The sequence below is a fragment of the Streptomyces bugieae genome, assembly GCF_036352915.1.
Lineage (GTDB): Bacteria > Actinomycetota > Actinomycetes > Streptomycetales > Streptomycetaceae > Streptomyces > Streptomyces endophytica.
Window position 1 is genome coordinate 1 of the sequence record NZ_JAZBJP010000050.1, and the last position, 49,118, is coordinate 49,118.

Genomic DNA, 49,118 nt, shown 5'->3' on the forward strand with positions numbered 1-49,118 from the left:
CCGAACCCGGAAGCTAAGCCTTTCAGCGCCGATGGTACTGCAGGGGGGACCCTGTGGGAGAGTAGGACGCCGCCGAACAATCTTTGTGGGAAGCCCCGCACCGTATGGTGCGGGGCTTTTCTGCGTTCAGGACTGGTGAGGGGGCGGTATACGGTGAAGCATCTCTTTCGGTTGAGACCTCGTCCCAGGCTCGTGGTGCCGGCGGTGGAAGCGTGCGGTGGGTGCTGTCCGCGCCAAGCTCACCCAACTGAGGCCGGTCACTCATACTCTCCAGCTGCGGCTCACAGACGACTGAGGGCAAGAGGGTGGTGCACTCTCCTCACGTATGACCAGGAGCGGTCGCCGTGACGGAGGACACTGGGGGTGTCCCGCCGCCAGGTCTGCGGGCGGGGCGAGTGCTTGATACGTGAGGCGGCGTGTTTTACAGGCGGCCGGTGGACTTCAGGGTGAGGTAGGCGTCTGCGAGGTCGGGGGCCAGGTGGGCCGGGGTGGCGTCGATGACGGTGATGCCCTGGCGGCGGAGGCGGTCTGCGATGTGGCGGCGCGCGGCGATGGCCTGCTCTGCGGCTGCTGCGGCGTAGACGGCCTGGGGGGAGTGGCGGCCGGCGGCCATTTCCTCGATGCGGGGATCGGCTACGGCGGCGACGATGACTTCGTTGCGCTGGGTGAGGCTGGGCAGGACGGGCAGGAGGGCCTCTTCGACGGGGGCCGCGTCCAGGCCGGTGAACAGGACGATCAGGGAGCGGCGCGAGGTGCGGCGATGGATTTCGGCGGCCAGGCCGCGGGCGTCCGCCTCGACGAGTTCGGCTTCGAGGGGCGCAAGGGCGTCGGTCAGGGCCGGGAGAAGATCGCGGGCGGTGCGGCCCTGTACGGAGGCGCGGATGCGACGGTCGTAGGCGAGGAGATCGACGTGGTCGCCGGCGCGTGCGGCCAGCGTGCCGAGCAGCAGGGCCGCGTCCATGGAGGCGTCGAGGCGGGGGATGTCGCCGATACGGGCGGCCGAGGTGCGGCCGGTCTCGAGGACGAGCAGGATGCGGCGGTCGCGTTCGGGGCGCCAGGTGCGGACGGCGAGGTCCTGTCGGCGGGCGGAGGCGCGCCAGTCGATGGAGCGGGTGTCGTCGCCGGGGGTGTAGTCGCGGAGGCTGTCGAACTCGGTGCCCTCACCGCGCGTCAGGAGACTGGTGCGGCCGTCGAGTTCGCGGAGCCGTGCGAGCTTGGCGGGGAGGTGTTTGCGGCTGGTGAAGGGAGGCAGGACGCGCAGGGTCCACGGGACGTGGTGACTGCCCTGTCGCGCTGCCAGGCCGAGGGGGCCGTAGGAGCGGACGGTGACGCGCACGGCGTGGTGGTCGCCGCGTCGGGTGGGGTGGAGGGTGGTCGTCAGGCGTCGGCGCTCGGCTGGGGGGAGGCGGACGGTGTGGCGGGAGGCGGCGATGTCCGAGCCGGGGTGGAAGGAGCTCGGGGGCCAGGCGTCGCGGACGTGGGCGCGCAGCGTACGACCGCTCGGGTTGGTGAGAGTGAGGTGGGTGGGGGCTTCGCCTGTTAGTCGAACGGTTGTTTCACCGGTTCGGGTGAAACGGAGCTTTCGCACTGGCGCGGCGAGCGCGAGGTCGCACAAAATTGCTATCAGCAAGGCGAGTTGCACGATCGCGATGCCGAGCCAGCTGGGCAGCACGAAGCCGACGAGCAGGGCTCCGAGTGCGGAGACGAGGGCGGTGCGTCCGGTGAGGGTCACGGTGTCGCCTCAGCGGGGGACGGGGAGATGTGCGAGCACGGCGTTGATCACGGAGTCTGCGGTGACTCCTTCCATCTCCGCTTCGGGGCGGAGCTGGATGCGGTGGCGCAGCGTGGGGAGCGCAAGGGCCTTCACGTCGTCAGGGGTGACATAGTCGCGGCCGGTGAGCCACGCCCAGGCGCGTGACGTGGAGAGCAGGGCAGTGGCGCCTCGGGGGGAGACGCCGAGAGAGAGCGAGGGGGATTCGCGAGTGGCACGGCAGATATCGACGATATAGCCGGTGACTTCGGGGGATACCGAGGTCTTCGCGACGGCGGCTCGGGCCGCGTCGAGGTCGGCGGCGGAAGCGACGGGGCGAAGTCCGGCGGCGTTCAGGTCGCGGGGGCTGAAGCCGGCCGCGTGACGGGTGAGGATGTCTATCTCGTCCTGCCGCTCGGGCAGCGGGACCGTCAGCTTCAGCAGAAAACGGTCGAGTTGGGCCTCGGGCAGCGGATAGGTGCCCTCGTACTCCACGGGGTTCTGCGTGGCGGCGACCAGGAACGGCTCGGGAAGGGGACGGGCTGTTCCGTCGACCGTGACCTGACGCTCTTCCATGGCTTCCAGCAGGGATGCCTGGGTCTTGGGGGGCGTGCGATTGATCTCGTCGGCCAGCAGCAGATTGGTGAAGACGGGGCCCGCCTGGAAGGAGAACTCCGCGCTGCGGGCGTCGTAGACCAGTGAGCCCGTCACATCACTCGGCATCAGGTCAGGGGTGAACTGCACCCGCTTGGTCTCGAGTTCGAGGGCGGTCGACAGGGCGCGTACGAGAAGGGTCTTGGCGACACCGGGGGCGCCTTCGAGGAGTACGTGACCGCGGCAGAGGAGGGCGACGACCAGCCCGGTGACGGCGGGGTCCTGGCCAACGACGGCCTTGGCTATCTCGGTGCGCAGGGCCTCGAGGGAGGCTCGGGCGCTGTCAGCGGTCGGGGTGCTCACGGGGGGCGTGCCTCTCTTGGGAAACGATCGAGGATTCGAGTGCGTCGAGCTGGTCGGCCAGCTGCACCAGGGCCCGGTCATCCGCGGGGGCCGGGCCGAAGAGCAGGGTGTGGAGATCTGTCCCGGTGTCAGCGCGAACGGTCAAGTGGGTGTGGAGGGCCGGGAGAAGACGGTCAGGAGCGTGGGCGTGTGTGGGTGGCACGCCGAGGAGGGGGGCGAGCCGGGTGCGGGTTGCGGAGCGCAGGGCGGTTGCGGCCCGGTCGCGGGCGCCGGCCTGTTCGTAGAGGCGGGCGTGGCCCTCGGTGGTCTCGGCGGCGGGGACGGTGACGGGGAGTTTTTCGGGGACGAGCGGGCCGAGCCGGCGGGCGCGCCAGACGGCTGCGAGGCCGGCGGCGATGGTTAGTTGGAGCAGGGCCCAGCTCCAGCCGGAGGGGATGAGATCGAGGAAGCTGCGCTGGTCATGAGCGGATGACGGGTCGCTCACGGAGGGGAGGTACCAGATCAGATGGTGGTGAGCACCGAGGAGTTGAAGGGCGAGCGAGGCGTTGCCGTGCTCGGCGAGGTGTTGGTTGTAGAGGAAGTCGGCGGAGCCGAGGAGGACGGTGTCGCGGCCGTTGCCGGCGGCCGGCAGGCGAAGCAGGGTGGGCCGGCCGCTGACGGGGTAGCAGCGGTCGGTGCGCTCGTCGGAAGTGGTGTAGCGAAGGCCGCCGAGGAGCACGCTGCCGGCGCGGTGTGCGTCGGGCAGGGAACAGGCGGGCTTGCGCGGGGAGTTGCCCGTTGCGGGTTGGGCCTGGACGCCGGGGGCGAAGGTCCAGAGGGAAGCCGAGCCGGGGGTCAGCAGGACGGTGCGCCCGACGGTGCGAGCGGTTGCGGTGTGCAGGGCCGTCAGCTGCTTCTGCGTCAGGACGTCGGGGTCGGTGATGAGCAGGGTGGTGCCGGGGCCGGCTGCGCGGGCCGCCTCCTCGGAGGTGGTCACGACCTGAAGGGAGACGCCCTGGCCGGCGAGGAGCCGGGCCAGCGCACGGCTGCCGGAGCGGTCCGCCGAGCGGGGGTCGAGCCGGCCGTGCTGTTCACCGGACTGCAGGGCGGCGAGGATCACTCCGCTGATGACGAGGAGGAGCAGCGCGACCAGGGGACCTCGGGAGCGGGTCCACAGTCGGCGCGCGGTGAGCGAGGGCGCGGGGGCCTCCGGGGCGGCCGTGGTCATCCGCGGCTCCACGTCGGGGTGGTGGCCAGGTCGGGCTTGGCCTGCTGGAGCTCGGTGTCGAGGGTGGTCAGGAAGGCGTATGCCTGTTCCGTGCCGGGTCGGCCGCCGTATGTGACGTCGTCGAAGGTGCGGGCGGCGGTGCGGAGTTGGTCGGCGTACCGGGGGAGTGTCAGGCCGGCCTCGGTGGCGGCCTCGTCGGCGGTGCGGCCGGCGGCGGGGGTGAGCAGGGTGCGTTCCTCGAGGGAGAGGACGAGGGCGCGCATGCGGTCCTGGACGGCCTGGCTCCAGTGGCCTGCGGCGGCGTGCCGTTCGGCGGCCGCGCGGTGTTCGGCGGCGGTCCGGGGGGTGTCGGAGAAGAGCGCGCCGCTGGTGGTCGGGGTGCGGCGTACCGCGCCGAGGCGCAGCCGGAGGGCGACGACGAGCAGCAGGACGAAGGCGGCGATGGCGAGGAGGCCGATCCAGCCGCCCGGTGTGGCGCCGGCTGCCGCGCCGAAGAGGTCGTCGACGCGGTCCCAGAGCCAGTCGAGGGCGCGCTGGATCGGGTTGGGGTCGTGCTGGTGGTACCGGGGGTCGGACAGTTCGCGCTCGGCCGCCTCGCGGGCGGGGAGGCGCGGTGTCCGCACCGGTATGTCGTCGTCGGAGCGCGCTGTGAGTGACCCGAGCGCGGCCATGTTCCCCCCTGTTGTCACCGCATCAGCTTCCCGGTGCGGCGTCGGGACCGGCGTCGTCCGCAGTGGTGGCGGGGGCGGTCGGAGTGTGTGCGGTCGGGACGTCTGCGGCCGGTGCGTCGGTGGGGGCGTCGGCGCCGTATCCGGGGAGGCCGGCGGCGCGGGCCAGTTCGAGGTCGAGGGCCTCGCGGCGGATGCGCTGGTCCACGTAGAGGAGTGCGGTGACGCCGGCGCTGATCGGGAAGGTGATGGTGGAGCTGATCACGGCGCCGATGCCCAGCACGATCAGGAACGACCAGCCGGTGTTGTCGCTGGTGCCGTTCGCCCAGTCCAGGATGCTCTCACCACCGATGACGAAGGCGACGATGGTGGCCGGGATCTGGATGATGAACTCGACGATGGCGACCAGGAGGTAGGCCAGCAGCTGGACGCCCAGCACCCGCCACCAGGAGCCGCGTACGAGCTTGGCGGAGCGTCGCATGGAGGCGATGACGCCCTGCTTCTCCAGCATCAGTGCGGAGGAGGCGAGGCTGTAGCGGACCCACAGCCAGATGCCGACGGCGGAGGCGGCGATCCCTCCGAACACGGTGAGGAGCAGGCCCAGGTCCAGCGTGGCGAAGGCGGTGACGAGGAGGCCGGGGGTCAGGCCGACGGCGAAGACGGTCGTGATGAGGAGGGGCAGCAGCACCAGCAGGCCGAGGAGGCGCGGGAGTTGGCCGCGGGCGTCGCGCCAGGCTTCGCCGGCCGTCACGGAACGGCCGAGGACGGCGCGGCTCACGATCATGGTGAGCAGTCCGGTGGCGATGATGGTGGCGAGGAGCCCGATCACCGAGGTGAGGGCGGTTCCGGCGAGCGAGTTCCCGGCCTGGCGCATGGTTTCGCGGACCGGCGGGACGTTGCTGTTGGAGATCGTGGGCGCGCGGCCGGCGTTCCGGAACCACAGGCCGGTGACGACGGTGATGGCCGTCTGCGAGACGACTGCGACGATCAGCGATATGCCGAGCACGGTGCGCCAGTGGGCCCGCATGGTGGCGACCGCGCCGTCGAGTATCTCCCCGACGCCGAGCGGGCGGAGCGGGATGACGCCGGGCTTGGCCGCCGGAGGCACCGGGGGCCAGCCCCACGGGGCCTGCGGGCCGGCGGCCGGGTGGGGGCCGCCCCAGCCGGGCTGGCCGGTGCCGGACGAGGCGCGGGCGCGGTCGCCGGAGGCGGACCGGCCGCTGCGGTCTCCGGGACCGCTCTGGCCGGGGATGCCGGCGGGGGCCGACCACTGGCCGGCGGGCGGTTGTTGCTTGGACCAGTTCGGCGGGGTCGGCTGCTCGGCGGCGCCGGGGCGGTCGTCCGTTCCGGAGGCCTGGTCGGGCTGCTCCGGTGTGCCGCGGCCCGGCTCGTCGGAGGGGGTGGATCCGGGCGAGGCCCAGCCCGGAGAGTTGTTCATCGTCGCTCCTTCTTGCTGCCGGCCCGCCGTGGCGGCCGGGGTCCGGGGTCCGCGGTGGCAGTCATCGTGTCATGGCGCCGTGCGTTGTGTACCCGGGCCCTGAGAGTGAGAGGACCTTCTGTTCGAGGGGCGGTCGGCGGCAGACTGAGGGGATGGGCGATCAGTACGAGGTATCCGAGGTGGGCGCCGGGACGCTCACGATCCCGTCGCTGCGCTGGGAGGAGCTGCCGGAGGGGCCTGTCGTGGTCCTCCTTGATCAGACCCGGCTGCCGGTGGAAGAGGTCGAGCTGGTCTGTACGGACGTGCCGGCGCTGGTCGAGGCGATCTGTTCGCTGGCCGTGCGGGGGGCGCCGCTGCTGGGTATCGCGGGCGCCTATGGCGTGGCGCTGGCCGCGGCGCGGGGCTTCGACGTGGAAGAGGCCGTGGAGGCGCTGGCGCAGGCCCGGCCGACCGCGGCCAATCTGGGCTACGGCGTGCGGCGGGCGGCGAATGCGTACCGGGTGGCGGTGGCCGACGGGGCCGGAGCGCCGGAGGCGGCGGCCGCGGCGCTGGTCGAGGCCCGGGCCGTGCACGCGGAGGACATCGCGGCCAGTGCGCGGATGGCGGAGCACGGTATGGCGTTGCTGGGCGAGCTGCTGCCGGGCGGCGGTCACCGGATTCTCACGCACTGCAACACGGGCGCGCTGGTGTCCGGGGGCGAGGGCACCGCCCTGGCGGTGGCGCTGGCGGCGCACCGGGCCGGTGAGCTGCGCCGGCTGTGGGTGGACGAGACGCGGCCACTGTTGCAGGGGGCGCGGCTGACCGCCTACGAGGCGGCGCGGGCCGGTATGGCGTACACGGTGCTGTCGGACGGGGCGGCCGGGTCGCTGTTCGCCGGTGGTGAGGTGGACGCGGTGCTGATAGGCGCGGACCGCATCGCGGCGGACGGCTCGGTCGCCAACAAGGTCGGCAGCTATCCGCTGGCGGTGCTGGCGCAGTACCACCACGTTCCGTTCGTGGTGGTGGCGCCGACGAGCACGGTGGATCTGGAGACCGAGGAGGGCGCGGACATCGAGGTGGAGCAGCGGCCGGGGCAGGAAGTGACGGAGTTCTCGTTGCCGGCTGCGCAGGGTGCCGGGGCGGTCCCGGGGGCCGGTGTGCCGGTGGCGCCGTTGGGCGCACAGGCCTACAACCCGGCCTTCGACGTGACTCCGCCGGAGCTGGTGACGGCGATCGTGACGGAGGCCGGAGTGGTCTCCCCGGTCACCCGGGACCGGCTGGCGGAGGTGTGTTCCACGTCACGATGGAGTAAGTCACGATCAGGTAATGGGATGATGGCCGAATGAAGGGACGCGTCCTGGTCGTCGACGACGACACCGCACTGGCAGAGATGCTCGGCATTGTGCTGCGTGGCGAAGGCTTTGAACCGTCGTTCGTGTCGGACGGTGACAAGGCCCTTGCCGCCTTCCGTGAGACCAAGCCGGATCTCGTCCTGCTCGACCTGATGCTGCCCGGACGGGACGGCATCGAGGTGTGCCGGCTGATCCGCGCGGAGTCCGGCGTGCCGATCGTCATGCTGACCGCCAAGAGCGACACGGTCGATGTGGTGGTCGGGCTCGAGTCGGGCGCGGACGACTACATCGTCAAGCCGTTCAAGCCCAAGGAGCTGGTGGCCCGGATCCGGGCGCGGCTGCGGCGTTCGGAGGAGCCGGCGCCCGAGCAGCTGGCCATCGGTGACCTGGTCATCGATGTGGCGGGCCACTCGGTCAAGCGCGACGGCCAGTCGATCGCGCTGACCCCGCTGGAGTTCGATCTGCTGGTGGCGCTGGCGCGCAAGCCGTGGCAGGTGTTCACCCGTGAGGTGCTGCTGGAGCAGGTCTGGGGCTATCGGCACGCCGCGGACACCCGGCTGGTCAATGTCCATGTGCAGCGGCTGCGCTCGAAGGTCGAGCGGGATCCGGAGCGTCCGGAGATCGTGGTGACCGTGCGCGGGGTCGGCTACAAGGCCGGACCCAGCTGAGATGGTCCGGGACGGTTCGGCCCCGGAGGGAAAGCGGGGGCGCACCGTCAGCACGACGGGTGATATGTCCTTTTCGGGAAGATTGGTTGCTCGGTTGCTGCGCGGTGGCCAGCTGCTGCCCGACGGCGCGGTGAGCGGCCCGGTCCACCCCTTGCTGCGGCTTTTCAGTCGGTGGGTGCGGCGGCCGCTGCTGCCCGCCCTGCGGCTGTGGCGCCGCAACATCCAGCTGCGGGTCGTGGCGACCACCCTGCTCATGTCCCTCGCCGTCGTGCTGCTGCTCGGCGTCGTGGTCGTCGGCCAGGTCCGTAACGGCCTGCTCACGGCCAAGGCACAGGCCGCGCAGAGCCAGGCCGTGGGCGGCTTCAGCGTCGCCCAGAAGATGGCCGACGGCGCCGACGACACCCGTACCGACGACACCGCCCGGACCGGCAACCGCGGCACCCAGGACTCCGCGACCTGGCTGACCGGCCTGGTCGAACAGCTCGCCAGCGGCGGCCAGGGCGTCTTCTCCGTAGTGGCGCTCAGCTCAGACTCCGACGAGCCGTTCGGCGACTCCAGCCCCGGCACCCGCGGGCCGCGCGCCTCCGGGGACGTCGATCCGGAGCGGAGCGTACCGGCCGAGCTGCGGCGGAAGCTGGACACCAAGTCCGGCACGTTCCGGCAGTACACCCAGATCAAGCGCATCGGGTCGGACGACGGCGTGCCGGCGCTGATCATCGGCAAGCGGCTCAACGACGTCAACAGCAACCAGTACCAGCTCTACTACCTCTTCCCGTTCAGCCAGGAAGAGGAGTCGCTCAAGCTGGTGACGGGCACCCTCGCGACGGCCGGCGTCTTCGTGGTGATCCTGCTCGGCGCGATCGCCTGGCTGGTGGTGCGGCAGGTCGTCACGCCCGTACGGATGGCCGCGGGCATCTCCGAACGGCTGGCCGCCGGCCTCCTCCAGGAGCGGATGAAGGTCACCGGCGAGGACGACATCGCCCGGCTCGGCGAGTCCTTCAACAAGATGGCGCAGAACCTCCAGGTCAAGATCCAGCAGCTGGAGGAGCTGTCCCGGATGCAGCGCCGCTTCGTCTCCGACGTCTCGCACGAGCTGCGGACGCCGCTGACGACGGTGCGGATGGCGGCCGACGTCATCCACGACGCCCGCGACGAGTTCGACCCCGCCACGGCACGCTCCGCCGAGCTGCTGCGCGGCCAGCTCGACCGCTTCGAGTCGCTGCTCGCCGAACTGCTGGAGATCAGCCGATTCGACGCCGGTGCGGCCGCGCTGGAGGCCGAGCCGATAGACCTGCGCGATGTGGTGCACCGCGTCATCGAGGGCGCCGAACCGCTCGCCGAGCGCAAGGGCAGCCGCATCGTGGTGCGCGGTGCCGAGCAGCCGGTGATCGCCGAGGCCGACCCCCGCCGCGTGGAGCGGGTGCTGCGCAATCTCGTCGTCAACGCCGTCGAACACGGAGAGGGCCGCGACGTCGTCGTACGGCTGGCGTCCGCGGGCAGCCGTAGTGGCGGCGCGGTGGCCGTCGCGGTGCGCGACTACGGAGTCGGGCTCAAGCCCGGCGAGGCCACCCGCGTCTTCAACCGCTTCTGGCGCGCCGACCCGGCCCGGGCCCGCACCACGGGCGGCACCGGACTCGGCCTGTCCATCGCCGTCGAGGACGCCCGGCTGCACGGCGGCTGGCTCCAGGCGTGGGGCGAGCCGGGCGGCGGCTCCCAGTTCCGGCTGACGCTGCCCCGTACGGCCGGCGAGCCGCTGCGCGGGTCCCCGATACCCCTGGAACCGGAGGACTCCCGGCGTAACCTCGCCGGCCGAGCCGGCGCCGGACGGACGGGTGCCGCGGCCGGCCAGAAGGCCTCCACGATCCCCGTCCAGGCGCGCGCCGCGCAGCCCGGCGGCACGGCATCGCTCGGCTCCGCGTCGTCCGCGGCCCGGCCGGTCGCCGATCCCACGGCGCTGCCCGGAGACGGAACCCGCGTGGTGCCGCAGAGCGGGGGCGCACGGAGCGAACGGGCCGCGCACGACGAAGGCGCGCACCTCGACGAAACGGTCCCCCGGGGCGGGGCCGAGCAGGACACCGGACGGGGTGGGGAACGGGAAGGCGGACGGCGTGGACACTGAGCGCGGAAACGAGCGCGGGGTGGGGCCCACGTCCCGGAAGCTCACCGGTCAGCACCCGTCGGAGCACACCCGTCGGAAAGCCCGTGGGACGAGCGGGCCGGCGTGGAAGCTGGCGCTGCTCGGGGGCGCGTCGGTGCTGCTCGCCGGCTGCGCCTCCATGCCGGACAACGGCGACGTCACGGCCGTCGACCAGTCGCCGCGCTCCGAGGGCGACTCGCAGGTCCGGGTCTACGGCGTGCCCCCGCAGGACGGCGCCCAGCCCACCAACATCGTGCGCAGCTTCCTCGACGCGACGACCAGCGACGAGGCGGACTTCCGCACGGCCACCCAGTACCTGGCCAAGTCGGCACGGCGTACCTGGCGGCCGTTCCAGGTCACCAAGGTGCTCCAGGAACGGCCGAAACCCGAACCGAAGGTGCAGCCCAACCGCGAGGACGCGAACGGCTACTCCGTCACGCTGTCCGGCAGCCAGATCGCGACGGTGGACGACAACCACGCGTACACCCCCGAGGAGCGGCCGTACCGCCAGACGATCCACCTCATCAAGGAGGGGGGCCAGTGGCGGATCGACCGGCTGCCGAACGGAGTGGTGCTCGGGCTGTCCGACTTCCAGCGCATCTACCGCTCCGTCAACAAGTACTACTTCGCCTCCTACGAGTCGGAGTCGGAGGAGCCGAAGGCCAGCCGCGACGTGCTCGTCGCGGACCCGGTCTACCTGCGCCAGCGGATAAAGCCGATCACGGCCAGTGTGCAGGCGCTGCTGTCCGGCCCCACCGACTGGCTGAACCAGGTGACGACCTCGGCGTTCCCGCCCGGCACCCGGCTCGCCGCGCACGACCTGGCGCTGGACGACTCCAACGGCCTGCGGGTCAAGCTCAGCAAGGAGGCGGTGAGCACCGACACCGACCAGTGCAGGCGGATGGCGGCTCAGCTCTTCTTCACCGTCCAGGACATGACGCGCGCCTCGAAGATCAGCGATGTCGAACTCCAGGACAACAACGGCAACTCGCTGTGCACGCTCTCCCAGGACCAGGCCGAACGCGACTTCGCGCCGGCGCCGCTGACCGGGCACTCCGCCAAGGAGTACTTCATCGACGCCGACCACAGGGTGGTCGCCATGTCGGACTCGGCGACCGAACCGACGCCGGTGCGCGGAGCGTTCGGCACCGGCAAGACCCCGCTGCGCTCGGTGGCCATCTCGCGCGGTGAGAACACCGCGGCGGGGGTGTCGAGCGACGGCCGGTCCCTGTACGTGGCCGCCCTGGAGGACGGCATCGAGCGTGGCGCGCCACTGATGACGAGCACCGGCTCGGCCAAGAACCCCGACGAGGGCCTGACCGCGCCGAGCTGGGACGGCCTGGGAGACCTGTGGGTCGCGGACCGCGATGCGCACGGTTCCCGGCTGCTGCGGATGCGCGAGGGCAAGGGCGACCCGGAGCGGGTGGCGGTGCCCGGTCTCGGCGGACGGCGGATCAAGGCGATCAAGGTGGCCGCGGACGGCATCCGGATCGCGATGCTCGTCGAGGACAAGGGGCGCACCACGCTGCAGCTCGGCCGGGTCGAGCGCCGCGGCAGCTCGGCGCATCCGGTGCTGTCGGTGGAGGAACTGCGGCCGATCGCCCCGCAGTTGGAGGACGTGGTGGCCGCCTCCTGGGCGGGCGGCAGCCGGCTGGTGGTCGTCGGCCGGGAGTCCGGCGGGGTGCAGCAGATGCAGTACATGGAGACCGACGGTTCGGCCTCCGACGCGCAGACGCTGCCCGGGGTCAACGGCGTGAAGGCGGTGGCGGCCTCGGAGGACGAGGCCCGACCGCTGATCGCCGACGCCACGGAGGGCATCGTGCGGCTGCCTCCGGACGCGAACTGGAAGACCGTGGCGAAGGACGGGACGGCACCGGTTTATCCCGGGTGACGATCCGCTTCTGTTCCTCCGCCGGCTTTGGCTCCTTGGTCGTTTTCGGTTTCCTCTTGTCGGTTCGCCTTGTCGGTTCGCCTTGTCGGTCTGCCTCGTCGGTCGGTCTTGTCGGGCGGCTTTGTCGGTCGGTCTTGTTCGTCGGCCTCAAGTTGGTCGGTTTGCCTGGCTTCGGTGACCCCCTTGGTTCCCTTGGTTCCCTTGGTTCCCTGATCCCGCGTGGTCTCCTGATCCCACGTGGTCCCGTGACCGCCGGTGACCAGCGGGGTTCGTGCTGACGTCACGCGGCCGGCGGCCGGTCCGCAGAGTTATCCACAGGGGTGGTGAGCGCCGGTGGACCGCGGGACAGTGGATCCATGCAGGGGGTGTGGCGCGAACTGGCCGGCCTGGTGTTGCCGGTCGCCTGTGCGGGGTGTGGTCGACCGCGTACGGAGCTGTGCGGTCGGTGCCGTCGGGCGCTGGGGAGGGACGGCCGAGGGGCACGGCGGGTTCGGCCGCGGCCGGCGCCGCCGGGGCTGCCCGGGGTGTGGGCGGGCGCGCCGTACGCCGACGAGGTGCGGGCGGTGCTGCTCGCGCACAAGGAGCGCGGCGCCCTGCGGCTGGCCGGGCCGCTGGGGTGGGTGCTGGCCGGGGCGGTGCGGGGGCTGTGGCGCGGCGGTGAGCCGCTGGTGCTGGTGCCGGTGCCCTCGGCCCGCAGGTCCGTGGCGGGCCGGGGGCATGATCCGGTGCGCCGGATCGCCCTGGCGGCAGCCCGCGAGCTGCGCCGGCCTGCGCTGGCGGCTGCGGCGGCTGCTCCGACTGCCGCTGCTGCGACGGGGACGGGGGTGGGGGAGGGGGCGGGGGCCCCACCCAGAGCCCACGTCCTCCCCGCCCTCCACCAGCTTCGCCCCGTGGCTGATCAGGCGGGGCTGAGCGCCCCGGAGCGGCTGGCGAATCTGGCCGGGGCCCTGGGCGTGCGGCGCGGGGCCGAGCGGCTGCTGAGCGGGCAGCCAGTGGTGCTGGTGGACGACCTGGTCACGACGGGGGCAACGCTCGCCGAGGCGGCCCGGGCGGTCACGGGGGCGGGGGGCCGGGTGATTGGCGCGGCGGTGGTGGCGGCGCCCACCAGCAGCTTCGAGCACGCCACCGGCCACAGCACGGCCACCGGCCACAGCACGGCCACCGGCCACAGCACGGCCACCAACCACCGCACGGCCATCGGCCGCAGCTTCGCCACCGGCCGCAGTCCCAGCACCGGCGCCCCCGGCACGGCCGACAGCGCCCCCGGCACGGCTGGCAACAGCCCCGGCACTGGCAACAGCGCCCGCACGGCCGGCAGCGGCCCCCGCACGCCCCGCAGGCGTGACGGCACCCCTGCCAGTCGTTCCGGCATCGCCGAGATCTATCACGGCGTGGCCGGTCGCCGGAGAAATTCAACCGGCAAGTAGCAATTTCAACGGGCAAGTAGTTGAGGAGGAAAAATCACTCAAACGGACCCGAGGGCTGCGAGGGGGTGCCGACAACAGCCCAGGAGAGCTATGTTCGGTTGTGAGGACTTGGCGGACGTTTTGCCTCGGATGTCGCGATGGATGCGTTCAGGGGCGCCAGCGGCGACCCTGAAAAATGGGGGAGTGGAGATCGTGCCGTGTGGGGAGGAGGAGGTGAAAGTGCCAAGTCCGAGGCTTCGGCACCCACCGGAGCCTGGTGCAAGAAGGAATCGCCCCGCTCGCCGAGCGGTGCGATCCGGGAACGGAGTTCTGCGTGGACATCGTCGTCAAGGGCCGCAAGACCGAGGTGCCCGAGCGGTTCCGTAAGCACGTGGCCGAGAAGCTGAAGCTGGAGAAAGTCCAGAAGCTCGACGCTAAGGTGATCAGCTTGGACGTCGAGGTGTCCAAGGAGCACAACCCGCGGCAGGCCGACCGTTCCGACCGAGTGGAGATCACGCTTCGCTCCCGTGGCCCGGTGGTCCGGGCCGAGGCGGCCGCAGCCGATCCCTACGCCGCGCTGGACCTGGCTACCGCAAAGCTGGAGGCGCGCCTGCGCAAGCAGCACGACAAGCGCTTCTCACGCCGCGGCAACGGGCGCATTCCGGCGAGTGAGGTCGCCGTCAGCGTCCCCGGCGTCGCGAGCCTCAACACCAACGGCGAACTCGCCACCGAAGCCGAAGAGTCGGTGCCGACCACGAGGATGGGATCGATCGACGTCCAGGGTGAAGGACCCCTGATCGTCCGCGAGAAGACCCACTCGGCCGCGCCGATGTCGCTCGACCAGGCGCTCAACGAGATGGAATTGGTCGGACACGACTTCTATCTCTTCGTCGACGCCGACACCAAGCTGCCGAGTGTCGTCTACCGGCGGCACGCATACGACTATGGCGTCATCCACTTGAACCCCGATTCGTTCGGGGAGGAGGAGCCCGGCGGCGCAGGGGGCGCGCTGGGCGGCTGAACCCCACCCGCTCGGTGCCCCCGGCGTACGCCCGGGGGCACCATCGTGCCCGGAGATGGCAGGAGTTGAAGCCGTATAGTGTTTGTGCCAGCCAGGCAGCATGTGGGCACCAAACGGCGACATGCCGGGGAGGCGGTCGTATGGCGTTGATCGGGCTGGCCGCAGGGGGCTGTTGTCAACCAGCCTTATTTCCAAGCTCTGGCCTTCCGGCCGAGTAGTTGACGGGGAGGATCCATGGGGGAAAGTTTCGGGCCCGTGCGCGGTGACGCGGACGACGACAGCGGAGTCGGGGGCGACGACGGCGCCGGCCGGTCCGTGAGAGTGCCGCGCAAGGAGCCGATCAGGGTCCTGGTGGTGGACGATCACGCGCTCTTCCGGCGGGGCCTGGAGATCGTGCTGGCCCAGGAAGAGGACATCCAGGTCGTCGGCGAGGCGGGGGACGGTGCGGAGGCGGTCGACAAGGCCGCTGATCTGCTGCCGGACATCGTGCTGATGGACGTGCGGATGCCCAAGCGCGGTGGGATCGAGGCGTGCACCTCCATCAAGGAGGTGGCCCCCAGCGCGAAGATCATCATGCTCACGATCAGCGACGAAGAGGCCGATCTCTACGACGCGATCAAGGCCGGCGCCACTGGCTACCTCCTCAAGGAGATCTCCACCGACGAGGTGGCGACCGCCATCCGGGCCGTCGCGGACGGCCAGTCGCAGATCAGCCCGTCGATGGCGTCGAAGCTCCTGACGGAGTTCAAGTCGATGATCCAGCGGACGGACGAGCGCCGGCTGGTGCCGGCGCCCCGGCTCACCGACCGTGAGCTGGAGGTCCTCAAGCTCGTCGCCACGGGCATGAACAACCGTGACATCGCCAAGGAACTCTTCATCTCCGAGAACACCGTGAAGAACCACGTCCGCAACATCCTGGAGAAGCTGCAGTTGCACTCCCGGATGGAGGCGGTGGTCTACGCGATGCGGGAGAAGATCCTCGAGATCCGCTGACCGAGTCCCGCTGACCGAGTCCCGTTGGCCGATCCGCTGACCGTGATCGGCTGACCGGGCTCCGTTGACCGGCCGGAGCCCTCGTCCTCCTCAATCGCCCCCGCGTATGAGTTCCGTGTGCAGGGCGGCGGCCAACTGCGGGTCGTCGCAGCGGTCGACGCGTACGGTGTCGCAGCCGACCCAGGTCGCGGCCTCCTGGAGGGCCCGGACCATGGGGGCGACGGCCTTGCGGTCGCGCATCGAGACCTGGCGGGCGACCAGGGTGGTGCCCTCGCGGGCCGGGTCGACGCGGCCGACCAGCTGCCCGCCGGCCAGCAGCGGCATCGCGAAATAGCCGTGTATCCGCTGCGGGCGGGGGACGTATGCCTCCAGGCGGTGGGTGAAGCCGAAGATCCGCTCCGTGCGCGGCCGGTCCCAGATGAGGGAGTCGAACGGGGAGAGCAGGGTCGTACGGTGCCGGCCGCGCGGTGCGGTGGCCAGGGCGGCGGGATCGGCCCAGGCGGGCTTGGTCCAGCCCTCGACCTCGACCGGGACCAGCCCGGAGTCGGCGATCACCGCATCGACCTGCTCGCCCTTCAGGCGGTGGTAGTCCGCCAGGTCGGCGCGGGTGGCCACGCCCAGGGCCGTACCGGCCTGGGTGACCAGGCGGCGGAGGCATTCCGCGTCGTCGAGGTCGTCGTGCAGCAGCTCGGCGGGGACGGCGCGCTCGGCGAGGTCGTAGACGCGCTTCCAGGCGCGCCGCTCGGTGCAGACCACGTCGCCGGTGTCCAGCAGCCACTCGACGGCGATCTTGGTCTCGGACCAGTCCCACCACTCCCCGCCGTTGCGGCCGCCGCCCAGCTCGGACGTGGTCAGCGGGCCGTCGGCCGCGAGCCGGTCCAGGACGGCGGCGCAGGACCGCTCGGAGTCCTTCATGACGTGCCAGCGGTGACCTTTCGCACGCCGGGCGCGGCGGCGGAAGGCGAAGTGCGGCCATTCCTCGATGGGCAGGATGCAGGCGGCGTGCGACCAGTATTCGAAGCTGTGGGGGCGGGCCGTCGGTGTGCCTCCGTCGGCCGTGCTCCAGTAGGCGGCCTCGACGGCGGGGCGGCCGACGGGGCCGAGCCGGGCGTACGGCACGAGCTCGTGCGAGCGGGCGAGCACGGAGATCGTGTCGAGCTGCACCGCGCCCAGGTGGCGCAGCACACCGCGGACGCCCGCCCGGCGGTCCGGGGCGCCCAGGAGCCCCTGCGCCCGCAGTGCCAGGCGGCGGGCGTCGTCGCGGGACAGGGCGGTCACGGGCTTCGGCCGGTGCGGTGGTTGTGTGGCGGCGGTCATGTTCGCACAGCGTAGGGGCGGGCACTGACAACGCCCGGAAGAAGCCTGTGACCTGCGGAGACAGCGAGGATCGCTCAGCGCGGGTACGGGAGGTACGGCGTCCTGTCCGCCGTGGGGCGGCCTGTCTCGTCGGTGCCCGCGGCGTCCGCCCCGTCGGCGGTGTCCGTGTCCCCGGCCAGGTCGTAGGGGAGCAGGGAGCCGATCCATACGTCCCGGCGGGTGCCCTCGTGCACCAGCTTGGCGCGGAGGGTGCCCTCCATCTGGAAGCCCAGTGCGCGGGCTACGGCGCGGGAGCCCTCGTTGCCGGCCTCGGCGAGCCACTCCATGCGTTCCACGCCCAGCTCGCGGAAGGCCCAGCGCAGCACCGCGCGGGCGGCCTCGACGGTGTAGCCGCGGCCGCGGTGTTCCTTGGCGGTCCAGTAGCCCAGTTCGGCCTGGCGTTCGGGGGTGCGCAACTGGGTGAGGCGGACCAGGCCCATCGAGCCGATCAGGGCGCCGTCGGCCCGGGAGACCACGGCGAAGTTGTAGGCGGTGTCGTCCCGCCAGCCCTCGGGGACGGCCGTGCCGACGAACTGCTCCGCGTCCCGGAGACCGTAGGGTGAGGGCACGGCCGTCCAGCGCGGGATGTCGGGATCCTGGCAGGCGGCGTGGACCGCGGGCGCGTCCGACGGCTCGAAGGGGCGCAGCACCAGGCGCTCGGTCGTGAGGGTGACGGGCTTCATGGCCTGAGTCTGCAAGTCCGCGCAAGGCGCCGCGAACGGTTTTCGCGTGATTCCCGGCACCTGCCCGGCACCTTCTCGCGGGCTCGTGCGTTCACGTGAGGAGGGGAAGGCGGGGTTCGCTGCGGCGGACCTCCCGGCCCGGCGGCGTCCTCCCTTACGATGGCCGTTGCGGCGGGGCCTGCCCCCTTGGAAAAATGCCGCGCCCGCGCACTCGACCGTGCAGGCCCGACCGGCAAGGAGACCAGCCCAAGTGTCCGTCTTGACGAAGATCATGCGTGCAGGCGAAGGAAAGATCCTGCGCAAACTGCACCGCATCGCGGGCCAGGTCAACTCCATCGAGGAGGACTTCGCGGCCCTCTCCGACGCTGAGCTGCGGGCGCTCACGGACGAGTACAAGGAGCGGTACGCCGACGGCGAGAGCCTCGACGACCTGCTCCCCGAGGCGTTCGCCACGGTCCGTGAGGCCGCCAAGCGCGTCCTCGGCCAGCGCCACTACGACGTCCAGCTGATGGGCGGCGCGGCCCTGCACCTGGGATACGTCGCCGAGATGAAGACCGGTGAGGGCAAGACCCTGGTCGGTACCCTCCCGACGTACCTCAATGCGCTGTCCGGCAAGGGCGTCCACCTGATCACGGTGAACGACTATCTGGCCGAGCGCGACTCCGAGATGATGGGCCGGGTCCACAAGTTCCTGGGCCTGACGGTCGGTTGCATCCTCGCCGACATGACGCCGGCGCAGCGCCGCGAGCAGTACAACTGCGACATCACCTACGGCACGAACAACGAGTTCGGCTTCGACTACCTCCGCGACAACATGGCCTGGTCGCAGGACGAACTCGTCCAGCGCGGCCACAACTTCGCGGTCGTCGACGAGGTCGACTCGATCCTCGTCGACGAGGCCCGTACGCCGCTGATCATCTCCGGCCCGGCGGACTCGGCCACCAAGTGGTACGGCGACTTCGCCAAGTTGGTGCAGCGCCTCAAGCGCGGCGAGGCGGCCAACCCGCAGCGCGGTGTCGAGGAGACCGGCGACTACGACGTCGACGAGAAGAAGCGGACCGTCGGCATCCATGAGTCCGGTGTCAGCAAGGTCGAGGACTGGCTGGGCATCGACAACCTCTACGAGTCGGTCAACACCCCGCTCGTCGGTTACCTCAACAACGCCATCAAGGCCAAGGAGCTCTTCAAGAACGACAAGGACTACGTCGTCATCGACGGCGAGGTCATGATCGTCGACGAGCACACCGGCCGTATCCTCGCCGGCCGCCGCTACAACGAGGGCATGCACCAGGCCATCGAGGCGAAGGAAGGTGTGGAGATCAAGGACGAGAACCAGACGCTCGCCACGATCACCCTGCAGAACTTCTTCCGCCTCTACGACAAGCTCTCCGGCATGACCGGTACGGCCATGACCGAGGCCGCCGAGTTCCACCAGATCTACAAGCTCGGCGTCGTCCCGATCCCGACGAACCGGCCGATGATCCGCAAGGACCAGGCGGACCTGATCTACCGCACCGAGCCCGCGAAGTTCGACGCGGTCGTCGAGGACATCGTCGAGAAGCACGGCAAGGGCCAGCCGATCCTGGTCGGCACGACGTCCGTGGAGAAGTCCGAGTACCTCTCCCAGCAGCTCAACAAGCGCGGTGTGCCGCACGAGGTCCTCAACGCCAAGCAGCACGACCGGGAGGCGTCGATCGTCGCCCAGGCCGGCCGCAAGGGCGCCGTCACGGTCGCCACGAACATGGCCGGCCGCGGTACGGACATCAAGCTCGGCGGCAACCCCGACACCCTCGCCGAGGCCGAGCTGCGCCAGATGGGGCTCGACCCGGTCGAGCACGCCGAGGAGTGGGCGGCCGCGCTGCCCGCCGCCCTGGAGCGCGCCGAGGCCGCGGTCAAGGCGGAGTTCGAGGAGGTCAAGGAGCTCGGCGGGCTGTACGTGCTCGGCACGGAGCGGCATGAGTCGCGCCGGATCGACAACCAGCTGCGCGGCCGCTCCGGCCGTCAGGGCGACCCGGGCGAGTCGCGGTTCTACCTCTCCCTCGGTGACGACCTGATGCGGCTGTTCAAGGCCCAGATGGTCGAGCGGGTCATGGCGATGGCCAACGTCCCCGACGACGTCCCGATCGAGAACAAGATGGTGACCCGGGCGATCGCCTCCGCCCAGTCGCAGGTCGAGCAGCAGAACTTCGAGACCCGCAAGAACGTCCTGAAGTACGACGAGGTGCTCAACCGGCAGCGCGAGGTCATCTACGGCGAGCGCCGCCGCGTCCTGGAGGGCGAGGACCTGCAGGAGCAGATCAAGCACTTCATGGACGACACCATCGACGCCTACATCCAGGCGGAGACCGTCGAGGGCTTCGCGGAGGAGTGGGACCTGGACCGTCTGTGGGGCGCGTTCAAGCAGCTCTACCCGGTGAAGGTGACCGTCGAGGAGCTGGAGGAGGAGGCCGGCGACCGCGCGGGCCTGACCGCCGAGTTCATCGCCGACGCCGTCAAGGACGACATCCACGAGCAGTACGCCGCCCGCGAGGAGCAGCTCGGCTCGGACATCATGCGCGAGCTGGAGCGCCGGGTCGTGCTGTCCGTCCTGGACCGCAAGTGGCGCGAGCACCTCTACGAGATGGACTACCTCCAGGAGGGCATCGGCCTGCGGGCGATGGCCCAGAAGGACCCGCTGGTCGAGTACCAGCGCGAGGGCTTCGACATGTTCACCGCCATGATGGAGGGCATCAAGGAGGAGTCCGTCGGCTACCTGTTCAACCTGGAGGTCCAGGTGGAGCAGCAGGTCGAGGAGGTCCCGGTGGAGGAGGCCGCGGAGCTGCCCGCCCAGGAGGCGGTGCCCGCGGGTGCGGGGCGTCCCGAGATCCACGCCAAGGGGCTGGAGGCGCCGCAGCGCCCGGACCGGCTGCACTTCACCGCGCCCAAGGTGGACGGCGACGGCAGCGTCATCGAGGGCGATTTCATCAGCGACGAGGAGCCGGGCGGGCCGGCCCGCTCCGAGGCGGACGGGCTGACCCGCGCGGAGCGGCGCAAGGCCCAGAAGAGCGGCGGACGGCGCCGCAAGAAGTGAGTACGGGACGGTGACCGGGGCCGGGCGGAGCACGCCCGGCCCGGACCGTGCGGGGCGCCTCGGCCGGAGACCGGCCGGGGCGCTTTCGTCTGTGGACGGCCCGGTCATGACGCCCGGCCCGGGAGGGCGGGGGCCGGGCCGATGTCGAGGGCGGCGCAGCGCCAGCGGGAGTCGGCGCCCAGTTCCAGCCGGAAGGCCAGGGCGCGCAGCCGTTCGCCGGTGGTGATCCGGGCGAACGCCTCGATGACGCCGCGTCGCGGCCGGCACAGCCCGCACTCGCGGACCGTCGGCACGGGCCCGCGCCGCCCCGGCCCCAGGACGGGCCGCAGCGGTGCCTGCGGGGCGAGTTCCGCCAGCCGGTCGTAGGCGGCGGGCAGCGCATGCCCCAGCAGGGCATGGACGGGCCGCTGCCCGCTGAGGGTGAGGACCAGTTGGTGGGCGAACCAGAGGTGCGGCCGGCCTTCCTGTGCCCGGCGCTGGGCCCCGACGGTGGGGAGCGGGGCGGTACGGGCCGGCCCGCGGCCGGCGGGGACGGGCCCGCGGCGCGTCGTACCGGGGCGGCGCCCGCGCGCGCCGGGTCCGCTGCCGGCCGGGCCGAGGGGGCCGCGGCCTGCGGGGGTGGACCGCCGGGGGCGGGGGACGGTCGGGCCGCCGCCCCGTGCGCCGGCCGGTGAGGTGCCCGCAGGCGGGGGTGCGTCGTCCGTCGTGGCGGGGCCGTCGGTTCCGGTTCCGCCCGCTGGCAGGATCTCGCTTCCGGTCATGGTGTCGTCCCTGCTCATGAGTTCCCCCTTCGTTCCCGGCCCGATTACTGGCCGGTAGCTTTTCGGTTGGGGATCTTCGTATCGGCGGGGCCGGAGCGGCGGCAAGGCGCGGGAACGGGCCCGGTACGGGGACGCGGGATTCACTCTTCCGTGGCGCGGGCCCGGCACAGAGCCTTTGTGGGCCGCTGCCGGGGGCTGCCGGGCCGGGCCGTGGACCGGCCGTGCGGGCGGCACGATGGGGGACTCCCGCCCGTATGCTGGCGGGACAGTCCCCCACACCGAGCGAAACGAGCGGAAGCGGCTGCCATGCGCGTCTATGTCCCCCTGACCCTCTCCGGTCTCGCAGAGGCGCACAAGAACGGTGAGCTGGGCCCCGGCCCGCTGGCCGCGTTCGCCGTCACGCCGGCGCTGCGCGAGTGGTACGTCTCGGACGACATCGAGGAACTGGAGTACGCGGCGCTGAACCGCGCGGCCCAGGCGTCGCTGCGCCAGCTCGCCGGCCACCCGCAGACCCCGCGGCGGCGGGTCGTGGTGGCCGTGGACGTGCCGGACGGCGCCGCGGTGCCGGACCCGGACCGCGGGCTCGACCCGTCGGGGCTCGGTGAGGTGCGGCTCCCCGGGCCGGTGTCGCTGTCGAAGGCCGCTGCCGTGCACGTCGACGCCACGGACGCGGAGGCGGACGTCGCGGCGGCCGCGGCGGCGCTGGGCGCGGCGGACCAGGGCGACGACGACGCGCAGTTCACGGTGGACGGAGCCGAGGACCACGACCTGATGTGGTTCGGGGTGCAGGAGATTCCCCAGCTGATCGCCTGAGGCCGGATCGCCTGAGACCGGGTCGCGTTGTCAGTGGGCCCGGGTACTTTTTCTTCAGGGGAGGCGCCCGGGCCGCACAAGAGGCCCGGGCACGGGAATCGACCTGGGGAAAGCATGGGGAAGTACGCGACACACATCGTCTGGGACTGGAACGGCACGCTGTTCCACGACATCGACGCCGTCATCGGGGCGACCAACTCCGCCTTCGCCGAGATCGGACTGGAGCCGATCACGCTGGAGCTGTATCGCGAGCTGTACTGCGTCCCCGTGCCGCGCTTCTACGAGCGGCTGCTGGGACGGCTGCCGACGGAGGCCGAGTGGCTGGTGATGGACGAGACGTTCCACCGGCACTACTCCGAGCACCGGCTGGCGTGCGGGCTCGCCGAGGGCGTGGACCTGCTGCTGGAGGCGTGGCAGACGGCCGGCGGCAGCCAGTCGATCCTCAGCATGTTCGGGCACGACGAGCTGATACCCCTCGTCCGCGGCTTCGGGATCGAGTCGCGGTTCGTGCTGGTCGAGGGCAGGACCGGACCGTCCGGGGGCACGAAGGCGGCGCAGATGGTGCGCCACCTGGGGGCGCTCACGGAGGTCGATCCGGGCCGTACGGTCGTGATCGGTGACGCGGTGGACGATGCGGTGGCCGCGCGGGAGGCGGGCGCCTCGGCGGTGCTCTACACGGGCGGCTCGCACAGCCGCGCCAGCCTGGAGACCGCCGCGGTCCCGGGAGTCCCGGTGGTCGACACGCTCGCCGAGGCCGTGGAGCTGGCGGGCGTCATGATGGCGTAGGGCGCACCTCCGGGGCACCCAGTGGCCGGGGACTCCGGTCGCACGGGGAGGACTCCGGCGGCACGGGGCTCCCGTCGCACGGGCGCTCCGGTGGCCCGGCAGGAGGCACCACCCCGGCACCCTTTCCGGCCACGCATACGCCACCCCGGCGGCACGTTGTCCAGAAGGGCTAAGTTCGGGCAGAGGTTTTGTACTCCCACGGCCCATGACGGCACCCGTATCGAGAGCGATAGCCTTGCACCGTGATCAGCGCGATAACCCGCGGGGGCGTCGAGGCCCCTGCCGTGCGCCCGGGACACTTCCGTGACCGGGCGGTCGCTGGTCGTTGCGGCCGACACTTGCTGCCGACTTCGTCCGAGAATGTCGACAACGGCACGGCCCCCCCTCATCGCGGTACATCGCCGGCAGTGACAGGACACCCCGCGTCACGGCGTTGTGCGGCTTCCACACAGTTCTTCCACAACGTCACGCAACGGCGCGCGACAGGAGCCAGAGGACATGCAGACCAAGCTGGACGAAGCCAAAACCGAGCTGCTCGCCAGGGCCGCCCGGGTCGTTGAGAGCAGCCCGGCCGGGAGCAAGCACCCGGTAGGGGGGCTCGACCCGGACACCCTCGCGGGATACCTCCAGCGCTACTACCTGCACACCGCCCCCGAGGACCTGGTCGACCGCGACCCGGTCGACGTCTTCGGCGCCGCGCTCTCGCACCACCGCCTCGCGGAGTCGCGCCCGCAGGGCACCGCCAACGTCCGGGTGCACACCCCGACCGTCGAGGAGAACGGCTGGACCTGCAGCCACTCCGTCGTCGAGGTCGTCACCGACGACATGCCGTTCCTGGTCGACTCGGTCACCAACGAGCTCTCCCGGCAGGGCCGCGGCATCCACGTCGTCATCCACCCGCAGGTCACCGTCCGCCGCGACGTCGCCGGCAAGCTCATCGAGCTCCTCGACACCAACGGCGACGCCCACGGCAACGGCAAGACCAAGGCCGCCGAGCTGCCGCACGACGCGGTGACCGAGTCCTGGATCCACGTCGAGATCGACCGCGAGACCGACCGCGAGGACCTGACGCAGATCACCGCCGATCTGCTGCGGGTGCTCTCCGACGTCCGCGAGGCCGTCGAGGACTGGGAGAAGATGCGCGCCGCCGCGCTGCGCATCGCCGACCAGCTGCCGAAGGAGCCGCTCGCCGACGACCTGCGCGAGCTGGAGGTCGAGGAGGCCCAGGAGCTGCTGCGGTGGCTGTCCGACGACCACTTCACGTTCCTCGGCTACCGCGAGTACGAGCTGGACTCCGCGCCCGGTGAGGGCGGCGTCCAGGAAGACGTGCTGACCGCGGTCCCCGGTACCGGCCTGGGCATCCTGCGCGCCGACCCGCCGCACCGCGAGAGCGACGCCGGCCACCCGGTCTCGCCGTCCTTCAACCGGCTGCCCGCGGACGCCCGCGCCAAGGCCCGCGAGCACAAGCTGCTGATCCTCACCAAGGCCAACAGCCGCGCCACCGTCCACCGCCCGTCCTACCTCGACTACGTCGGCGTCAAGAAGTTCGACGAGCAGGGCAACGTCATCGGCGAGCGGCGCTTCCTGGGCCTGTTCTCCTCGGCCGCCTACACCGAGTCGGTGCGCCGGGTGCCGGTCATCCGCCGCAAGGTCGCCGAGGTCCTGGAGGGCGCGGGCTTCAGCCCGGACAGCCACGACGGTCGCGACCTGCTGCAGATCCTGGAGACCTACCCCCGCGACGAGCTGTTCCAGACGCCCGTCGACGAGCTGCGGTCCATCGCGACCAGCGTGCTCTACCTCCAGGAACGGCGCCGGCTGCGGCTCTTCCTGCGCCAGGACGAGTACGGCCGCTACTACTCCGCGCTGGTCTACCTCCCGCGCGACCGCTACACCACCGCCGTCCGGCTGCGCCTGATCGAGATCCTCAAGGAGGAGCTGGGCGGCACCAGCGTCGACTTCACAGCCTGGAACACCGAGTCCGTCCTGTCCCGGCTGCACTTCGTCATCCGCGTCCCGGCCGGGTCCACCCTCCCCGACCTCACCGACGCCGACGCGGACCGCATCGAGAGCCGCCTGGTGGAGGCCGCCCGCTCGTGGTCCGACGGGTTCGGCGAGGCGCTGACCGCCGAGGTCGGCGAGGAGCGCGCCGCCGAGCTGCTGCGCCGCTACAGCCACGCCTTCCCCGAGGGCTACAAGGCCGACAACAGCCCGCGCAGCGCGGTCGCCGACCTGACGCACCTGGAGAAGCTCACCGAGGAGCCCGGCAAGGACTTCTCCGTCAGCCTCTACGAGCCGGTCGGCGCCGGCCCCGGCGAGCGCCGCTTCAAGATCTACCGCAGGGGCGAGCAGGTCTCGCTGTCGCGGGTGCTGCCCGGCCTGAACCGCCTGGGCGTCGAGGTCGTCGACGAGCGCCCGCACGAGCTGCGGCTGGCCGACGCAAGCCGCGCCTGGATCTACGACTTCGGCCTGCGGATGCCGGAGCACATCAAGGGCGACGACGCCCGCGAGCGCTTCCAGGACGCCTTCACCGCGGTGTGGACCGGCGCGGCCGAGAGCGACAACTTCAACAAGCTGGTGCTCCGGGCCGGCCTCAACTGGCGCCAGGCGATGGTGCTGCGGGCCTACGCCAAGTACCTCCGGCAGGCGGGCTCCACGTTCAGCCAGACGTACATGGAGGACACCCTCGCCAACAACGTCCACACCACCCGGCTGCTGGTCTCGCTGTTCGAGGCGCGGATGTCCCCGGAGCGGCAGAGCGCCGGCCGGGAGCTGACCGACGGGCTGCTGGAGGAGCTGGACGGCGCCCTGGACCAGGTCGCGTCCCTGGACGAGGACCGCATCCTGCGGGCCTTCCTGACCGTCATCAAGGCGACCCTGCGCACGAACCACTACCAGAAGAACCGCCAGGGCGCGCCGCACGGCTACCTGTCGATGAAGCTGGACCCGCAGGCCATCCCCGACCTGCCGGCGCCCCGCCCGGCGTACGAGATCTGGGTGTACTCCCCCCGCGTCGAGGGCGTCCACCTCCGCTTCGGCAAGGTCGCGCGCGGTGGTCTGCGCTGGTCGGACCGCCGGGAGGACTTCCGTACGGAGATCCTCGGCCTGGTCAAGGCGCAGATGGTCAAGAACACCGTCATCGTGCCGGTCGGCGCGAAGGGCGGCTTCGTCGGCAAGCAGCTGCCGGACCCGGCGCAGGACCGGGACGCCTGGCTGGCCGAGGGCATCGCCAGCTACCGGACCTTCATCTCCGGTCTGCTGGACATCACCGACAACCTGGTCGGCGGCGAGGTCGTCCACCCCAAGGACGTGGTCCGGCACGACGAGGACGACACGTACCTGGTCGTCGCCGCCGACAAGGGCACCGCGACGTTCTCCGACATCGCCAACGAGGTCGCCGAGTCCTACGGCTTCTGGCTCGGGGACGCCTTCGCCTCCGGCGGCAGCGCCGGCTACGACCACAAGGGCATGGGCATCACCGCCCGCGGCGCCTGGGAGTCGGTCAAGCGGCACTTCCGCGAGCTGGGCGTGAACACCCAGACCGAGGACTTCACCGTCGTCGGCGTCGGCGACATGTCCGGTGACGTCTTCGGCAACGGCATGCTGCTCAGCGAGCACATCCGACTGGTCGCCGCCTTCGACCACCGGCACATCTTCCTCGACCCCAACCCGGACGCGGCCACCTCGTACGCCGAGCGCCGCCGGCTCTTCGAGCTGCCCCGCTCGTCCTGGGCGGACTACAACACCGAGCTGCTCTCGCAGGGCGGCGGCATCCATCCGCGCTCGGCCAAGTCCATCCCGATCAACGCGCAGGTGCGGGCCGCCCTCGGCATCGAGGCCGGCGTGAAGAAGATGACCCCGGCCGATCTGATGCGGGCCATCCTCAAGGCACCGGTCGACCTGCTGTGGAACGGCGGCATCGGCACGTACGTGAAGTCCTCGGTGGAGTCGCACGCCGACGTGGGCGACAAGTCCAACGACGCCATCCGCGTCAACGGCGAGGACCTGCGGGTCAAGGTCGTCGGCGAGGGCGGCAACCTGGGTCTGACCCAGCTGGGCCGGATCGAGTTCGCCACGGCCGGCGGGAAGATCAACAACGACGCGATCGACAACAGCGCCGGTGTGGACACCTCCGACCACGAGGTCAACATCAAGATCCTGCTCAACGCCGTCGTGACCGAGGGCGACATGACGGTCAAGCAGCGCAACAAGCTGCTGGCCGAGATGACCGACGAGGTCGGCGCGCTGGTGCTGCGCAACAACTACGCGCAGAACACCGCCCTGGCCCTGGCCATCGCCCAGTCGTCCAGCATGCTCCACGCCCAGCAGCGGTTCATGCGCCGCCTGGTGCGGGACGGCGACCTCGACCGGGCGCTGGAGTTCCTGCCCACCGACCGGCAGATCCGCGAACGGCTGAGCGCCGGCCGCGGCCTGACCCAGCCCGAGACCGCGGTGCTGCTGGCCTACACCAAGATCACCGTCGCCGACGCGCTGATCCAGACCGGGCTGCCGGACGACCCGTACCTCGAGCGGCTGCTGCACGCCTACTTCCCCTCGGCGCTCTACGAGCGGTTCCCCGAGCAGGTCGACGGGCACGCGCTGAGCCGCGAGATCGTCACGACGGTGCTGGTCAACGACACCGTCAACACCGGCGGTACGAGCTTCCTGCACCGGATGCGGGAGGAGACCGGCGCCTCCCTCGAAGAGGTCGTCCGGGCGCACACCGCGGCCCGCGCGATCTTCCGGCTCAACCAGGTCTGGGACGACGTCGAGGCGCTCGACAATGTCGTCTCGGCCGACGTCCAGACCCGGATCCGGCTGCACTCCCGCCGGCTGGTCGAGCGCGGCACCCGCTGGCTGCTCAACAACCGCCCGCAGCCGCTGGCCCTGTCGGAGACCATCGACTTCTTCTCCGAGCGGGTCGGAGAGGTCTGGGCGCAGCTGCCGAAGCTGCTCCAGGGCAGCGACCTGGAGTGGTTCGAGACGATCCTGGAGGAGCTCACCGGCGCGGGCGTGCCCGAGCAACTGGCCGTCCAGGTGTCCGGCTTCTCGTCGGTCTTCCCGGCGCTGGACATCGTCGCGGTCGCCGACCGGCTGGGCAAGGAGCCGCTGGAGGTCGCCGAGGTCTACTACGACCTGGGGGACCGGCTGCGGATCAACCAGCTCCTCGACCGCATCCTGGAGCTGCCGCGCAACGACCGCTGGCAGTCGATGGCCCGCGCCTCGATCCGCGAGGACCTCTTCGCGGCGCACGCGGCGCTGACCGCGGACGTGCTGTCCGTGGGCAACGGCACCTCGACGCCGGAGCAGCGGTTCAAGGCGTGGGAGCAGGCCAACGCGGCGATCCTCGGCCGTGCCCGGGCGACGCTGGAGGAGATCCACGGCTCGGAGGGCTTCGACCTGGCGAACCTCTCCGTCGCCATGCGGACCATGCGCACCCTGCTGCGCACGCACAGCTGAGCCGCCCGGTCGTACGGCGCGTACGGCAACGGCCCCGGAGCGAAAGGCTCCGGGGCCGTTCCCGTTGCGGCGCCGCGCGGGCCGCCGGCCGGTCTCCTGCGGGACGGGCCACCTGCCGAACCCGCTTACCGGGAGGGCTACTTGCCGGTCTGCGCTTCGTAGGCCTCGATGACCTCGTCGGTGGGGCCGTCCATCAGCAGTTCGCCGCGTTCCAGCCACAGCACGCGGTCGCAGGTGTCGCGGATGGACTTGTTGTTGTGGCTGACCAGGAAGACCGTGCCGGCCTCCTTGCGCAGCTCACGGATGCGGGCCTCGGAGCGCTTCTGGAAGGCGCGGTCGCCGGTGGCCAGCGCCTCGTCGATCATCAGCACGTCGTGGTCCTTGGCCGCGGCGATGGAGAACCGCAGCCGGGCGGACATGCCGGAGGAGTAGGTGCGCATCGGCAGCGAGATGAAGTCGCCCTTCTCGTTGATGCCGGAGAAGTCGACGATCCCGTCGTAGCGCTCCCGGATCTGCTCACGCGACATGCCCATGGCCAGGCCGCCGAGGACGACGTTCTTCTCGCCGGTCAGGTCGTTCATCAGGGCCGCGTTGACGCCCAGCAGGGAGGGCTGGCCGTGCGTGTAGACCTTGCCGCGCTCGGCGGGCAGCAGGCCGGCGACGGCCTTGAGCAGGGTGGACTTGCCCGAGCCGTTCGAGCCGATCAGGCCGATCGACTCCCCGCGGTAGGCGGTGAAGGAGACGCCCTTGACCGCGTGCACCTCGCGCACACCGGTGGAGGGCTTGCGGCGGATGATGCGGTTCAGCGCCGCGGTGGCGCTGCCCTTGCCCGCGCCCGTGCCGTAGACGCGGTAGACGATGTGCAGATCGTCCGCGATCACGGTCGGGATCCGCTCCTGGGCGGCCGCCGTCGGCCGCACGCCGTTGATCTCTTCCGTCATGACCTCAGCCACGTCCGTACCGCTCCTCAGCCTTCCAGAAGTACACATAGCCGCCGATACCGGCCAGCAGCGCCCAGCCGGCCGCGAACGCCCAGACGTGCGGCGGCAGTTGCTTCGCCGTGAAGCTGTCGATCAGCGCGAAGCGCATCAGGTCGATGTAGACCGCCGCCGGGTTGGCGTTGAGCAGGAGCTCCACGATCTTCGGGAGGTGCTTGCCCTGGAGGATCACGCTGATGCTGAACATCACGCCGGACGCGTACATCCACGTCCGCATCACGAAGGGCATCAGCTGCGCCAGGTCCGGGGTCCGGGAGCCGAGGCGGGCCATGACCATCGCCAGACCGGTGTTGAACACGAACTGCAGGGTCAGCGCCGGCAGGACGAGCAGCCATGACCAGGTCGGCAGCTGCCCGAAGCACAGCAGGATGACCGCCAGCACCCCCATGGAGAACAGCAGTTGCTGCAGCTGCGCCAGGCAGAACGAGATCGGCAGGCAGGCCCGCGGGAAGTGCAGGGCGCGCACCAGGCCGAGGTTGCCGGAGATCGCCCGGGTGCCGGTCATCACCGAGTTCTGCAGGAAGGTGAAGATGAAGACGCCGGTCACCAGGAACGGGATGAAGTCCGGAACGTGCTTCCTCGTGTCGAGCAGCACGCCGAAGATCAAGTAGTAGACGGCGGCGTTGAGCAGCGGGGTGATCACCTGCCAGAGCTGCCCGAGCTTGGCGGTGGTGTACATCGCGGTGAGCCGGGCGGTGGCGAACGAGGTGATGAAGTGCCGCCGCTGCCACAGCTGACGGGTGTACTCCGCCAGCGAGGGGCGGGCACCGCTCACCGTGAGGCCGTGGCGTTCGGCCAGCGCGCGCAGCTCGGGGTCGGGGGCGGTGCCGGTGCCGGCGGCGGGCACCCGTGCCGGGGCCGGGGCCGGAGGAGTGAGGGTCTGGGGCATGGGGGCCGCTTTCGCTTGCGTACGGGGGCCGCAGAACGGAGTGCGACGACGGAACGGGTCCGTATCGTCGCGACGCCGACACTAAAGGGAGCTCGCGTCGAAACGCAACCGTAGCGTCGTGACGCTAGGCTCAAGCCATGGCAAAGAACGGCAACGGGAACGACCCCGCGGCGGGCCGGCGCGCCCCGGCGGGCGCCGCGGTACTGCGCGAGGACAAGACCGAGGCGATCCGGGCGGCGGTCTTCGAGGAGCTGGCGGCGGTGGGCTTCGCCCGGATGTCGATCGAGGGCATCGCCCGCCGGGCCGGCGTCGGGAAGACCGCCGTCTACCGGCGGTGGCGCTCCAAGCTGCACCTCGTCCTGGACGTGGTCTCCGCGGTGGCCGCCGCGGGCCTGCCGACCCCGGACACCGGGTCGCTGCGCGGGGACGTACGGATGCTGCTGGAGGTCGCGGCCCGGGCGCTGCGGCACCCGATGGCGTCGCAGATCATCCCGGACCTGCTGGCGGAGGCGGCGCGCAGCCCGGAGCTGGCGACCGCGCTGCGGGCGGCGCTGCACGACAGCCAGGAGGGCGTCGCGGCCGCGGTGGTGGCCAGCGCGGTGGCGCGCGGCGAGCTGCCGCAGAACGTGGACACCCGCCTCGCGCTGGACCTGCTGACCGGCCCGCTGTACTGGCGGCTGCTGGTCGTACGCGACGAACTGCCCAAGGGCTACCTCGACGCCCTGGCGGGCTCGGTGGCGGCGGCACTCGGGGCGGAGTGAGCGGAGCCGGCGGGGGAGGCGGGGCGGGGGTGGGGGGGATCACCTAGGGCGGGGGCGAACGGATCCCGTAGGGGTCGCGAGGGCCCCCTGCGGGGCCACAACCGGGAGAAGCGGGGCGGTATTCCCGCGGGAGGCGTCGAGGACGCGAGAAGTGGCGGCGGCACTCGGGGCCGGAGTGAGCGGAGCCGGCGCCCCGAGTACCTGCACCACTGCCCCCGGCCGGAACGACGGCCGGGGGCAATGGTGTCTGTGCCAGGGGGCGCGGGAGTGCGGCGTCGGCCGGGGCCTCAGCCCGCCATCTCGACGTCCGAGGCGCCCGACGGGCCCGAGGTGCCCGATCCGGCCGCGTCGGCGTCCGCCGACGTGCGCGGGGCGGGGAGCTTCACCAGGCCGGCCGCGGCGGCCGCGGTGCGCGGGGCCGGGGCCACGGTGCGCTCCTCCTGCGGCAGCGGCTCGGGGGCCGTTTCCTGGCCGAGGAAGACCCGGCGGACCACGCGCTCGGCGGCGTGCCCGTCGTCCCACTGGCAGAACCGTGCGCGGAACGCGGCGCGCAGCTCGGTGGCCCGCTCGTCGTCCCAGCGGCCGCTGCGGAAGGCGTCGATCAGCTCGTCCTCGGTGGTGGCGAGCACGCCCGGGGTGTCGCCCGGCTTGCCCGACAGCAGGTCGAAGGTGACGCCGCGGGAGCGGACGTAGGTGTCCCAGTCGTCGGCGTAGTTGATGATCGGCCGGTCGAGGTTGGCGTAGTCGAACATGATCGACGAGTAGTCGGTGACCAGGGCGTCGGCGGCCAGGCACAGTTCCTCGACGACCGGGTGGCCGGAGACGTCGATGATCGCGCCGCGCTCCTGCAGCTCCTGGAGGCGGGTGTCCTGGTCGTAGAAGTAGTGGGTGCGCACCAGCAGGACGAAGTCCTCACCGAGCTCGCGGGAGATCTTCTCCAGGTCCAGCCGCGGCACGTAGCCGACCTGGTAGTCGCGCATGGTCGGGGCGTACAGGACCGCCGTCTTGCCGGGGGCGACGCCCAGGCGCTCGCGGATGTCCAGGACGTCCTGGGCGCTCGCCCGGTAGTAGACGTCGTTGCGGGGGTAACCGGCGTCCAGCGACTCGAAGTTGCAGGGGTAGACCCGCTCCCACTGCTCGGTGGTGTGCTGGTTGGAGGAGAGCGAGTAGTCCCAGCGGTCGGCGCGGGCCAGCAGCTTGCGGAAGCTCATGCCCTTGGCGGCGGCCGGGTAGCGCTTCTGGTCGACGCCCATCGACTTCAGCGGGGTGCCGTGGTGGGTCTGGAGGTGGACCTGCCCCTCGCGCTTGACCACGCCGTCCGCGAAGTTCACGTTGTTGACGAGGTACTTGGCGCGGGCCATGACCTCCCAGTAGCGCGGCGAGTTCAGCACGACGTGGTCGACGCCGGCCGGTATCTCGCCGGAGTCGGCCAGCTGCTGCTTGACGACCCACACGCCGTGGACGTGCGGGGCGAGCTCCTTGGCCTTCTCGTAGATCGCCAGCGGGTTGCAGGCCGGCAGCCGGTTCCAGTACGCGGAGTAGACCGCGAGGTTCTCGTCCAGCGGCTGCCGCAGCAGGGCCTGGTAGCGCAGGTCCATGGCCTTCTTCTTGGCCTGGCGGACCTTCTTGCCGGCGTGCTTGCGGACCGTGCGCTGCACCTTGCCGGCGACCTTGAGGCCGGCCAGCGCCGGGTAGGCGTCCTTGGCGAGCAGCGCGTACTTGCCGCCGGCCACCCCGGCGGGCCGGACGAAGCCGGCCGGCAGCCGCCGGCGGTAGTCGCGGGCGGCGCGGTGGAAGAACTCGGCGGTGGCGTTCTGCGGCAGCCGGCCCGGCTTGTCCAGCACCGTCAGGTAGTGGTCGACCATCTTGCGGAACATGTGCGGGCGCCAGCGCGACAGCTCCGGGTGGGCGTCGAGGTAGGCGAAGACCCGCTCGTACTGGTCGAAGACGTCGAAGTGCTTGCGGCTGGTGGTGCGCAGGATGTTGCCGCCCTGCCGGCGCTGGCGGTAGTGCAGACAGACCCGGTCGAGGACCGCGATGGACTTCGCGGTGATCAGCGTGCAGAACGTCCAGGGGGCGTCCTCGTAGTAGCCGACCGGGAAGGTGAAGCCGTGCTCCTCGATGAAGTCGCGGCGGTAGGCCTTGTTCCAGACGATCTGCAGCAGGTCGAGGATCTCGGGGCGCTCGGCGAGGGCGAAGCTGGGCGCGCCGGACTCGTCGAGCCGGTCGGCGAGGAGGTTGCGGCGGACCGAGCCGTCCCAGTAGGTCCGGGCGTAGTCGAAGATCAGGATCTCCGGGCTGCCGGTGGTGTCCAGCCGCTCCGCCAGCGCGCCGAGCGCGCCGGGCACGAGGGTGTCGTCGCTGTCGAGGAAGAGGACGTACTCGCCGCGGACCTTCGCAAGGCCGGCGTTGCGGGCCAGGCCCAGGCCGACGTTCTCCGGCAGGTGCAGGACCTGTACGCGCTCGTCCCGGGCGGCGTACTCGTCGAGGATGGCGCCGCTGCGGTCCGGCGAGCAGTCGTCGACGGCGATCACCTCGAAGTCCGTGAAGTCCTGCGCCAGCACCGAGTCCATGCACTCGCGCAGGAAGCCCTGCACTCTGAACACGGGCACGATGATGCTGAAGCGGGGTACGACGGGGTCGAGCGTCTCGGACATGCGGTGCTTACTCCTCGTGACGAGCTGAGTACAGAACGCAAAAAAGCCCCAAAGGGGTTCTATGCATTGTCAGCCCTCCTGACCGCCGTTCACCCGAAAAGGTTGTTGTTCGTAACCTGAAAGTTCTGTGGCGCTCATCACGGATGCACGTAAGTGGCGACTTTTCGGGCGGGTGGAATGCCCCCCGGTCACCGCTATCGGACGAGCGGTCCGCCCCCGCTCACCGAATACTGAGGACGTGTCACCGCCGCGCCCGCCCCGTGTCACCCGCCGCCGGCTGCTCCAGCTCACCGGCGGCGGGCTGCTCGCCGCGGCGGCGGGCACCGGCGTCTGGGCCCACGTCGCGGACGAGGGCCCCCGGACGGGTGCACCGGCCGGCTCCGGGCCGCCCCTGGTCGACCCGGCGGACCAGTCCTTCCTGCACGTCATCGCCCATCCGGACGACGGCCTGTACTTCATGAACCCCGACCTGGAGCAGGCCGTCCGCGCCGGGGCCCGCTCGGTCACCGTCTGCCTCACGGGCGGCGAGTCCGACGGGCACAACGTCAGCAGGCACGCCGCGTACGCCGATCGGGTCCCCAGGAACCGGCCCGCCTTCGCCCGGGCCCGCACCAACGGACTGCGCGCCGCGCACGCCGAGATGGCCCTCGGCGACCCCGCGGCCCCCTGGCACCTGACCGCGATATCCCTGCTCCCCGACGTCCAGGCCGAACTGCACACCCTCCAGGCCGCCCCGCACCAGCAGCTGCTGTTCCTGGAACTGGTGGAGGCCCGGGCCGTCTGGCAGGCCCGCGCCACCAGCCTGCGCGGCCTGTGGCTCGGCGCCACGCCCTTCCTGCCCACCCTGCGCCCGGCCGGCTCACCCGTACGGCACCAGTTCCTCTACAGCCGCGCCCAGGTCGTCGCGGCCCTGGTGGCGGTGCTCGACCGGGCCCGTCCCACGGTGGTGCGCACCCTGGACCCCAACGCGGTGCACTCCCGCAAGCGGCCGCCGGCCGGTCCGGACCGCGACCCCCGGCTGGCCGGGCTGCGCTACTACGACCACCAGGACCACACCGCCTCCGCCTACTTCGCGCAGGCCGCGCTGGCCGTCTACCGGCCGCGCGGCAGCCGCCCGCCCATCGTCGAGAACTACCTCGGCTACGAGGCGTCCGCGCTGCCCAACGACGTCGACCTGAAGGCCGCCCGGCGCAAGGCCCGGCTGCTGTCGGTGTACGGCTGGGCCGACCACCGCCGCTGCGGCGACCCGGCCGGCTGCGGCGACCGCAAGGTCGGCGGCTCGGCGCTGGACGGCGGCTCCCGCGACTGGACCCGCTCCACCCGGCTGCGCGCCCCCGGCTCCAACGCCTGGCTCCGGCCCGCGCAGGACGGCCGGCTGGCGGCCTTCGCGGTGCTCGGCGGCACCGCGTACTGCTGGGCCGAGACCCGCCCCGGCAGCGGCCGGTTCGGGGCGCCGGTACCGGCCGGCGGCACGATGCTGCAGGGGCAGATCCACGCGGTGCGCCGCCCCGACGGGCCGCTGCAGCTGTTCGCCTCGCGCACGGTGCTGCCGGACCGCACCGCCGCGCACCGCCGCGAGCTGATGACCGCGGTCCAGCGCGGCACCGCCCCGGACGGCACGCCGCTGTTCGGCCGCTGGGAGTCGCTGGGCTCACCGGACCCGGACCCGGAGCGTTCGCTGGAGATCGGCTTCCCGGCGGCGGTGGCCGCCCCGGACGGCACGGTGCACGTCTTCGTCCGCACCTGGGACGGCAACATCGCGCACCGCGCCGGCCCCGGCGGTACGGGCTTCACGCCGTGGGAGCGGCTGGAGGGCACGGTCAGCACCCTGAAGGCGTCCCCGCAGGTCGTCGACGGGCTGGACGCCTGTGTGGACTCCGACGGGCTGATCCACGTGGTCGCGCCGGGCATCGGGACGGTGGCGCACTGGGTGTCGAAGGAGCCCGGGCACATACCGCGGCCGGCCGCGGCCACCGGGCTGCCGCAGCCGGGCGGCCCGGTCAGTCTCGTCCCGCTGGCCGACGGCGTGGTGCGGGCCGTCTACCGCCGCTCGGTCACCGCACAGGTGCTGATCGCCGAGCGGCACCGGCGGATCGGCGGCTGGCGGGTGGCGGCGCAGTGCGCGCCGGTCGGCGGCTACGGGCGGGTGGCGGCGGCCCCGGTGGGCAGCGGGGACCGGATGGTCGTCGCGGCCCGGGACGACACCGGGGAGGTGCGGGCGGCGATGGCCCAGGACGCCCCCAAGCCCTGGCAGCCGGGCCGGGTGTCGCACTCCGCGGCGGCCGGGGTCGCGCAGGACGCCGCCGGGCGGGCGGTGGTGGTCGCGCTGGGCACCGACGGCCGGCTGTACGCGGCCCGGCAGACGTCGGTGGGGCAGACCGCGCTGTTCGGTGCCTGGCGGCCTCAGAGCGGGTCGCCGGAGCGGACCGGCGACGCCCCGGCCTGACCGGCGGTGCCGCGTACGGCCCCGGCTGCCGTGCCGGGCCGGGCGGGCGGGCGCAGGATCCGCCGCGAGACCAGATAGCCGACCGGCAGCGCGAAGGCGGCGGCGGCCAGCGGCGCCAGCGCGCTGTTCATCCCGCACCAGCCGACCAGCGCCACCAGTCCGGCGCTCTGCATGCCGTAGTTGGTGACCTGGGTCAGCGGGAACAGCAGGAACTTCTTCCAGCTCGGGCGGGTGCGGTAGGTGAAGTAGGTGTTGAGCAGGAACGAGCCGGTCATGCTCAGCGCGAAGGCGAGGCTGTAGGCGGCGAAGTACGGCAGCAGGCGGTGCAGCGGCAGGTAACAGGCGTAGAACGTCGCGGTGTTGATCCCGCCGACGGCGGCGAAGCGCACCGGCTGGGCCCAGCTCCCGCCCGCGGACCGGCCGGCCATCAGCCGGCCTGCGACCCGGCGGTGGCGGCGTCCGCGGGCCCGGCGGCGGCGCTCAGCGCGGCCTCGGCGGCGTTGCCCTCCTTGACCAGGTAGTGCGGGCGCCGCTTGGCCTCGTGGTAGATCCGGCCGATGTACTCGCCGATCAGCCCGAGCATCACCATCTGCAGCCCGCCCAGGCCCACGATGATCGCCACCAGCGTCACATAGCCGGGCGCGGTGACCCCGCCGACGACGGCCGCCGCGACGATCCACAGGGTGTAGAGCGCGGCGAGCCCGGCCAGGCCGAGACCGGCGTAGATGGCCAGCCGCAGCGGCCGGCTGTTGAAGGAGAGCATCCCGTCGATGCCGTAGTTGACCAGCGCGCCGAGCCGCCACTTGGTCTCGCCGGCCTCCCGGACCGCGTTGCGGTAGTCGAAGGTGACGGTGTCGAAGCCGATCCAGGAGAACAGGCCCTTGGAGAAGCGGTTGTACTCCGGCAGCGCCAGCAGCGCGTCCACCGCCTTGCGCGACAGCAGCCGGAAGTCCCCCACCCCGTCGGCGAGTTCGACGTCGACCCAGGTGTTGACGGCCCGGTAGTAGCAGCGGCTCAGCGCGGACCGCAGCCGCCGCTCGCCGTCCCGGCTGCGCCGCGCGACGACCTGGTCGTGGCCCAGCTGGTAGAGGTCGAGCATCTTCTCGATGAGGTCCGGCGGATGCTGCAGGTCGGCGTCCATCAGGATCACCGCGTCGCCGGTGGCCGCCCGCAGGCCGGCCAGCATGGCGGGCTCCTTGCCGAAGTTGCGGCTGAACGACAGGTAGCGGGTGGTGCCCCGGTGCTGCTGGGCCAGGCCGCGCAGCCGGGCCAGGGTGCCGTCGGTGCTGCCGTCGTCGACGTAGCACAGCTCGTGGGCGACGCCGAGGCGGGCGAGGACCGCCCGGACCGCCTCGTCGAAGCGGGCCAGCACGGCCTCCTCGTTGTAGCAGGGGACGACGATGGAGAGCTTCATCCGCGGGCCTCCTTGGTGGTGCGACGCCGGGACCGGCCGCGGCCCCGTAGCTGACCCCCCACCGCCACCGCGCCGACCGCCAGCCCGGCCGCGCCGCTCGCCGCCAGCCCCGCACTCAGGCCCGGCGGCAGGTACGTGCAGGTCAGCCGGGTCGCCCCGGGCCGCAGCGGCACCGCCAGCAGCCCGCCGTACGAGGCCGGCGCGCGCCGCGGCCCGCCGTCCACCGCACACCCCCACCCCGCGACGGCCGGCAGCGCCAGCACCGCGTGCCCCCGGCTGCCGCGCGGCAGCCGGGCCGTCAGCCGGTGCCCGCCCGCGGTCAGCGCCACCGGCCCGCGCAGCGCGCGCACCGCCCGGTCCAGCGCGCCCGGCCGCAGACAGCCCAGCGGGCGCGCGGGCAGCCACTGGCTGCCCCGGCCGATGAACCGCACCGCGACCGTCCCGTCGTCCGGCACCCGCCCCAGCACCCGCACCGGGTTGGCGGTGGTGTCCGCCCGGCCGATGCCCTTGGTACGGGTGCCCAGTCCGCTGACCTGGCCCCAGAACCAGGGCGCGTACCAGACGACGGTGCCGCCGGGGATGCAGCGGGCGGTGAAGGTGGTGCCCGCGCCGTTCGGGCCGGCCAGGGGCGCGGCCGCGGCGGGCAGCGCCGACGGCGGCAGCAGCCAGCCGTCGCGCCCGCGCACCGGCGCGGTGCCCGCGGTGGGCGTCAGCTCCGGCACCTCGTAGACCGCCGCGCCCAGCACCCGTTCCTGGCGCGCGAACACGCTCTCCGGGCCGCGCGGCGGGGCCGCCAGGCGGCCGCGCACGGTCAGCAGCGGGGCCGGCGCCGGGCGGGCGCGGTCCACGGTGAAGTGGCCGCGGGGGTCCTGCGGTGCGGGGAGCAGCGAACTGCCGACGCCCATCAGGGCCCGGCCCACCGGGTCCTCGAAGCTGAGGGTGTGACGGCCCCTCATGTACCAGCCGGCGCCCAGGTCCCGCAGGGCGCGGGCGGTGGCCGCGGGCACGTAACTGCTGTAGTAGGCGCCGCCCTCGCCGCCGAGCAGCAGCGGGTCGTTGTTGGCGAACTCGTGCGGCCCCGGGTCGGTGCGCGAACGCGGCCAGTCGTCGCGTGCGGCGAGGCCGGCGCGGGCCGCCAGGGACGCCCGGGTCATGGTGATCTTGGGCCGGAACCAGGCGATCTTGCCCCGTACGGCCGTCACCGAGAACACCGTGTACGCCGAGGCGAGCAGCACCGTGCCGGCCAGCGCCGCGGTGAGCGCGGTCCGCGGGCCGGTCCGGGCGCCGGCGGCGGGCAGCACCGCCAGCGCGGTCAGCGCCGCCAGGGCCGCGGTGCCGCCGCCGGCCACCAGGATCCAGGTCGCCGCGCCGACCGCGCCCTGGTCCCGGCACGCCCACGCCAGCAGCGCCACCAGCGCCCCGCCGGCGGCCAGTTCGCCGGCCCGGGGCCGGTGCGCCAGCGCCAGCCAGGAGATCATCACGAGGATGCCGCTGAGCACGAACGCGGCCCGGTACGGGCTGCCGTTGGGCAGCGCCAGCCCGTGCCACAGCAGGATCGTCGGCCGCCAGACGAACGAGGCGGCCACCCCCAGCGCCAGCGCGTACCAGGCGAGGCGGGCCCGCGCCGGCACCGCCCGGACGAACGGGAAGGCGGCGACCAGCAGCAGCCCCGGCACGCCGATGAAGATGTTGGGCGTGGGCACCGCGCCGTGGCCGCCGGGCAGCAGCTGCGCCAGCTGGTACAGCACGGTGGGCCGTGCCTCGTAGGAGACCGGGGGAGCGGGCTGGGCGGCCCGGCTGGCCCGCAGGGTGACGGTCAACACGGGCGCCGCGAGGCCGATCCCGGCGAGCGTCGCCGTCATCGCCCGGCCGGCCGCCCGCAGCCGCGCGCCCGGCGGCATCCCGGCCGCCGTGCCCAGCCGCACCGCCAGCACCAGCCCGGTCGCCAGGGTGGCCATCGCCGCCGTGTAGAAGTTGCCCGCCCAGGCCAGGGCGACCAGCAGCGTCCCGGCCACCCAGCGGGTGCGCCGCAGGCACCAGTCCGCGGCGATCCCCAGCAGCGGCAGCGCCACCGGCCCCCACATCCACATCGGGTCCGCGGCACCGTCGTTCAGCACCCAGCCGCACAGCGCGTAGCCCACCGACAAAAGCGCCCGCAGCGTCCCGGAGCCGGGGTGCAGCCGGCCGAGGAGGACGGTCATCAGGGCGGCGGCCAGGCCGATGCTGCACAGCGTGACCAGGAAGACCGGAAGGTCCGCCGCCGCGCGCGGGAAGAGGCCGACGAGCAGCGAGAACGGGTTCATCAGATACGTGAGGAAGTCCGCGAGGAACGGCACCCCGTATCCGCTGCTCCAGTTGAAGAACAGATCGCCGGCGGCCCGGCCGTGCAGCAGGTCCCACAGCCGGGCGTGGAAGGGCACGAACTGATTGCCGAGGTCGTTGACGGCGCGCGAGCGCGGCCCGAACGGGTAGCTGCCGTACACGGCGAGCCCCAGGCAGTACGCCGCCGTGGACAGCGCCGCCGCCGTCCAGGGGGCGGTCCACCGTCGTGGCGGCCGGTCCGCCGCCGGGCGGTCCCCTTTGGGCAGCGGCCGGGCAACCTCCCGGGGCCGGAGCGCCTCTTGGGGGGTGGCGGGCGTCGGAGCCACCGGCACTCCTCCACGGTCGGCGAACGTTCAGTCAACGTTATATGTCTTAATAGTCTGTTTTGCCTCGCTGGAGTACTGCGTATGCCGAGGGACACCGAGGACAACCCCCGCACCACACCGATGACCCGCGCCACCCCGGCCGTCTCGGTGATCGTGCCCGTCCACAACACGCTGCCCTACCTCGACCGCTGCCTCGGCTCCGTCTTCGCCCAGACCCTCGACCCGCACCGCATCGAGATCATCGCCGTCGACGACGGCTCCACCGACGGCAGCGCCGACTGGCTCACCGACGCCGCCCGCCGCAACCCCCGCCTCACCGTCGTCCGCCAGCACGCCTCCGGCGGCGCCGGCAAACCCCGCAACACCGGCCTGGACCGCGCCACCGGCGACTACGTCTTCTTCCTCGACTCCGACGACCGTCTCGGCCCCGAAGCCCTCGACCGCCTCACCCGCATGGCCCAGACCCACGGCTCCGACGTCGTCTACGGCCGCATCGTCGGCGCCGACGGCCGCGCCGCCCCCGTCGATCTGCGCACCACCAGCCCCGCCGTCTCCGTCTTCGACTCGCCCGTCTACTGGTCCCTGGCCGCCTACAAACTCTTCCGCCGCGCCTTCCTCGAAACCCACCGGCTGCGCTTCGTCGAGGGCCGCCTGCTCGGCGAGGACCTCCCCTTCGGCATCGCGGCACTGCTGCGCGCCCGCACCGTCTCCGTCCTCGCCGACTACGACTGCTACTACCTCCACGGCCGCGCCGACGACAGCAACGCCAGCCGCCAGGACGTCGACTGGCCGGACTACCTGCACTACATCGGCGACGTCCTCGACACCGTCGCCGCCGAGGTCCCGCCCGGCCCCGACCGCGACAAACTGATGACGCGTCACTTCCACGGCGAGATCCTCATGCCCTTCGGCCCCGCCTACCTCGCCCGCACCCCCGCCGGCCGCCGGATGATGACGGCCGCCGCCCGCCCCCTCGTCCGCCGCCACCTCACCGACCGCATACGCACCGCCCTGCCGCCCCGCCTCCGGCTGCGCGCCCACTGCCTCGACGCCGGCGACGACGACGCGCTGGACGCCGTCGTCCGCGCCGACACCGGCCCCGTCCCCACCCAGGTCGACCCCGACGGCCGGGTCCACGCCCGCTACCCGTACTTCCGCGACCCGCACCACCCGTTGCCCGACGCCTGCTACGACCTCACCGACCGCGTCGTCCTGCGCCAGCGGCTGACCGGCTGCCACTGGACCGGCACCGTCCTCCGCCTGGCCGGTACCGCCGCCCTGCCGCACCTCGACACCACCGCGGTCACCCTCGTCCTGCACCGCGCCGGCGCCACCCACCGCCTGCCCGCCCACTACGCGGACGGCCACTGGCAGGCGGAACTCGACCCGGCCACCGCCGCCGGCGGCGCCCCCCTCGCCGACGGCATCTGGGGCCTCAAGATCGCCGTCACCGGACACGGCACCACCACGGACGGCGCCCCGGGCCCCGCCGTCCACCGCGCGGCCTGGCTCGTCCCCGAAACCCCCTTGTCCGCCGCCGACCTCGCCCCGCGCCCGGTGCCGCCCGGCCCGGCCACCGCCGCGCTGTTCCTCTCCCGCCCGCACGGCCACCTCCACCTGCGGCTGACCGCCCCGGAATGAGCCGCCACACCGTGCACCCGCCGCCCGGCGGGAGCACTCTGGTAGGAGCGGTTCCGGAGGTGATGGTGATGCTGCAGACAGCCGTCGGATGGCACGTCGAGATGGAATTCGAGGAGGACAACCACCGCACGCGCGCGGCCGCCCTCGTGCGGCTCCCGGACGGTACCGAGGTCCGGTCCCACGGGTACGCCAGCCGGCACCCCGCCGACTCCAACCAGCCGCGGGTCGGCGAGGAGGTCGCCGGGGCCAGGGCACTCAACGACCTGGCGATGAAACTGCTGACCAAGGCCCACGACGAGATCGACGAGGCGTCCGGACGGACGTCGTACCCGCTGACGACCCGCTGACCGCCCCCCGGCCGGCCGGGACCCGCGGGCACGGCCGGGACCCGCCGACCGGGCGGGCCCGCCGGTCCTCCTGGGGTCAGGCCTTTGGGTGGTGGTGGCGCCAGCCCGCCCACGCCGACGTGACCATGTCCCGCACGTCGTGCCGGGCCTTCCAGCCCAGCTCCGCGCCGATCCGGTCGGCGGCCGCCACCACCCGCGCCGGGTCACCCGGCCGGCGCGGCGTCACCTCGGGCGTCACGCCCTCGTACCCGGTGACCTCCGCGATCAGGCGGATCAGCTCGCGCACCGAAACGCCCTCGCCGCGCCCGATGTTCAGGGTCAGGTCCCGCACCGGGCCCGGCCCGGCGAGCTTCCGGGCCGCCGCCACATGCGCCTCGGCGAGATCGGCGACATGGATGTAGTCGCGGATGCAGGTGCCGTCCGGCGTGTCGTAGTCGTCACCGAAGATCCGCGGCGCGGCACCCGCCGTCAGCCGCTCGAACACCATCGGCACGATGTTGAAGACGCCCGTGTCGGCCAGCTCCGGGGTGGCCGCACCGGCCACGTTGAAGTACCGCAGACAGGCCGTGGAGATGCCGTGCGCCTTCCCCACCGCCCGCGCCATCCACTCCCCGACCAGCTTCGTCTCCCCGTACGGGTTGATCGGCACGCACGGGGTGTCCTCGGTCACCAGCTCCACGTCCGGCATGCCGTACACCGCCGCCGACGACGAGAACACCAGCCGGCCCACGCCGCCCGCCGCCATCGCCTCCAGCAGCGTCTGCAGCCCGTGGACGTTCTCCCGGTAGTACAGCAGCGGCATCTCGACGGACTCGCCGACCTGCTTCTTCGCCGCCAGATGCACCACGTCGGTCACGCCGTGCTCCGCGATCGCCGCGTCCAGCACCGCCCGGTCGAGCGTGGAACCGACGACCAGCGGCACGTCCTCCGGAATCCGGGCGGCCACGCCCGTCGTCAGGTCGTCCAGCACGACGACCCGCTCGCCCGCCTGCCGCAGGGCCCGTACGACATGGGAGCCGATGTAACCGGCACCACCCGTGATCAAGTAAGACATACGCCCATCCTAGGAGCGAAGAAGTCGGACAACGACAAGGTCAGCGGCGCAGCCGGCGCGCCGCGATCCGCCAGACGCTGCGCAGCCCCGACGCCACCCGCAGCGACAGCGCACCGCCCGTCGTCGCGTACGGCTGCACCAGCAGCACCGTGTGCCGCCGGCTCGGCAGCACCCGCCGCCGCAGCCCCGGCCCGGTCGCCCGCAGCGCGGCCCGGAAACCCGCCCCGTCGGCACAGCTGACCTGCGCCATCAGGTCCCACGGCTCCGGATCGGCCGCCGCCTTGCCGCCGCCCTCGGTCAGCGCCTCCAGATCCAGCACGACCTCCGCCGTCCAGCTCACCGCCGCCGCACTCCCCGCGGCGCCCGCGGCCGCCCGGGTCAGGGCCGCGGTGTGCACCGGGCCCCGCCGGTCGTCCCGGCGCCGCCGCAACTCCACATCGATGCTCTCCGGGCCCGCCGCCGCCAGCCGCCCGTACAGATCGTGCACCCGCAGCCGCAGCACACTGCGGCCGCCGACCGACGGCTCCGCGTCGATCGTCACCGGCAGCCGGCCTATCGGCTTCGTCCCCAGCGCGTCCAGCTCCACCTCGGGCAGGTCCGGCGACCACACCGCCCGCCCGCCGGCCTCCGCGTACGGCGGCAGCAGCCGCCCCGGACGGCTCGCCAGCTGCGTGATCCGGTCCAGGTCCCGCGGCGCCGGCGACGCCAGCACCACCCGCGCCAGCCACCGCGACGGCGCCCGCGCCGCCCGCAGCGCCGCCTCGTCGAAACCCCCCAGGTACTCCCGGGTCAGCCGCCACCACTCCGCCCGGTAGTCCGCACCACGGGTGTGCAGCTCCCGCACGTACATCCGCAGATCGTGATCGAGGAACTTGGTGGCCGCCGCCTGCGCCAGCACCGGCGACCCCGCCTCCCGGAAGATCTCCACACTCGCCCGGTGCGCCGCGATCCGCGCCTCCCAGTTCGCGACGTCCTTGCGGTTCAGCGAGATCGACTGCCGCGCCGCCGACCGGCGCACATGCCAGACGTAGACACTGTCCGGCACCGTCGCGATCCGCGGCGCCGCCGCCAGCACCTGCGCGGTGAACACGAAGTCCTCGTACGTGAACCGGCCCTCGGGGAACGCGATCGCGTGCTTCGCCAGGAACTCCCGCTCGTACAGCTTGTTCACGCACAGCGTGTCCCGCACCAGCTGCGGACTGGCCTCGGCCGACTCGTGCACCGCCGCCTCCCGGTACAGCCCCGGCTGCCACGGCACGTCCCGCCGGGCCGGCAGCTCCCGCCGCACGCACGCCCCCGACACCACCGGCGCGTCGTGCCGCAGCGCCGCCGACAGCAGCGCCCGCACCGCACCCGGCGGCAGCACGTCGTCACTGTCCAGGAACATCACGAACCGGCCCGTCGCCGCCCGCAGCCCCTCGTTACGGGGTGTGCCGCACCCGCCGCTGTTCTCACTGCGGTGGATCACCCGCAGCCGCGGCTCGGTACGGGCCAGATCGTCCAGGGCGGCGCCGGTGCCGTCGGTGGAGGCGTCGTTCACCGCGATCACCTCGGTGACCGTGTCACCGGGAACCTCCTGGGCGAGCGCGGAACGCACCGCATCACCGACATGGCCGGCATCGTTGAACGCGATGACGACGATGCTGACCTGCGCGGAGGGCGTGATGGTGGGCCCCGGCAGCTGCTCAGGGGCTTCTTTCACAGTCACTAAATCTACATTTCGTGTCGACAGCATCTCTTGGCGCGAGCGGGATCCGAACCCATATCCGATGGGTCAGAGGGCGAAACCCGCCGAGCGGTTGCACTCCTCGCCCCGCTTTTCCGCCGTATTGCCGTCTCGTGACCGGGCAGAGCACCGGGCTCGGGTGCGCAAGGACCCGACAGCCCGCCGCGGACCCCTGCACATGCTGTAACGACGCGAATGGCGTGCGATGCCGATCCGCGCGCCATCACCTTGCCGCGGACCGGCAACCCTCACCGCTCCATCACGTCCGCGACCCGCCCCGCCGCACCACCGTCGTCCCGGTGGCAGAACACCGCCCGGAAATCCGCGTACGCCTCCGCACTCGCCGCCGCCACCGCCTCCAGATCACCCAGCGCCTCGACCAGCTCACCCGTCGACGACAACAACGGCCCCGGCACCCGCGCCTCGAAATCCAGCGTGAACCCCCGCAGCGCGTCCCGGTAATGCGGCAGATCCGGCGTCAGGAACAACATCGGCCGGCCCGTGTTCGCGAAATCCACCGCCAGCGACGAATAGTCCGTCACCAGCACGTCCGCCACCAGCAGCAACTCCATCGCGTCCGGATACGCCGACACGTCCACCGCGAACGGCGCATGGTGCCCCGGCAGCCGGTCCGCGACCAGCGGATGCCCCCGCACCAGCAGCACATGCCCGTCCCCCAGCTCCCGCCGCGCCAGATCGACGTCCAACGCCAGCGGCAACCGGTGGTGCCGCGCGTCGTACGCCACGTCGTCCCGCGGCGTCGGCGCGTACAGCACCACCCGCCGGCCGGGCTCCAGCCCCAGCCGCTCCCGCACCGCCGCCGCCCGCAGCTCCCGGTCCGCCGCGAACAGCACATCCGTCCGCGGCAGCCCCGTCTCCAGCACCCGCCCCGCGAACCCCAGCGCCGACCGCAGCACCGCGGTGCTGTGCCCGTTCGGCGACAGCAGCACGCTCCACTGCCGGCTCACCCGCGGCCGCGGCGCCAGATGCGCCAGCCCCGCACACAGCGTCCCCGCCAGATCCGCACCGATCCGCTTCAGCGGCGTACCGTGCCACGTCTGCACGATCCGCTGACCGCCCCGCCGCGTGAACCACCACGGCAGATGCGTGTTCGTCACCACCCACCGGCTGTGCGCCAGCGCCCCGTGCCACTCCGCGCTGCCCACCACCACCGCCCGCGCCGTCCCCGGCACCGTCGACTGCGCGTCCCGCACCGCCCACAGATGCTCCACGTCCATCCCCCGGCGCACCAGCTCCTCGTGCACCGCCCGCGGCGAATCCCCGTACGACCGGCCACCGAAACTGCTGTACAGCACCGTGTCCCGCAGCGGACGCGAACGGTGCAGCACATAGTGCTGCTCCCGCAGCAGCCGCCGCCGGTACGGGCCCCGGTCCGCGGCCGGCACCGCCGGCCCCGCCACCACCAGCAGCTCATCGCCCCGGTGCCGGTCCACCACCAGCGGCTTCCCCCGGACCGTGCACGACGCCGGCAGCCCGTCCAGCACCCGCGGCGCCAGCCGCACCGGCGCGTCCAGCGGCGACGCCACCGCCCCCCGCTCCCGCAGATGCAGCGACCAGCCGCCCTCCCGCAGCGGCACCGGCCCGGCCAGCGACGGCAACGCCCCCAGCGGCAGCCGCCCGTGGAACCGGCCCTCGTCATGCGTCACCGGAAACGTCAGCTCCGCCGCATGCACCCCGTGCTTCAGCACCAGCTCCGTGGCGTGCGGCGCCGCCGCCGGCAACCCGCCCGCCACCAGCAGCGTCCCGTCCGACCGCCACAGCACCCGGTCCGCATACGGCTGCGGCGTCCGGTCGTGCAGCATCAGATCCCCCGCCGGACCGGCCGCCACCACCAGCTCCCGGCCGTGCGGCAGCGGATACCCCACCGGCTCCAGCGCCGGATCACACGCCACCCGGTCCGTGGCGCCGTCCGGCAGCACCAGCTCCGCCAGCCAGCTCTCCGTATGCGCCGGCGGGATCAACGACGGCGCCCCGTCCCGCGGCGGACGCGCCGAAGCCACCGCCTCCGCCAGCACCCGGAACGTCACCTCACCCCCCTCCGCGGGCTCCGCCCCCGCCGGGAACGACACCACCGTGCCCGTCCCCTGATGCGTCAGCCGCAGCCCCGACGGCACCGGCCCCGGCGCCCGCACCGACACCTGAAGCGCACCGGCCGCCACCGACCGGTGCCCCGCCAGCCACCGCGTCCGCCGCGCCACCGACAACCGCAGCCGCCCGTCCTCGTACCACGGCGTCACCCGCACCACGCCCCGCGGCCCCTCGTCCGCCACCTCGCACACCACCGGCGCCGCCCCCGAACCCGACTCCGGCGCCTCCGGCGACGCCATCCGCACCCCGTTCGCCGACGCCAGCACCAGCCCGACCGACCAGTCCCCCTCCTCCCACCGCCCGCCCCGCCGCAGCCGCGCCGGATCCACCCGCAGCTCGAACCCCGACCAGTCGTAACAGTGCAGCTCCTGCCCCGACTCCGCGGTCGCCTCCGGCATCGCCACCGTCCGCAGCGGCAGCACGATCCGCCGCCGCCCGCACGACAGCACCGCCGTCCGCACCCCCACCGTGTGCCGGTGCGCCGCATCCACGTTCCGCACGTACGCGTGCCCCCGCAGCACCAGCACCCCGTCCCGCCACACCGCCTCCCGCACCCGCGCACACACCGGGAAGTCCCCACGGCCCAGCCGCGTCACCCCCGGCGGCAGCTCCAGCGGCGGACTCACCGGCACCACCGCCCGCCGCCGCAACGGCGGCCCCGCCACCGCGAACCCGGCCGGATTCCGCGCCTCGTGCCGCAGCAACGTCAGCAGATCCGCCGCCCGCCCCGCCCGCACCAGATACCACCGCATCCGCAACTCCACCGGCAGCTCCGGGAACACCCGCGGATCCACCCCCGCCAGGAAGTCCCGCGCACAGTCCAGGAACGCCGTCCGGGTCTCCGGCGCCGCCCCCGGCAACGCCGCCACCAGATCCGCCAGCCCGTCCGTCAGCTGGAACCGGTCGTAATCCCGCCGGTACCCGTGCAACTGCGGCCGCGCCGCCTCACCCAGGAACCGCCGGATCGCCGCCACCGCCGCGAACCGGTCCCGCACCCCCCGCGGATCCGGCCGCCGGTGCCGCGCCGCACCCTCCGGCAGCCGCCAGTAACACACGTGCTCCCGCAGCACGTCCACCGCACCCGCCAGGAAATGCGCCGGCACCGTCACCGCCTCGTCCAGGCACAACTCGCCCTCCGGGAAGGCGAAACCGTGCCGGTCCCAGAACTCCCGACGGAACACCTTGTTCCGGGCGAAGGAATCCGCCAGCAGCGTCAGATCCTCCGTCACATGCGTCCCCAGCACCGTCTGCCGGCCCGCCGGATGACGCGCCGACTGACTCCGCCCCGCCGCCCCCAGCCGGTACACATTGCCCGTCGCCAGATCCGCCCCCGACCTCTCCAGCAACCCCACCAGATCCTCGTACGCCCGCGGCAGCAGCACATCGTCCGCATCCAGGAACGCCAGATAACCGGTGTGCGGAAAAGCGTGCCGGGCACCGGCGTTCCGCGCCGCACCGCACCCCGGCACCTCACCCCCCGTCAGACGCACGATCCGGAACCGCGGATCCCGCTCCGCGGCGGCATGCGCCACAGCAGAAGACGGGCCCGCACCCGCGGGCCCGCCCTCCACCAGCACCACATCCAGTTCCGCCAGCGTCTGCGCCGCCACCGACGCCAGGCACTCCTCCAGATTCCCCTCCGCCCCCGCACCACGAGGAACCGGGACGACGACGGTGAGCCGGGGCTTCATAGACGGACCACGCCCTTCCTGTCTGTTGTGGGCGTTCAACTCACCACCGGCGGCACGGTCACCGGATCTGCGCTGAAAGGGTGAGCCCCCCCGCCCGCGGCCGCACCACCCACCCGCACCCCACCGCCCGCCCGAAGACCTTCCGCCCACCGGGTCGGCGCGCCGCGGCCACCCCGCCCCGGCCCATGCCGTAGACCCGAAGCCGTACACCCGTCGCGCAGCGTTACGGCGCCCCCGCGCCGCGTCCCAGGGAAGGTGACCGCGTCCCGATGCCCGGCCGAACCGACAGCCCCGCCCCCACCGACAGCCCGGATGCCCAGCCACCCACCGGCGAACCCCGCACC

The 49,118-nt window shown here is 72.5% G+C and carries 31 protein-coding genes, 1 rRNA gene and 1 pseudogene; 16 read left to right on the forward strand and 17 right to left on the reverse strand.

Features of this window, described 5'->3' with window-relative positions; genetic code table 11:
* Positions 1-78, forward strand: a 5S ribosomal RNA gene (gene rrf / locus V2J85_RS37565); the annotation flags it as partial.
* A gap of 343 nt (positions 79-421) precedes the next feature.
* On the opposite strand, the gene V2J85_RS37570 is transcribed toward rrf, so the two are convergent.
* Genes V2J85_RS37570 through V2J85_RS37590 form a run of 5 tightly spaced genes read right to left on the reverse strand, consistent with a single transcriptional unit; the run spans position 422 to position 6,020 of the window.
* Positions 422-1,732: a DUF58 domain-containing protein gene (locus V2J85_RS37570; RefSeq protein WP_330824086.1), complete on the reverse strand. Its 1,311-nt coding sequence runs from the start codon at positions 1,730-1,732 to the stop codon at positions 422-424.
* Positions 1,733-1,741: 9 nt separating this feature from the next.
* Positions 1,742-2,707, reverse strand: coding sequence for an AAA family ATPase (locus V2J85_RS37575; protein ID WP_261951136.1), 966 nt, complete (start codon positions 2,705-2,707; stop codon positions 1,742-1,744).
* Positions 2,688-3,914, reverse strand: coding sequence for a DUF4350 domain-containing protein (locus V2J85_RS37580; protein ID WP_330824087.1), 1,227 nt, complete (start codon positions 3,912-3,914; stop codon positions 2,688-2,690). The genes V2J85_RS37575 and V2J85_RS37580 overlap by 20 nt, the downstream gene beginning before the upstream one ends.
* The gene (locus V2J85_RS37585) at positions 3,911-4,585 is read right to left on the reverse strand and encodes a DUF4129 domain-containing protein (RefSeq protein ID WP_330824088.1); all 675 of its coding nucleotides are present in this window, start codon (positions 4,583-4,585) and stop codon (positions 3,911-3,913) included. Before V2J85_RS37585 ends, V2J85_RS37580 begins: the two co-directional genes overlap by 4 nt.
* Positions 4,586-4,607: 22 nt before the next feature.
* A complete protein-coding gene (locus V2J85_RS37590) occupies positions 4,608-6,020 on the reverse strand; it encodes a DUF7847 domain-containing protein (RefSeq protein WP_330824089.1) in 1,413 nt (470 codons plus the stop codon).
* A gap of 152 nt (positions 6,021-6,172) precedes the next feature.
* Here V2J85_RS37590 and mtnA point away from each other — a divergent pair, with 152 nt between their 5' ends.
* The 7 genes and pseudogenes from mtnA to V2J85_RS37625 all read left to right on the forward strand — a co-directional run bounded on the left by mtnA (position 6,173) and on the right by V2J85_RS37625 (position 15,467).
* Positions 6,173-7,345: an S-methyl-5-thioribose-1-phosphate isomerase gene (gene mtnA, locus V2J85_RS37595; protein ID WP_330824090.1), complete on the forward strand. Its 1,173-nt coding sequence runs from the start codon at positions 6,173-6,175 to the stop codon at positions 7,343-7,345.
* On the forward strand, positions 7,342-8,019 hold the full coding sequence (mtrA, locus tag V2J85_RS37600) for a two-component system response regulator MtrA (RefSeq protein WP_030416996.1): 678 nt from the start codon (positions 7,342-7,344) through the stop codon (positions 8,017-8,019). The genes mtnA and mtrA overlap by 4 nt, the downstream gene beginning before the upstream one ends.
* A 64-nt stretch (positions 8,020-8,083) precedes the next feature.
* Positions 8,084-10,138: an MtrAB system histidine kinase MtrB gene (gene mtrB, locus V2J85_RS37605; RefSeq protein ID WP_330824091.1), complete on the forward strand. Its 2,055-nt coding sequence runs from the start codon at positions 8,084-8,086 to the stop codon at positions 10,136-10,138.
* The gene (locus tag V2J85_RS37610) at positions 10,128-12,047 is read left to right on the forward strand and encodes an LpqB family beta-propeller domain-containing protein (protein WP_419836870.1); all 1,920 of its coding nucleotides are present in this window, start codon (positions 10,128-10,130) and stop codon (positions 12,045-12,047) included. The genes mtrB and V2J85_RS37610 overlap by 11 nt, the downstream gene beginning before the upstream one ends.
* Before the next feature lie 356 nt (positions 12,048-12,403).
* A pseudogene (locus V2J85_RS37615) lies at positions 12,404-13,165 on the forward strand (ComF family protein); the annotation flags it as partial.
* 622 nt (positions 13,166-13,787) lie between these two features.
* Positions 13,788-14,474: a ribosome hibernation-promoting factor, HPF/YfiA family gene (hpf, locus tag V2J85_RS37620; protein ID WP_030416868.1), complete on the forward strand. Its 687-nt coding sequence runs from the start codon at positions 13,788-13,790 to the stop codon at positions 14,472-14,474.
* Positions 14,475-14,708: 234 nt separating this feature from the next.
* Positions 14,709-15,467 carry a response regulator transcription factor gene (locus tag V2J85_RS37625; RefSeq protein ID WP_330824092.1) on the forward strand — a complete coding sequence of 253 codons (759 nt, stop codon included), beginning with the start codon at positions 14,709-14,711 and terminating at the stop codon, positions 15,465-15,467.
* A gap of 90 nt (positions 15,468-15,557) precedes the next feature.
* On the opposite strand, the gene V2J85_RS37630 is transcribed toward V2J85_RS37625, so the two are convergent.
* Together V2J85_RS37630 and V2J85_RS37635 are read right to left on the reverse strand one after the other, a co-directional pair.
* Complete coding sequence (locus V2J85_RS37630; protein ID WP_330824093.1) at positions 15,558-16,784, reverse strand: winged helix-turn-helix domain-containing protein; 1,227 nt, start codon at positions 16,782-16,784, stop codon at positions 15,558-15,560.
* Between the two features lie 74 nt (positions 16,785-16,858).
* The gene (locus tag V2J85_RS37635) at positions 16,859-17,506 is read right to left on the reverse strand and encodes a GNAT family N-acetyltransferase (RefSeq protein WP_330824094.1); all 648 of its coding nucleotides are present in this window, start codon (positions 17,504-17,506) and stop codon (positions 16,859-16,861) included.
* 250 nt (positions 17,507-17,756) lie between these two features.
* Between V2J85_RS37635 and secA the strand changes: the two genes are divergently transcribed.
* On the forward strand, positions 17,757-20,576 hold the full coding sequence (secA, locus tag V2J85_RS37640) for a preprotein translocase subunit SecA (protein WP_261951144.1): 2,820 nt from the start codon (positions 17,757-17,759) through the stop codon (positions 20,574-20,576).
* 104 nt (positions 20,577-20,680) lie between these two features.
* On the opposite strand, the gene V2J85_RS37645 is transcribed toward secA, so the two are convergent.
* On the reverse strand, positions 20,681-21,355 hold the full coding sequence (locus V2J85_RS37645; RefSeq protein WP_330824095.1) for an Rv3235 family protein: 675 nt from the start codon (positions 21,353-21,355) through the stop codon (positions 20,681-20,683).
* 288 nt (positions 21,356-21,643) lie between these two features.
* On the opposite strand from V2J85_RS37645, the gene V2J85_RS37650 reads away from it, so the two are divergent.
* From V2J85_RS37650 to V2J85_RS37660, 3 genes are all read left to right on the forward strand, one after another.
* A complete protein-coding gene (locus V2J85_RS37650; protein WP_261951146.1) occupies positions 21,644-22,150 on the forward strand; it encodes a DUF6912 family protein in 507 nt (168 codons plus the stop codon).
* Between the two features lie 114 nt (positions 22,151-22,264).
* Positions 22,265-22,936, forward strand: a complete 672-nt coding sequence (locus V2J85_RS37655; protein ID WP_261951147.1) for an HAD family hydrolase — start codon at positions 22,265-22,267, stop codon at positions 22,934-22,936.
* A gap of 498 nt (positions 22,937-23,434) precedes the next feature.
* Positions 23,435-28,393 (forward strand): NAD-glutamate dehydrogenase, encoded by a 4,959-nt coding sequence (locus tag V2J85_RS37660; RefSeq protein WP_330824096.1) that lies wholly within the window; start codon positions 23,435-23,437, stop codon positions 28,391-28,393.
* A gap of 137 nt (positions 28,394-28,530) precedes the next feature.
* Here V2J85_RS37660 and V2J85_RS37665 read toward each other — a convergent pair whose 3' ends face one another.
* Both V2J85_RS37665 and V2J85_RS37670 read right to left on the reverse strand, forming a co-directional pair.
* Positions 28,531-29,334, reverse strand: a complete 804-nt coding sequence (locus V2J85_RS37665; protein WP_330824104.1) for an ABC transporter ATP-binding protein — start codon at positions 29,332-29,334, stop codon at positions 28,531-28,533.
* 4 nt (positions 29,335-29,338) lie between these two features.
* Positions 29,339-30,280, reverse strand: a complete 942-nt coding sequence (locus V2J85_RS37670) for an ABC transporter permease (protein WP_261951149.1) — start codon at positions 30,278-30,280, stop codon at positions 29,339-29,341.
* 137 nt (positions 30,281-30,417) lie between these two features.
* On the opposite strand from V2J85_RS37670, the gene V2J85_RS37675 reads away from it, so the two are divergent.
* Positions 30,418-31,041: a TetR/AcrR family transcriptional regulator gene (locus V2J85_RS37675; protein ID WP_330824097.1), complete on the forward strand. Its 624-nt coding sequence runs from the start codon at positions 30,418-30,420 to the stop codon at positions 31,039-31,041.
* Positions 31,042-31,328: 287 nt separating this feature from the next.
* Here the strand turns inward: V2J85_RS37675 and V2J85_RS37680 are convergent, their stop codons facing one another.
* The gene (locus tag V2J85_RS37680; protein ID WP_330824098.1) at positions 31,329-33,698 is read right to left on the reverse strand and encodes a bifunctional glycosyltransferase/CDP-glycerol:glycerophosphate glycerophosphotransferase; all 2,370 of its coding nucleotides are present in this window, start codon (positions 33,696-33,698) and stop codon (positions 31,329-31,331) included.
* A 238-nt stretch (positions 33,699-33,936) separates the two neighbouring features.
* Between V2J85_RS37680 and V2J85_RS37685 the strand changes: the two genes are divergently transcribed.
* A complete protein-coding gene (locus V2J85_RS37685) occupies positions 33,937-36,144 on the forward strand; it encodes a PIG-L family deacetylase (RefSeq protein WP_261951152.1) in 2,208 nt (735 codons plus the stop codon).
* Here the strand turns inward: V2J85_RS37685 and V2J85_RS37690 are convergent.
* The 3 genes from V2J85_RS37690 to V2J85_RS37700 are packed head-to-tail and all read right to left on the reverse strand — an operon-like array spanning position 36,102 to position 40,206.
* Positions 36,102-36,572 (reverse strand): GtrA family protein, encoded by a 471-nt coding sequence (locus tag V2J85_RS37690; protein WP_330824099.1) that lies wholly within the window; start codon positions 36,570-36,572, stop codon positions 36,102-36,104. The genes V2J85_RS37685 and V2J85_RS37690 overlap by 43 nt on opposite strands.
* Positions 36,572-37,558, reverse strand: a complete 987-nt coding sequence (locus V2J85_RS37695; RefSeq protein WP_030815272.1) for a glycosyltransferase family 2 protein — start codon at positions 37,556-37,558, stop codon at positions 36,572-36,574. The genes V2J85_RS37690 and V2J85_RS37695 overlap by 1 nt, the downstream gene beginning before the upstream one ends.
* Positions 37,555-40,206, reverse strand: coding sequence for a YfhO family protein (locus V2J85_RS37700; protein WP_330824100.1), 2,652 nt, complete (start codon positions 40,204-40,206; stop codon positions 37,555-37,557). The genes V2J85_RS37695 and V2J85_RS37700 overlap by 4 nt, the downstream gene beginning before the upstream one ends.
* Before the next feature lie 81 nt (positions 40,207-40,287).
* Here V2J85_RS37700 and V2J85_RS37705 point away from each other — a divergent pair, with 81 nt between their 5' ends.
* Together V2J85_RS37705 and V2J85_RS37710 are read left to right on the forward strand one after the other, a co-directional pair.
* Complete coding sequence (locus tag V2J85_RS37705) at positions 40,288-41,847, forward strand: glycosyltransferase family 2 protein (protein WP_330824101.1); 1,560 nt, start codon at positions 40,288-40,290, stop codon at positions 41,845-41,847.
* A 68-nt stretch (positions 41,848-41,915) separates the two neighbouring features.
* On the forward strand, positions 41,916-42,194 hold the full coding sequence (locus V2J85_RS37710) for a DUF1876 domain-containing protein (protein WP_030815262.1): 279 nt from the start codon (positions 41,916-41,918) through the stop codon (positions 42,192-42,194).
* Between the two features lie 76 nt (positions 42,195-42,270).
* Here the strand turns inward: V2J85_RS37710 and galE are convergent, their stop codons facing one another.
* The 3 genes from galE to V2J85_RS37725 all read right to left on the reverse strand — a co-directional run bounded on the left by galE (position 42,271) and on the right by V2J85_RS37725 (position 48,774).
* Complete coding sequence (gene galE, locus V2J85_RS37715) at positions 42,271-43,248, reverse strand: UDP-glucose 4-epimerase GalE (RefSeq protein WP_330824102.1); 978 nt, start codon at positions 43,246-43,248, stop codon at positions 42,271-42,273.
* A gap of 40 nt (positions 43,249-43,288) precedes the next feature.
* Positions 43,289-44,950: a glycosyltransferase family 2 protein gene (locus V2J85_RS37720; protein WP_261951157.1), complete on the reverse strand. Its 1,662-nt coding sequence runs from the start codon at positions 44,948-44,950 to the stop codon at positions 43,289-43,291.
* A 272-nt stretch (positions 44,951-45,222) separates the two neighbouring features.
* Positions 45,223-48,774: a bifunctional glycosyltransferase/CDP-glycerol:glycerophosphate glycerophosphotransferase gene (locus V2J85_RS37725; RefSeq protein ID WP_330824103.1), complete on the reverse strand. Its 3,552-nt coding sequence runs from the start codon at positions 48,772-48,774 to the stop codon at positions 45,223-45,225.
* Between the last annotated feature and the right edge of the window lie 344 nt (positions 48,775-49,118).

Coding starts and splice junctions, on each gene's coding strand:
- V2J85_RS37580 (WP_330824087.1), bottom strand. CDS start 3,914: ATGACCACGGCCGCCCCGGAGGCCCCCGCGCCCTCGCTCACCGCGCGC.
- V2J85_RS37585 (WP_330824088.1), bottom strand. CDS start 4,585: ATGGCCGCGCTCGGGTCACTCACAGCGCGCTCCGACGACGACATACCG.
- V2J85_RS37590 (WP_330824089.1), bottom strand. CDS start 6,020: ATGAACAACTCTCCGGGCTGGGCCTCGCCCGGATCCACCCCCTCCGAC.
- mtnA (WP_330824090.1), top strand. CDS start 6,173: ATGGGCGATCAGTACGAGGTATCCGAGGTGGGCGCCGGGACGCTCACG.
- mtrA (WP_030416996.1), top strand. CDS start 7,342: ATGAAGGGACGCGTCCTGGTCGTCGACGACGACACCGCACTGGCAGAG.
- mtrB (WP_330824091.1), top strand. CDS start 8,084: ATGTCCTTTTCGGGAAGATTGGTTGCTCGGTTGCTGCGCGGTGGCCAG.
- V2J85_RS37625 (WP_330824092.1), top strand. CDS start 14,709: ATGGGGGAAAGTTTCGGGCCCGTGCGCGGTGACGCGGACGACGACAGC.
- V2J85_RS37630 (WP_330824093.1), bottom strand. CDS start 16,784: ATGACCGCCGCCACACAACCACCGCACCGGCCGAAGCCCGTGACCGCC.
- V2J85_RS37635 (WP_330824094.1), bottom strand. CDS start 17,506: ATGAAGCCCGTCACCCTCACGACCGAGCGCCTGGTGCTGCGCCCCTTC.
- V2J85_RS37645 (WP_330824095.1), bottom strand. CDS start 21,355: ATGAGCAGGGACGACACCATGACCGGAAGCGAGATCCTGCCAGCGGGC.
- V2J85_RS37650 (WP_261951146.1), top strand. CDS start 21,644: ATGCGCGTCTATGTCCCCCTGACCCTCTCCGGTCTCGCAGAGGCGCAC.
- V2J85_RS37655 (WP_261951147.1), top strand. CDS start 22,265: ATGGGGAAGTACGCGACACACATCGTCTGGGACTGGAACGGCACGCTG.
- V2J85_RS37660 (WP_330824096.1), top strand. CDS start 23,435: ATGCAGACCAAGCTGGACGAAGCCAAAACCGAGCTGCTCGCCAGGGCC.
- V2J85_RS37665 (WP_330824104.1), bottom strand. CDS start 29,334: ATGACGGAAGAGATCAACGGCGTGCGGCCGACGGCGGCCGCCCAGGAG.
- V2J85_RS37670 (WP_261951149.1), bottom strand. CDS start 30,280: ATGCCCCAGACCCTCACTCCTCCGGCCCCGGCCCCGGCACGGGTGCCC.
- V2J85_RS37675 (WP_330824097.1), top strand. CDS start 30,418: ATGGCAAAGAACGGCAACGGGAACGACCCCGCGGCGGGCCGGCGCGCC.
- V2J85_RS37680 (WP_330824098.1), bottom strand. CDS start 33,698: ATGTCCGAGACGCTCGACCCCGTCGTACCCCGCTTCAGCATCATCGTG.
- V2J85_RS37690 (WP_330824099.1), bottom strand. CDS start 36,572: ATGGCCGGCCGGTCCGCGGGCGGGAGCTGGGCCCAGCCGGTGCGCTTC.
- V2J85_RS37695 (WP_030815272.1), bottom strand. CDS start 37,558: ATGAAGCTCTCCATCGTCGTCCCCTGCTACAACGAGGAGGCCGTGCTG.
- V2J85_RS37705 (WP_330824101.1), top strand. CDS start 40,288: ATGCCGAGGGACACCGAGGACAACCCCCGCACCACACCGATGACCCGC.
- V2J85_RS37710 (WP_030815262.1), top strand. CDS start 41,916: ATGCTGCAGACAGCCGTCGGATGGCACGTCGAGATGGAATTCGAGGAG.
- galE (WP_330824102.1), bottom strand. CDS start 43,248: ATGTCTTACTTGATCACGGGTGGTGCCGGTTACATCGGCTCCCATGTC.
- V2J85_RS37725 (WP_330824103.1), bottom strand. CDS start 48,774: ATGAAGCCCCGGCTCACCGTCGTCGTCCCGGTTCCTCGTGGTGCGGGG.